The sequence below is a fragment of the Streptomyces sp. NBC_01003 genome (assembly GCF_045162695.1).
Taxonomy (GTDB): Bacteria; Actinomycetota; Actinomycetes; order Streptomycetales; family Streptomycetaceae; genus Streptomyces.
Map to the genome: position 1 here is coordinate 5,773,683 of NZ_CP108707.1, position 57,671 is coordinate 5,831,353.

General features: G+C 70.8%; 43 protein-coding genes and 1 pseudogene (2 of these 44 cut by a window edge). 20 read left to right on the forward strand and 24 right to left on the reverse strand.

The window, feature by feature from the left end; translation table 11 throughout:
• Positions 1-1,254 carry the 3' portion of a PQQ-binding-like beta-propeller repeat protein gene (locus OG698_RS26520; RefSeq protein ID WP_406105871.1) on the forward strand. Its footprint begins 1,161 nt before the window's first position, so only the last 1,254 of its 2,415 coding nucleotides appear in the window; its start codon lies off the left edge, out of view; the stop codon is at positions 1,252-1,254.
• A 157-nt stretch (positions 1,255-1,411) separates the two neighbouring features.
• On the opposite strand, the gene OG698_RS26525 is transcribed toward OG698_RS26520, so the two are convergent.
• Positions 1,412-2,173, reverse strand: coding sequence for a hypothetical protein (locus OG698_RS26525; RefSeq protein ID WP_406105873.1), 762 nt, complete (start codon positions 2,171-2,173; stop codon positions 1,412-1,414).
• A gap of 142 nt (positions 2,174-2,315) precedes the next feature.
• Between OG698_RS26525 and OG698_RS26530 the strand changes: the two genes are divergently transcribed.
• Positions 2,316-2,900 (forward strand): hypothetical protein, encoded by a 585-nt coding sequence (locus OG698_RS26530; RefSeq protein ID WP_406105874.1) that lies wholly within the window; start codon positions 2,316-2,318, stop codon positions 2,898-2,900.
• A gap of 25 nt (positions 2,901-2,925) precedes the next feature.
• Here the strand turns inward: OG698_RS26530 and OG698_RS26535 are convergent, their stop codons facing one another.
• The 3 genes from OG698_RS26535 to OG698_RS26545 form a co-directional block, all read right to left on the reverse strand.
• Positions 2,926-3,699 (reverse strand): enoyl-CoA hydratase/isomerase family protein, encoded by a 774-nt coding sequence (locus OG698_RS26535; protein WP_406105875.1) that lies wholly within the window; start codon positions 3,697-3,699, stop codon positions 2,926-2,928.
• Positions 3,696-4,148: an OB-fold domain-containing protein gene (locus OG698_RS26540; RefSeq protein WP_329572845.1), complete on the reverse strand. Its 453-nt coding sequence runs from the start codon at positions 4,146-4,148 to the stop codon at positions 3,696-3,698. Before OG698_RS26540 ends, OG698_RS26535 begins: the two co-directional genes overlap by 4 nt.
• Positions 4,149-4,254: 106 nt before the next feature.
• Entirely contained in the window at positions 4,255-5,406 is a 1,152-nt protein-coding gene (locus OG698_RS26545; protein ID WP_399975184.1) for a lipid-transfer protein, read from the reverse strand.
• A 123-nt stretch (positions 5,407-5,529) separates the two neighbouring features.
• Between OG698_RS26545 and OG698_RS26550 the strand changes: the two genes are divergently transcribed.
• Positions 5,530-7,113, forward strand: a complete 1,584-nt coding sequence (locus tag OG698_RS26550) for a FadD3 family acyl-CoA ligase (RefSeq protein ID WP_406105877.1) — start codon at positions 5,530-5,532, stop codon at positions 7,111-7,113.
• A 148-nt stretch (positions 7,114-7,261) separates the two neighbouring features.
• On the opposite strand, the gene OG698_RS26555 is transcribed toward OG698_RS26550, so the two are convergent.
• From OG698_RS26555 to OG698_RS26565, 3 genes are all read right to left on the reverse strand, one after another.
• Positions 7,262-7,735 (reverse strand): GNAT family N-acetyltransferase, encoded by a 474-nt coding sequence (locus tag OG698_RS26555; RefSeq protein ID WP_406105878.1) that lies wholly within the window; start codon positions 7,733-7,735, stop codon positions 7,262-7,264.
• 250 nt (positions 7,736-7,985) lie between these two features.
• Positions 7,986-8,270, reverse strand: coding sequence for a DUF397 domain-containing protein (locus OG698_RS26560; RefSeq protein ID WP_406105880.1), 285 nt, complete (start codon positions 8,268-8,270; stop codon positions 7,986-7,988).
• A complete protein-coding gene (locus OG698_RS26565; protein WP_406105881.1) occupies positions 8,257-9,102 on the reverse strand; it encodes a helix-turn-helix domain-containing protein in 846 nt (281 codons plus the stop codon). Before OG698_RS26565 ends, OG698_RS26560 begins: the two co-directional genes overlap by 14 nt.
• Before the next feature lie 119 nt (positions 9,103-9,221).
• On the opposite strand from OG698_RS26565, the gene OG698_RS26570 reads away from it, so the two are divergent.
• Positions 9,222-9,641, forward strand: coding sequence for an ATP-binding protein (locus OG698_RS26570; protein WP_406105882.1), 420 nt, complete (start codon positions 9,222-9,224; stop codon positions 9,639-9,641).
• A 337-nt stretch (positions 9,642-9,978) separates the two neighbouring features.
• On the opposite strand, the gene OG698_RS26575 is transcribed toward OG698_RS26570, so the two are convergent.
• The gene (locus OG698_RS26575; protein WP_165914673.1) at positions 9,979-10,149 is read right to left on the reverse strand and encodes a hypothetical protein; all 171 of its coding nucleotides are present in this window, start codon (positions 10,147-10,149) and stop codon (positions 9,979-9,981) included.
• Between the two features lie 218 nt (positions 10,150-10,367).
• Positions 10,368-13,367, reverse strand: coding sequence for a BTAD domain-containing putative transcriptional regulator (locus OG698_RS26580; protein WP_406105883.1), 3,000 nt, complete (start codon positions 13,365-13,367; stop codon positions 10,368-10,370).
• Positions 13,368-13,532: 165 nt separating this feature from the next.
• Between OG698_RS26580 and OG698_RS26585 the strand changes: the two genes are divergently transcribed.
• The 7 genes from OG698_RS26585 to OG698_RS26615 all read left to right on the forward strand — a co-directional run bounded on the left by OG698_RS26585 (position 13,533) and on the right by OG698_RS26615 (position 23,044).
• Positions 13,533-14,789, forward strand: coding sequence for an amidohydrolase family protein (locus OG698_RS26585; protein WP_406105885.1), 1,257 nt, complete (start codon positions 13,533-13,535; stop codon positions 14,787-14,789).
• 4 nt (positions 14,790-14,793) lie between these two features.
• Positions 14,794-15,735, forward strand: coding sequence for an LLM class F420-dependent oxidoreductase (locus tag OG698_RS26590; protein WP_406105887.1), 942 nt, complete (start codon positions 14,794-14,796; stop codon positions 15,733-15,735).
• Between the two features lie 53 nt (positions 15,736-15,788).
• Complete coding sequence (locus tag OG698_RS26595; protein WP_383086609.1) at positions 15,789-16,568, forward strand: SDR family NAD(P)-dependent oxidoreductase; 780 nt, start codon at positions 15,789-15,791, stop codon at positions 16,566-16,568.
• 140 nt (positions 16,569-16,708) lie between these two features.
• The gene (locus tag OG698_RS26600; protein ID WP_406105889.1) at positions 16,709-17,827 is read left to right on the forward strand and encodes an LLM class flavin-dependent oxidoreductase; all 1,119 of its coding nucleotides are present in this window, start codon (positions 16,709-16,711) and stop codon (positions 17,825-17,827) included.
• Positions 17,828-18,041: 214 nt separating this feature from the next.
• On the forward strand, positions 18,042-19,781 hold the full coding sequence (locus OG698_RS26605; protein ID WP_406105891.1) for an amidohydrolase family protein: 1,740 nt from the start codon (positions 18,042-18,044) through the stop codon (positions 19,779-19,781).
• Between the two features lie 8 nt (positions 19,782-19,789).
• The gene (locus OG698_RS26610; RefSeq protein ID WP_406105893.1) at positions 19,790-21,256 is read left to right on the forward strand and encodes an aldehyde dehydrogenase family protein; all 1,467 of its coding nucleotides are present in this window, start codon (positions 19,790-19,792) and stop codon (positions 21,254-21,256) included.
• 222 nt (positions 21,257-21,478) lie between these two features.
• Positions 21,479-23,044 carry an APC family permease gene (locus tag OG698_RS26615; protein ID WP_406105895.1) on the forward strand — a complete coding sequence of 522 codons (1,566 nt, stop codon included), beginning with the start codon at positions 21,479-21,481 and terminating at the stop codon, positions 23,042-23,044.
• 18 nt (positions 23,045-23,062) lie between these two features.
• On the opposite strand, the gene OG698_RS26620 is transcribed toward OG698_RS26615, so the two are convergent.
• Positions 23,063-24,601 (reverse strand): CehA/McbA family metallohydrolase, encoded by a 1,539-nt coding sequence (locus OG698_RS26620; RefSeq protein ID WP_406105896.1) that lies wholly within the window; start codon positions 24,599-24,601, stop codon positions 23,063-23,065.
• 169 nt (positions 24,602-24,770) lie between these two features.
• Here OG698_RS26620 and OG698_RS26625 point away from each other — a divergent pair, with 169 nt between their 5' ends.
• Positions 24,771-25,601: an LLM class F420-dependent oxidoreductase gene (locus OG698_RS26625; protein ID WP_406105898.1), complete on the forward strand. Its 831-nt coding sequence runs from the start codon at positions 24,771-24,773 to the stop codon at positions 25,599-25,601.
• A 133-nt stretch (positions 25,602-25,734) separates the two neighbouring features.
• A complete protein-coding gene (locus OG698_RS26630; RefSeq protein ID WP_406105899.1) occupies positions 25,735-28,317 on the forward strand; it encodes a bifunctional FO biosynthesis protein CofGH in 2,583 nt (860 codons plus the stop codon).
• Positions 28,318-28,391: 74 nt separating this feature from the next.
• Here OG698_RS26630 and OG698_RS26635 read toward each other — a convergent pair whose 3' ends face one another.
• On the reverse strand, positions 28,392-29,831 hold the full coding sequence (locus tag OG698_RS26635) for an FG-GAP-like repeat-containing protein (RefSeq protein WP_406105901.1): 1,440 nt from the start codon (positions 29,829-29,831) through the stop codon (positions 28,392-28,394).
• 247 nt (positions 29,832-30,078) lie between these two features.
• On the opposite strand from OG698_RS26635, the gene OG698_RS26640 reads away from it, so the two are divergent.
• Positions 30,079-33,795, forward strand: a complete 3,717-nt coding sequence (locus tag OG698_RS26640; protein ID WP_406105902.1) for a tetratricopeptide repeat protein — start codon at positions 30,079-30,081, stop codon at positions 33,793-33,795.
• On the opposite strand, the gene OG698_RS26645 is transcribed toward OG698_RS26640, so the two are convergent.
• Positions 33,792-34,874, reverse strand: coding sequence for a tyrosine-protein phosphatase (locus OG698_RS26645; protein WP_406105904.1), 1,083 nt, complete (start codon positions 34,872-34,874; stop codon positions 33,792-33,794). The genes OG698_RS26640 and OG698_RS26645 overlap by 4 nt on opposite strands.
• A gap of 261 nt (positions 34,875-35,135) precedes the next feature.
• Here OG698_RS26645 and OG698_RS26650 point away from each other — a divergent pair, with 261 nt between their 5' ends.
• A complete protein-coding gene (locus tag OG698_RS26650) occupies positions 35,136-36,275 on the forward strand; it encodes an ADP-ribosylglycohydrolase family protein (protein WP_406105906.1) in 1,140 nt (379 codons plus the stop codon).
• A gap of 59 nt (positions 36,276-36,334) precedes the next feature.
• On the opposite strand, the gene OG698_RS26655 is transcribed toward OG698_RS26650, so the two are convergent.
• Together OG698_RS26655 and OG698_RS26660 are read right to left on the reverse strand one after the other, a co-directional pair.
• Entirely contained in the window at positions 36,335-37,921 is a 1,587-nt protein-coding gene (locus tag OG698_RS26655) for a sodium:solute symporter family protein (RefSeq protein ID WP_406105907.1), read from the reverse strand.
• Between the two features lie 208 nt (positions 37,922-38,129).
• The gene (locus OG698_RS26660) at positions 38,130-38,912 is read right to left on the reverse strand and encodes an SDR family oxidoreductase (RefSeq protein ID WP_406105908.1); all 783 of its coding nucleotides are present in this window, start codon (positions 38,910-38,912) and stop codon (positions 38,130-38,132) included.
• 81 nt (positions 38,913-38,993) lie between these two features.
• On the opposite strand from OG698_RS26660, the gene OG698_RS26665 reads away from it, so the two are divergent.
• Complete coding sequence (locus OG698_RS26665) at positions 38,994-39,836, forward strand: hypothetical protein (protein ID WP_406105909.1); 843 nt, start codon at positions 38,994-38,996, stop codon at positions 39,834-39,836.
• 147 nt (positions 39,837-39,983) lie between these two features.
• Here OG698_RS26665 and OG698_RS26670 read toward each other — a convergent pair whose 3' ends face one another.
• The 3 genes from OG698_RS26670 to OG698_RS26680 form a co-directional block, all read right to left on the reverse strand.
• Positions 39,984-40,193 (reverse strand): DUF397 domain-containing protein, encoded by a 210-nt coding sequence (locus OG698_RS26670; protein WP_356288190.1) that lies wholly within the window; start codon positions 40,191-40,193, stop codon positions 39,984-39,986.
• A 245-nt stretch (positions 40,194-40,438) separates the two neighbouring features.
• Positions 40,439-41,308, reverse strand: coding sequence for a helix-turn-helix domain-containing protein (locus tag OG698_RS26675; protein WP_406105911.1), 870 nt, complete (start codon positions 41,306-41,308; stop codon positions 40,439-40,441).
• Positions 41,309-41,662: 354 nt separating this feature from the next.
• Positions 41,663-42,394: a GPP34 family phosphoprotein gene (locus OG698_RS26680; protein ID WP_383095615.1), complete on the reverse strand. Its 732-nt coding sequence runs from the start codon at positions 42,392-42,394 to the stop codon at positions 41,663-41,665.
• 195 nt (positions 42,395-42,589) lie between these two features.
• On the opposite strand from OG698_RS26680, the gene OG698_RS26685 reads away from it, so the two are divergent.
• Positions 42,590-45,079 (forward strand): D-alanyl-D-alanine carboxypeptidase, encoded by a 2,490-nt coding sequence (locus OG698_RS26685; RefSeq protein WP_406105912.1) that lies wholly within the window; start codon positions 42,590-42,592, stop codon positions 45,077-45,079.
• Positions 45,080-45,166: 87 nt separating this feature from the next.
• On the opposite strand, the gene OG698_RS26690 is transcribed toward OG698_RS26685, so the two are convergent.
• From OG698_RS26690 to OG698_RS26705, 4 genes are all read right to left on the reverse strand, one after another.
• Positions 45,167-46,873, reverse strand: a complete 1,707-nt coding sequence (locus OG698_RS26690) for a hypothetical protein (protein ID WP_406105914.1) — start codon at positions 46,871-46,873, stop codon at positions 45,167-45,169.
• A 127-nt stretch (positions 46,874-47,000) separates the two neighbouring features.
• On the reverse strand, positions 47,001-48,305 hold the full coding sequence (locus tag OG698_RS26695; RefSeq protein WP_406105916.1) for an alpha-glucoside ABC transporter substrate-binding protein: 1,305 nt from the start codon (positions 48,303-48,305) through the stop codon (positions 47,001-47,003).
• Positions 48,302-49,528, reverse strand: a complete 1,227-nt coding sequence (locus tag OG698_RS26700) for a hypothetical protein (protein ID WP_406105918.1) — start codon at positions 49,526-49,528, stop codon at positions 48,302-48,304. The genes OG698_RS26695 and OG698_RS26700 overlap by 4 nt, the downstream gene beginning before the upstream one ends.
• Entirely contained in the window at positions 49,525-51,801 is a 2,277-nt protein-coding gene (locus tag OG698_RS26705; protein ID WP_406105920.1) for a tetratricopeptide repeat protein, read from the reverse strand. Before OG698_RS26705 ends, OG698_RS26700 begins: the two co-directional genes overlap by 4 nt.
• A 127-nt stretch (positions 51,802-51,928) precedes the next feature.
• Between OG698_RS26705 and OG698_RS26710 the strand changes: the two genes are divergently transcribed.
• Positions 51,929-53,176 carry a globin domain-containing protein gene (locus tag OG698_RS26710; protein WP_406105921.1) on the forward strand — a complete coding sequence of 416 codons (1,248 nt, stop codon included), beginning with the start codon at positions 51,929-51,931 and terminating at the stop codon, positions 53,174-53,176.
• A gap of 57 nt (positions 53,177-53,233) precedes the next feature.
• Here OG698_RS26710 and OG698_RS26715 read toward each other — a convergent pair whose 3' ends face one another.
• Positions 53,234-54,367 (reverse strand): sulfite oxidase, encoded by a 1,134-nt coding sequence (locus tag OG698_RS26715; RefSeq protein ID WP_406105922.1) that lies wholly within the window; start codon positions 54,365-54,367, stop codon positions 53,234-53,236.
• Positions 54,368-54,670: 303 nt separating this feature from the next.
• On the opposite strand from OG698_RS26715, the gene OG698_RS26720 reads away from it, so the two are divergent.
• Positions 54,671-56,038: an FAD-binding oxidoreductase gene (locus OG698_RS26720; protein ID WP_406111292.1), complete on the forward strand. Its 1,368-nt coding sequence runs from the start codon at positions 54,671-54,673 to the stop codon at positions 56,036-56,038.
• 9 nt (positions 56,039-56,047) lie between these two features.
• Here the strand turns inward: OG698_RS26720 and OG698_RS26725 are convergent.
• Positions 56,048-56,212, reverse strand: a pseudogene (locus tag OG698_RS26725) (GNAT family N-acetyltransferase); the annotation flags it as partial.
• Positions 56,213-56,256: 44 nt separating this feature from the next.
• Positions 56,257-57,108 (reverse strand): alpha/beta fold hydrolase, encoded by an 852-nt coding sequence (locus OG698_RS26730; protein WP_406105924.1) that lies wholly within the window; start codon positions 57,106-57,108, stop codon positions 56,257-56,259.
• 552 nt (positions 57,109-57,660) lie between these two features.
• Here OG698_RS26730 and OG698_RS26735 point away from each other — a divergent pair.
• Positions 57,661-57,671, forward strand: the 5' end (the start) of a protein-coding gene (locus tag OG698_RS26735; protein ID WP_406111294.1) for a DUF1259 domain-containing protein. The gene runs 829 nt beyond the window's last position; the window shows 11 of its 840 coding nt (coding positions 1-11); the start codon lies at positions 57,661-57,663; its stop codon lies off the right edge, out of view.

Consider the following 57,671-nt stretch of genomic DNA (forward strand, 5'->3'; position numbering starts at 1 on the left):
GCCGCCGCGGTGAAGGCACCGCCCGCCGACGCGGGCCTCGCCGCGTCCTGGTCCCGCCCCAAACCAGGCGTCAACGGCGCCCCCGATCCCGTGATCCCTGCCCCGGCCCCCGAGGCGGGCGCCGCCTGGCGGCCCTGGCGCTTCCGCATGTCGAACGACGTGTGGGGCACCCCGTCCGTGGCCGGCGACCTCGTCTACGTGACCTCTTTCGAGGTACACGCACTCGACGTGTCCACCGGCCGCCGCCGCTTCAAGACGCGCGACGTCGCCTGGTCCATGGCCGTGGCCGACGGCCGTATCCACGCCTCCGACGGCCCCACCCTCTACGCGCTCGACGCCCGCGAGGGACACGACCTGTGGCGGCTGCAGACCGACGCCTGGGTGTACTCCCTCAAGGCCGACCGCGGCACCGTCGTCACCGGCACCCGCGGCGGCGGCGTACAGGCCTGGGAAGCCGTCAACGGCGACAAGCTGTGGGAGATCACCGGCGCCCAGACCGACTTCGAGTCCCCCGAGGCCGGACCCGTCATCCACGACGGCACCGTCTACGTCTGGAAGGACGCCCGGCTCCGCGCGCTGGAGGCCCGGACCGGCGAGGAGCGCTGGTCGTACCCGATCGGCGACGCGGCCTCCTGCGGCGGCGTCCCCGTCCGCCTCACCCAGGCCTCCGACGGCTACGTCTACGTGGCCGCCGGCACCCGCGTCCTGGCCGTCGACGTCGCGAGCGGCCACGTCCGCTGGCACTTCGAGGCGCCCGCCGTGTTCCTCTGTCCGCCCGCCTTCGCCCCCGGCCCGGCCGTCACCGGCGGCGGTGTCTACCTCGCCGACCACCTCGGCACCGTCTACGCCCTCGACGCCACCGACGGCCGCGACCGCTGGCGCATCGCGACGGAACCCCGCCCCTCGTCCATCGAGCCGGTCCTCGTCTCGCACGGCCACGTCCACGTCGGCAGCGGCCAGGGCCTCTACACCCTCGACGCCGTCACCGGCACGCCCAAGTGGCGCTTCCAGGCGGGCGGCGAGGTCGTCGGCTCACCCGTCGTCGCCGACAACCGCATCCACTTCGGCGCCACCGACCACCTCCTCTACACCCTCAAGGCCGACGACGGCCGTCTCCGCTGGAAGCTCGCCACGGGCGGCGAGATCACCGGCGCACCCGTGGTCAAGGACGGCGTGGTGTACGCGTGCAGCAAGGACCGTTGCGTGTACGCACTGGACGCGGAAAAGGGCACGGGGACGGCCTCGGCACGCTAGGGCCTCTCGTTTGGATCACGCCGGGCTCGCGGGGTCTGGCACCGCACCTCGCGGCGTTGTCGTCGGTCCCCGACTCCCCCAAGCTCTCGGCTGCGCTCGAGCAGGGGGGACCCCCATGACCCCGCTCCCTGATCCGGCCTGATCCAAACGAAAGCCCCTAGGGCTTGTCGGTCGGCCTGTCACCCGGGTGCCGGCCAGGCTGCTCACCCGGCTGCTCGTACGGCTCGGTCGGCCTGTCGCGAGGCTGCTCGTACGGCTGCTCGTACGGCGCCGTCTCGTCGTGCCGCCGCTCCTCCTCGTACCGCTCGTCCTCGTAAGGGGGCTCCTCGTAAGGGGGATCCGGATACGGGGGCTGCTCGGCGTACGGCTGCATCGGGCCCTCCAGCGTGTGCTGGGGACCGTCGAGCGTGGGTGCCGGCGGCGGGACGGGGTCGGTGAAGTGCGTGGGCTCCGGGCCGGTGTCACCGGCGTACCCCTGGTCCGCGTCCTCGGGGAGCCGCTTCTGCCGCCCGCTCATCACGGCCGCGCCGAGCAGCAGCAGTACACCGCCGACGGCGGCGCCGGCCACCCCCAGACCGAGCCCGGAGCCGTCACCGGCCACCACCATCTGCCCCTCCGCCTGCCCCACCCGCACTATCCACAGCACGGTGAACGCGAGCACCACCACGCCCGCGAACGCGACGAGCAGCCGCGACCGCAGCACGACACCGATCAGCGTCGCGGCGGCGGCCACCACGAACGGCAGGAAGAGGGAACCGAACAACTCCGCACGCGCGTCCGTCACTCCGGCACCCGTGAACAGGTCACCGAGGCGGTAGTAGCGCCCGTGACGGCCGTCGTACCACGCACGGAAGGGGCTGGAAACGGCGGCCGTCGCTCCGAGGAGAGCGAGGATCGCCCCAAGGACGTTGCGGACCATGCGCAGCCTCCTGAGTGCGGCCAGGTTCGGCTCTCGGTCCCGACGCTACGCCGGGAGCACACCCCTCGCCACGCGGCGCTGCTACGGTGTCGGGTCGCCAAAAGGAACGCACGGATCACCATATTTTCGGGGGAGCAGAAGGATGTTGCGACGAGGACTGAAGCTCACGGCAGTGGCGGCCGTGGTCGTACTCGCACTGACCGGATTCTCGACGGGCCGCGGGCACGGTTCGGGCAAGAGCAGGGGGCACAGCAGCAGCAGTAGCAGCGGAGGCGGCTGCTCCAGCTCGAAGCAGAACCACGGCGGCGGCTACAACGGTTCACACCACAGCGACTACGACGATGACGACTACGACGACGACTCGTACGGGTCGTCGGGCGGGAGCGACACCACGCCGACCCCGACGTCCACGGCCGCCAACACCGGTGACGCCACGTTCGTGATCGTGGACTGCGCCGGACCCGACCGCAGGGCCGGCAAGCGGAGCCGCGCCTCGAGGAAGGCCGACTCGACAGTGAGCGTGCGCGTCACCTCCCTTAAGGCGAGCACGTACGACTTCGGCATCTCGGTCGAGCTCCTGGACGCCCGCGGCAACCTCGTCGAGAACGTCGACGAGAGCGTGACCCTCGACGCGGGCGAGACCAAGACCGTCACGCTCAGGATGACGGTTCCGAGCAAGGCGTCGAAGGTGAGCAAGTGCGCTAACCCGTGGGCGACCACGGTCTGACCTCGTTGGTCACCCGCTCACTTGCTCACCGCACCCGGAAGTCGCCCGAGCGCCTTGTGGCGAACAGCTCCGCCTGCCGCTCCGGAGGCAGATTTCCCAGGGCGATCAGCTGCGGCGCGTGCGCGAGGGCCTGCGTGCGCGCCGCCTCCTTGGCCGCCCACACCGCCCGCACCGTGCCCTGCACGGCCTCGGTCGGATACGACGCGATCGTCTCGGCGCAGCGTACCGATGCCGCCAACGCACCGCCGGGCTCGGTGAGTTCGGACACGAGCCCGGTCTCGTGAGCACGCCGGGCCGAGATCCGCTCGGCGGTCCCCATGAGCGCCATCCGAGCCACCTCGCCGAACGGCATGCGCTGGGCGAGGTGGATGGTCTCGTAGGCGCTGACCATGCCGTAGGTCGTATGCGGGTCGAAGAAGGTGGCGCTCTCGTCGGCCACGACGAACTCGCTCTGGCCGATGAGATAGAACGCCCCGCCGCACGCCATGCCATTGACGGCGGCGACGACGGGCTTCCACAGGTCATTGGCCTTCGGCCCGACCGCGACGAGCGGATCGTCGATGCTGTACGGGGACTGCGGCTGCGGCACATCGGCGTCGCGGTCGATCCCTGTACAGAAGGCCCGCTCACCGGCGCCGGTGACGACGACGGCGCGCACGGAGTCGTCGAACCTGAACCCCCGCCACACAGCGGCGAGTTCATCGGCGGTCGCCAGGTCGATCGCGTTGTGACGCTCGGGCCGGTCGAGGGTGACGACCGCGACCCCGCTCTCCTTGTCGGTCTCGACGCGCACGCTCACGGCCGCTCCAGAACCCAGCGCGGCATCGTCACACCGTCGACGTCGGTGAAGACGACCTGCACCTTGGCGCCGATGCGCAGCCGCGCGGGGTCGACGGAGTTCAGGGCCGCGTCGGCGGAGGCCACCAGATTCCCGACGAGCCGGATCCGCGGGGCGTCGGCCAGCTCGACGATGATCGCGTTGTACGGGGCGACGGCGGCGTACGCGGGCAGCAGCGGCGGATGCGGAACGACGTAGGACCAGATCCGCCCGCGCCCGCTCATGAGCCGCCACTCACTCTCGAACGACCCGCAGTGCGGGCAGCACGGACGAGGCGGAAACCGCAGCTCACCGCAGGTGGGGGAGGCGCAGGACTGGATGCGGAGCTGGGATTGGGCGGCGTAGTGCCAGAAGGGTGCACCGTCGTCATCGATGACAGGTGACAGATAACAGATTTCAGATTCTGTCATTGGTCAATCCAACTTCCCTTTTTGTCAGTTGTCAGTCCGACTCCGTGAGGGGAGGGGCGGTCAGGGCTCCCGCCCCTCCACCGCCCGCCTCTCCACCGCCCGCTCCTCACGCCCCCCGCAGCAGCAATGCCGACGTAGGTACCCCCTCGCCCGCCGTCACCAGGCATGTCCCCGCGCCCGGTACCTGTGCCGTGCTGATGCCGCGTAGCTGTTTCACGCCTTCGTTGATCAGGTTGAAGCCGTGGACGTACGCCTCGCTGAGGCCGCCGCCGCCCGTGTTCAGCGGCAGGCGTCCGCCGATCTCCAGCGCCCCGCCCTCCGTGAACGCCCCGCCCTCGCCCCGCCCGCAGAACCCGTACCCCTCCAGGGACAGCGGGATCAGTGGCGTGAACGCGTCGTAGATCTGGGCGACGTCCACGTCCTCCGGCCCGAAGTCGGCCTGCTTCCACAGGTGTCGGGCGGCGGTCCAGGCCGGACCCGTCAGTGGATCGTCGTTCCAGTAGTTGACCATCCCGTGGTGCTGGGACGGCAGCCCCTGCGCGACCGAGTGCACGTACACCGGCTTCTGGCGGCAGTCGCGCGCCCGCTCGGCGGAGACGATGACGCACGCCAACGCGCCGTCCGTCTCGAGGCAGTTGTCGAAGAGGCAGAGAGGCTCGCTGATCATGCGGGCCGTCATATACATGTCGCGCGTCAGTGGCCGCTCGTACATCATCGCGGCCGGGTTCTGGTTGGCGCGGTTGCGGCAGGCGAGCGCGACGTTGAAGAGGTGGTCCCTGGTCGCCCCGTACTCGTGCATGTAGCGCCGCGCGAGCATCGCTATCTCGTCGGCGGGGCGCAGCAGCCCGTACGGGCGGGTCCACTGCGCCGGCGTCGGCAGCTGGACCGCCGTGTTCTTCCACGGGCGCGGCCCCGACCCCCGCTTGCGCGAGCGCCAGGCGACCCCGACACTCGCCTGCCCCGTGGCGACGGCGGCGGCCAGGTGCGCGACGGTCGCGCACGATCCGCCGCCCCCGAATCCGACCTTGCTGAAGAAGGTCACGTCCCCCGCACCGACGGCCTTGGCGACCTCGACCTCGTCGGTCTCCTCCATCGTGTACGAGGCGAAGGCGTCGACCTCGGACGGCGCGATCCCGGCATCGTCGAGCGCGGCGAGAATCGCCCGGCACGCCAACGTCTTCTCGCTCTCCGGGAGTTGTTTGCCGAAGGGCGTCTGCCCGATCCCCACTATGGCCGTCGCGTCCTTGAGCCCCGCCATCGCAAGCCACCTCCGCGCGTCGTGATGCCACCACGATCGTCCCGTCTGCTGACAGCGCGTCAGGCTACCGTTAATCTGACGGATAGTCAGCTACGGGTCGGCTACGGGTGTGGAGGTCGTGCGATGCGCGGGGACCTGGAGTGGGGCACCGTTCCCCAACTGGTGCGTGCGGCAGCCGAACGGTACGGGGAGCGTGAGGCCGTCGTCGAGGGCCGTACACGCATCTCGTACGCGGAACTCGGCGACCGCGTCGAACGAGCCGCCGCCGCGTGCATCGCGAGCGGCGTCGAACCCGGCGACCGGGTCGCGGTCTGGGCGCCCAACACCCTCGACTGGATCGTCTCCGCCCTGGGTGCGGTGACCGCGGGCGCCGTCCTCGTCCCCCTCAACACGCGCTTCAAAGGCGCGGAGGCGGCCTACATCCTGGCCCGCTCCCGCGCGAAGCTCCTGTTCGTGACGGGCACGTTCCTCGGCACGTCGTACGTGGCGTCCCTGCGCCGGGCGAACGCCGAACTCCCGTCTCTGGAACAGGTGGTGGTCCTCGCCGACACGGCCCCCGACACCTCGCCCGCCGAAGAGGACCCACGCGTGTGGCGGACCTGGAAGGACTTCCTGGCGGGCGGCGAGGGAATCGCAGGCGAGACGGTCCGGTCCCGCGCGGCGGCGATCGCCCCTTCCTCGCCCTCCGACATCATCTTCACCTCGGGCACCACGGGCCGCCCCAAGGGCGCGGTGATCACCCACGCCCAGACCCTGCGCGGCTATGCGATCTGGTCCGATCTGGCCGGCCTCCGCGAAGGCGACCGCTACCTCATCGTGAACCCGTTCTTCCACACCTTCGGCTACAAGGCGGGCATCATCGCCTGCCTGATGCGCGGCGCGACGATGGTCCCGCAGCCCGTCTTCAACGTGGACACGGTCCTCGCCAACATCGCCGCCGAGCGCATCTCCGTACTCCCCGGCCCGCCCACGCTCCACCAGTCACTCCTGGACCACCCGAACCGCACCTCCCACGACCTGTCGGCGCTACGACTCGTGGTGACGGGCGCGGCGGTGGTCCCCCTCCAACTCGTCGAGCGCCTCCGCTCCGAACTCCACATCGACACCGTCCTCACCGCATACGGCCTCTCCGAGGCGAGCGGCATCGTGACGATGTGCCGCCGCGGCGACGAGGCGTCGGTGATCGCGTCGACGTCCGGCCGGGCGATACCCGACACGGAGGTACGCGTCGACTCGCCCGGCCCCGGCGAACCCGGCGAGGTCCTGGTCCGCGGCTTCAACGTCATGAGCGGCTACTTCGAGGACGAGGTCTCGACGCGCGAGGCGTTCACGGAGGACGGCTGGCTGCGGACGGGCGACGTGGGCGTGCTGTCCGACTCCGGAAATCTTCGTATCACCGACCGCATCAAGGACATGTTCATCGTCGGCGGCTTCAACGCGTACCCGGCCGAGATAGAACAGCTCCTCGGCCTCCACCCGCACGTGGCCGACGTCGCCGTGATCGGCGTCCCGGACGGCCGGCTCGGGGAGGTCGGCAAGGCGTACGTCGTACGGCGCCCGGGTTCCGTCCTCACGGCCGACGACCTGATCGCCTGGTCCCGCCGCGAGATGGCGAACTACAAAGTGCCGCGAGCGGTGGAATTCCTGCCCGAACTCCCGCGCAACGCGAGCGGGAAGGTGGTGAAGGGGGAGTTGCGGGGCCGGTGAGGTCGTGTGCTGCTGCCGCCGCTCGCTCCGGCGGGCGGCAGCAGAGTCCCGGTGATGGAGAACTGGCGCATCCTGCGCTGGGCAGCGAACAACAAGGCAGACCCGGGTAACGCCGCCTGAGTCTTCGGCCCCTGAGCGGCACGGCCGGCTACCGCGCGCTGTCCGGTGTCCAGCGAAGCGTCATGTCGGGCAGGTTCTCCATATTGCGATCACCATCGCTGGTGTCGAGGACGGTGAAACCGTGGCGCTCGTAGAAGGCGCGGGCATCGGTGTTCTGCTGAAAGACGTGCAGGGACACCCCCTCAGGACTGTGCCGCCTCACCTCATCGAGCAGTAGCGTGCCGATTCCCTGCCGACGGACGTCCGGACGCAGATAGAGGTCTTCGAGCACGTCACCGTCAAGAGCCGCATAGCCGGCGATCTCCGCGTCACGCACCGCGACCCAGGTACGACATTGCTTGAGCAGGATGTCCCGGACCCATCGGGTCACCTGCTCGTGATTCCGCTTCTGCGGGGGCAGATAGGGCATGGTCGCCGACCGAGAGGTCATGTGGATGCGGGCGATCACGCCTGCATCCGCCTCCGCCGCGCATCGGATACGAGTCTTGCCGTCATCGCTCACGTCGGGAACCTACAAGGCCGGCCAAGACTCGATCCACCGGTTAACCCGCTGAAGCGGGACGTCAGTGAGCCGTTGCGGCCATCTGCCCCGGACGCGCAGCCCGACGCATCGCCTGCCGCGCACCGGCACCTTGATGGGTCAGAGGGGACAGCGGGGGCGGGCGGGTATTGGCGGATATGGGTCAGGGAGGGGGCGCTGTGGCAAGGGCTGGGTGGCCGGGATCTGCCGATCACTGCTCTCTCGCTGAGGGTCAGCGCTTCAGGTCGGCTACGAAGGCTGCCCAGGCGGGGGTACGGAAGAGGAGGACGGGGCCGCCGGAGGGGGCGGTTTTGGAGTCCCGGACGGGGACGAGGGCGGGGTGGCCTTGGGCTACCTCGACGCAGAGCCCGCCGTCGCCGTTGCTGTAGGTGCTCTTCGTCCAGTGGGCGGCGCCGGGGAAGGCCTCGGCGATCTCGACGCATTCGCCGCCCGTTCCGTTGCTGTAGCTGCTCTTACGCCAGCGGGCGGCGCTCAAGTCGATCTCAGTGCTTGCCATTTCGATAGTCCTCTGCCGCTGCCTGGATCAGGGCCAGGGTCGCCTCTGGCGGCAGTGCGGCGGCCCTGAGCAGATCGTACGACTCCCGGTACTGCTTCACGAGGGCCGGATAATCGATGAGTTGGCCACTGTGCAGGCTCTCCGCGTACACCACCGGTGGCGCATCCGAGAAGGTCATGATCCGGGTCATGCCCATCATGAACGGATGGGCTGCGGCGGTTTCCGGAACGATCTGCAAAATGGAGCGGCTTGCGTGGACCACTTCCGCGATGTGATCCAGTAGTTCGGCCATCTCGTCGCCTGGGAGGACACGGCGACGGATCAGAGATTCGTCGAGGATCGCCCAGAACGAAGGGGGGTTCTCGGAGTCGAAGAGCCCTGCCCGCGCCATGCGGGCCGCCACCTTCTCTTCGACCTCTTCGCCCCTGGCCCGGGGCATGGCCGCCTGCACGATCGCGCGCGCGTACGCCGCCGTCTGAAGCAACCCAGGCACGATCATCGGCGCCCAGTCCTCGATGGTCTCCGCGTGCTGTTCCATCTCGGCGACATCCGCGAAGTACTCCGCGTGACCCGACTGCCGCGCCTTGCGTGCATCTTCACAACGCCGTTGGAAAAAGCCGTCGGTACCGAGCTTCTCGTCCACGTGCCTGGCCAGGTCCAGGGGCATACGGCGCTCGCCGCGCTCGATCTGACTGAGGAACGGAACCCCACGGAAGCTTCCCTCTGCCAGTTGTTCGAGGGTGAGCTCCGCGAGTTCCCTCTTGAAGCGCAATTCGGCGCCGTAGAAGGAGGGGACGTTCGCCGAAGCGTCGGGATTCTTGCGGGAGGACACAACTCACCACCACCGTTTGCCAGTTGCTCTGCGTAACCCAAACCCCTTTCACGCTACGCCGCCCACCGTCACTGTGTGACTGATTCGTCACGGAGTGCACTCGACGGGAAGGCGTACGCATGCACCACCAAACCCCCACCGCTGCCGGCGCGAAGGTAGTGAGCCCGCCCGAACTGGCCGTCGAGCTGCTCGCCGTCCCGAAGGCCGTGCCTGAGCTGCGCAGAGCGGTGCGCGGGCACTTGGGTGCGGCCTGCTCCGAAGTGCAGCTCTGTGTGAGCGAGTTGCTGGGGAACGTGATCCGGCATGTGGGGGAGGGGACGCCGGTTCGGGTGCGGGTGGCGCGGGTGCAGGGAGCCGGGGTCCGGGTCGAGGTCACGGATCCCGACCCGCGCGTCCTCCCCGTGCTGCTGCGCGCGACGGGGGAGGACGAGTCGGGGCGGGGCCTCGTACTGCTGGATGCGGTGGCACTGCGGTGGGGCGTGGAACAGGGCGCGGCGTCGAAGACGGTGTGGTGTGAGGTCGAAGCGGGGGAGGAGTAGTGCTGCTCGCGCTGCTGGGGCGGGTGCTTGCGTGGCTGTTGCCGGGCGGGGGCACCCGACGCCGGGCCGTCCCGGCGGCGAGGCCGGTGCCGGTCGCGCCGCCGCCCCCGCGTGCGCGGCCCCGCAGCCCGTACGCTCGCGAGGCGGCGGCGGACTACCGAGTCGATGTGTCCGACGAGCCGCTGACCCGCCCCTACTACCGCCACTACCGCCCGACGGAATCCATGTGCGCCGGTTGACCGGCTTGGCCTGAGCGAGTCGCCTCGCCCGGACATGACTCGGCCGCGACGGCTCCCCCTCCGCGCCGCCGCGGCCGATCCCCGTCGGGAAGAAAGTCTTAGGCGTCCTTGGGCGGCGCAGGCATGGAGTTGTCCATCGTGGTGATGGTCTCGTCCTTGGGCGGCGCAGGCATGGAGTTGTCCATCGTGGTGATGGTCTCGTCCTTGGGCGGCGCCGGCATGGAGTTGTCCTGCGTCGTGAACTGCGGGTCCTTCTTCTTCTCAGTCATGAGCTTCTGTCCTCTGCTGTTTCGACGAGTGAGGAACGCCCGCCCAGAAGCTCCCCCGAGGGCCGCTGGACGGGCGTTTCGGAGCCGCACACACTAGCTGGCTGGGCTCCTGGCCAGACCGTCTGCCCCCCGACGCGACGGTGTGACACGTATGAGAGTGCCGGGCAGCGATAAACGAATGCTGAACGCCCGCAACTGACCCATGTCAGTGCCGTCATTCACGCTGCCGTGGCGGGCCTGAGCAAGTTGCGTGCCTCATCGGCTTCGGGGGCCCCGTTCTGTTCGTAGAGACCGAGTGCCTCCTGCCAGCAGACCCGCGCCCGGTCTGCCTGCCCCAGGGCAGAGAGCGCCCGTCCCAGGAGTGTCAGGACATTGCCCCGCATTCGGTCACCACCAATACAACCCAGGGCGAGGGCTTGTTCGGCGTGCTGAGCTGCTTGTGGCGGGTGCTGGGCGGCGAGGTGTGCAGCGGCGATCCGGAAGTGGGTTGCCCCCTCCCAAAGACGCTGGCGATGCTCGGTAAAGATGCCCAGAGCGTCGGAGAACTGGCCGAGAGCCTCGGCGTGACGGCCGGCGTGAGTCAGGGCCACGCCGAGGGCGTAGTGCCCACTGGCACGACGCATCGGCTTGCCCAGCTCGGCGTGTACTGCCAGAGAGTGCTGGGCGATCTCGACCGCCCTCGCGACGTCGCCCATACCGAGATAGGCGCGCGAGAGATTGGCCAGCGTGACAGCTTCGCCGAGTCTGTTGCTCGCCGCGCGGTGGCCCTCGATTGCCTGGTCGAAACAGGCCTTCCCGTCCGCGTACTGGTGCTGGTGCAGCGAGACGAGGCCCCGGTCATTGGCCACCCAGCTGATCGCGGTCGTGTCTTCCGCGCTGGTTGCGTACTCCATGGCGAGCTGTGCCTGCTCCGCTGCCTGCTGGATACGTCCAGAGACAAGGAGGACGTTGGTGAGTGTCGTCCGCGCCCTGCCCTCGGCGCGAGCGTCTCCCGCAGAGCGCGTGGCACCACACATCGCTCTGGCCGTCGTCTCGTACTGGTGGGAGTTGGCCCCCGATTCGGTCAGGTCTTTCGCCGCCCACAGCAGATCCACGGCCCGCCGCAACCGGTCCGTGCCCGCGGCCTGTCGCACGCAGGCCAGCAGAGCGGCAGCCTCGGTATAGAGCCAATCCAAAGCAGCGGCCCCTTCGGTGAACCGCAGCCCCGCGTACTGCGTCGCCTCCAAGTGATCCACCAGGCGATCCCCCGGCCGCTCTATCGCATAAACCCTGGCCGCCGTAGCCAGATAAAAGTCCAGCAACCGAGACATAGCCGCCCCCCGCTCCTCCGGCGGCAGTTCATCCCGTTCCGCGCACGCACGCGCGTAGAGCCGGACCAGGTCGTGGTAGCGGTAGCGGCCGGGTGCGGCGGATTCCAGCAATGAGGTGTCGACCAGTGACTCCAGGAGGTCCTCGGTCGACTCGACCGGCAGGTCCAGCACCGCCGCTGCCGCCGCCAGGGAGATGTCCGGGCCGTCCGCGAGACCCAGCAACCGGAAGGCGCGGGCCTGGGCCGGCTCCAGTTGGCCGTAGCCCAGTTCGAACGTCGCCTTGACCGCCAGGTCGCCCGCCTGGAGTTCGTCGAGGCGGCGGCGCTCGTCCGCGAGCTTCGCCGCGAGGACCGAGACCGTCCATGTGCGGCGGGCCGCCAGGCGCGACGCCGCGATGCGGATCGCCAAGGGGAGGAAGCCGCAGGCGGCGACCACGTCCAGGGCCGCTTCCCGTTCCGAGGCCACCCTCTCCGCGCCCACGATCTTCGTGAAGAGCTGGAGCGCCTCCTCCGGCGACATCACGTCCAGGTCCACGAGATGCGCGCCCACCAGGTCGACCATCCGTACGCGGCCCGTGATGAGCGCGGCGCAGCCCTCCGTGCCGGGGAGCAGGGGACGGACCTGGGCCGCGTCGCGGGCGTTGTCCAGGAGGACCAGGACTCGGCGGCCGTCGAGCGTGGAGCGGTAGAGCGCGGAGCGCTCCTCCAGGGAGTCAGGGATCGCCGAGTCCGCCGTGCCGAGCGCGCGCAGGAACGAGCCGAGGACCGTCTCCGGTTCCGCCGCGCGTGAGCCCGCGCCCTGGAGGTCGACGTACAGCTGGCCGTCGGGGAACGAGGGGCGGGCGGCGTGGGCCACGTGGACGGCGAGCGTCGTCTTTCCCACGCCGCCGATGCCGGCCACCGCCGACACCGCCATGACCTGGCCCTCCCCGTCGGGGGAGGAGGCCGAGGACAGGATGTCGCGCAGCTCGGTCACGAATGAGGAGCGGCCCGTGAAGTCCGGGACCGTAGCGGGGAGTTGGGCGGGCCGGAGGGGCGCCGCAGAAGGTTCCGTCGCCGGGGCGGACGGTTCCGCGAGCGCCGGGTCGGCCTGGAGGATGCGCTGCTGGAGTTCGGCGAGGCCGGGGCGCGGGTCGACGCCGAGTTCGTCGGCGAGGAGGCGGCGCGTGTCGGCGTAGACGGCGAGGGCCTCGGCCTGGCGGCCGGAGCGGTAGAGGGCCAGCATGAGCAGTTCGCGCAGGCGCTCGCGCAGGGGGTGCGCCGCGGTGAGGGCGGTGAGTTCGGAGACCGCCTCCGCGTGGCAGCCCTGCTCCAGGTCCATGTCGAGGCGGGATTCGAGCAGGCCGAGGCGCCATTCCTCGAGGCGGGCGCGCTGGGTCTCGGCGTACGGGCCGGGGATGTTGGCGAGAGGCTCGCCGTCCCACAGGGCCAGCGCCCGGTTGACCAGCTCGCGCGCCTTGCACAGGTCTCCGGCGCCCCGGGCCTTCTCGGCGTCGGAGCGCAGCGCCTCCGCCGCGGCCAGGTCGAGCGCGTCGCCGCTGACGGAGCGGATCGCGTAGCCGCCGGACTCGCTGACCAGGACGCCGGGGTCGAGGATCTTGCGCAGGCGGGAGGCGTACGTACGGACGGCGGCCAGGGCCTGCGACGGGGGCTCGTCGCCCCACAGGGCGTCGATCAGCTCGGCGGCCGTCGCCGTGCGGCCCTCGCGCAGCAGGAGCGCCGCGAGCAGGGCGCGCTGCTGTGGTGAGCCCGTGGTCAGGAGCTCGTCGCCGCGCCAGGCGCGCACCGGGCCGAGCACGCTGAAGCGCAGGCCCACCGGGACCTCCGTGGCCTCGGGCAGCTCGGTGCTCCCGGCGCCCTCGGAGGTCCCGGCGCTCCGCTGCTCCGGTACCCGCGGTACACCGTCCATCGCTGCCCCCTGCCGCACGCGTCAGATCCAAAGACGACGAGGCCAGTTTGCCTTGTTCATGGCGGATGCGTCAGCCGCGCGAGACAGCCATCACAGACACCTCACCTCATGTCCCCGCCGTCCAGAGAGCTGACGGGTCGTCAGATCAGCGCTACCGTGGTCGACATGGAGACCAGTGAGAGCAAGGAGAGCCCCCAGGGCTTCCCGCGGATCATTTCGGTGGACGACCACACTGTGGAACCGCCCGGCGTCTGGCAGGACCGCCTCCCGGCCAAATACCGGGACGAGGGCCCGCGCATCGTGCGCGCGCCCCTGAAGGAGATGACGTTCCTGGGCGGCAAGTTCGCGCCCGTCATGGGCGCGCCCGGGGAGGAGGGGCCGATCGGTGACTGGTGGGTCTACGAAGACCTGCACCGGCCCCTCACCCGACTCGACACCGCCGTCGGATACGACCGCGACGAGATCAAGCTCGAGGTCATCACGTACGAGCAGATGCGCAAGGGCTCGTACGACGTGCCCGCTCGGCTCGCCGACATGGACGTCAACCACGTCCAGTCCGCGCTCTGTTTCCCCACCTTTCCGCGTTTTTGCGGGCAGACGTTCACCGAGGCCAAGAACCGGGAGCTCGGGCTGCTCGGCGTGCGCGCGTACAACGACTGGATGGTGGAGGAGTGGTGCGGGCCGCAGGCGCAGGGGCGGCTCATACCGCTCACCCTCGTCCCCCTCTGGGACGCCGAGCTGGCCGCGGCAGAGGTGCGTCGCAACGCCGCCCGTGGCGTGCGTGCCGTCGCGTTCTCCGAGATACCGCCGCACCTGGGCCTGCCGTCCGTCCACACGGACGAGTGGGACCCCTTCCTGCGGGCCTGTGACGAGACCGGCACCGTCATCGCCATGCACATCGGGTCGTCCAGCAAGATGCCGTCGACCTCGCCCGACGCGCCGCCCGCCGTCGGCTCGACCATCACCTTCGCCAACTGCTGCTTCTCGATGGTCGACTGGCTGATGAGCGGCAAGTTCGAGCGCTTCCCGAACCTCAAGATCATGTATGCCGAGGGTCAGATCGGCTGGATCCCGTACATCCTGGAGCGCGCGGATGTGGTCTGGGAGGAGAACCGCGGCTGGGGCGGCGTCGCCGACAAGGTCCGCAAGCGTCCCTCCGAGTACTTCGCCGACCACGTCTACGGCTGCTTCTTCGACGACGCGTTCGGGCTGAAGAACCTCGACGCGATCGGCGTCGCGAACGTGCTCTACGAGACCGACTACCCGCACTCCGACTCCACCTGGCCGAAGTCGAAGGAGGTCGGCGAGGCGCAGATGGGGCACCTGGACGCGGACGTCGTCGAGCGCATCGTGCGCGGCAACGCCATCGACCTGCTGGGGCTGACCGGCGACGGGCTCTGGGCGGGGCAGGGTGGTGAGTGACCCCATGAAGTCCGGGACGTCGCACCTCGCCTACGGCATCCAGCTCCCCATCCAGTCCCAGTCCACGATGTACGCCGAGGGCTGGGAAGCCGGGGCAGGCGCCGCCGACCTCGCCGAGATCGCCCGCACCGCCGACCGCACAGGCTTCGACTACATCGCCTGCTGCGACCACGTCGCCATCCCGCGCCGCCTCGCCGACGCGATGAGCACCGTCTGGTACGACCCGGTGGCCACGCTCGCCTACCTCGCGGGCATCACCGAGAACGTGCGTCTCATGAGCCACGTCGCGATCGTCGGCCTGCGCCATCCGCTGGCGACCGCCAAGCAGTACGCCACCCTCGACCACCTCTCCGGGGGCCGCCTGATCCTCGGGGTCGGGGCAGGGCACGTACAGGAGGAGTTCGAGGCGCTCGGGGTCGACTTCGCGCGGCGCGGGGCCGTGCTCGACGAGGCCTTGGACGCATTGAAGGCGGCGCTCGGGCCCGAGGAGTATCCGTCGTTCAAGGGGGAGCGGTACGCGTTCGAGGGGCTCGGGCAGCGGCCGCGTCCCGCGCAGAGCCGCGTTCCCGTGTGGGTGGGCGGCTCCTCGGCTCCCGCTGTGCGCCGCGCCGCCGTGAAGGGGGACGGGTGGCTGCCGCAGGGGGACACGCGCGAGCAACTGCCCGGACAGATCGCGAAGTTGCGGCGGTTGCGGGAGGAGGCGGGCATCGAGGCTCCCGTCACCGTGGGAGCGATCGCCGAGCCCCTGTACGTGGGCGAGCCCGCGTGGCATGTCGGCCGGCGCACCCTGTCCGGCGCCCCACAGGCCCTCGCCGAGTCGCTGCGCGCGTACGGCGCGATGGGCGTGCACCAGATCCAGGTCCGGTTCCGCTCCCGGAGCCTGGGTGAACTCACCGACCAGATGGCGGCGTTCGGCGCCGACGTCGCTCCGCACCTGAACGACTGAGCACCTGAACGGCCAGGCAACGACCAGGCACCTCACCGATTGGGAGTACCGGCATGGGCAAGCTGGACGGGCGCGTCGTCGTCATCACGGGCGCGGCGCGCGGGCAGGGCGAGCAGGAGGCGCGGCTGTTCGCCGCGGAGGGCGCCAAGGTGGTGCTCGGGGATGTCCTGGACGACCAGGGCGAGGCGCTCGCCAAGGAGATCGGCGGGCTCTACGTCCATCTGGACGTGAGCCGCGAGGACGACTGGGTGGCCGCTGTCGCCGCCGCGAAGAAGGCGTACGGGAAGATCGACGGGCTCGTGAACAACGCGGGGATCCTGCGGTTCAACGAGCTGGTGAGCACGCCCCTGGACGAGTTCCAGCAGATCATCCAGGTCAATCAGGTGGGCGCGTTCCTCGGGATCAAGACCGTCGCGCCCGAGATCGAGGCCGCCGGCGGCGGTTCGATAGTGAACACGGCCTCCTACACAGGGGTGACGGGCATGGCGTACGTCGGCGCGTACACCGCCACCAAGCACGCCATCGTGGGGCTGACGAAGGTGGCGGCCCTCGAGCTGGCCGCGAAGAAGATCCGCGTGAACGCCGTCTGCCCTGGCGCGATCGACACCGCCATGAGCAATCCCTCGCAGCTGGACCCGGGTGCGGACACCGAGGAGGCCTCGCAGGCGCTCGACGAGCTGTACCGCAAGCTCGTGCCGCTGGGGCGGGTCGGGCAGCCCGAGGAGGTGGCGCGGCTCGCGCTGTTCCTCACCTCGCAGGAGGACTCCGCGTACATCACGGGCCAGCCGTTCGTGATCGACGGCGGGTGGCTGGCGGGCGTCAGCGTCCTGTGACGTGATCTGACGCTGCATCAGGTATTGACGCTGCACGGGCACGGTGAAACAGTCGGCACATCGAATCTGACGGTACGTCAGAAAGAGCGCAGGAGCTTCTGACGCAGCCGCCGGTCACAGACAGGGGACGGTGAACCTCCTTGGAATTCGGGCTCTTTGTACAGGGATATGTGGGCAAGCGGGCCGAGACCGACCCGCTCGCCGAGCACAAGGCGCTGATGGAGGAGACCGAGTACGTCATCCAGGCGGACAAGTCGGGCTTCAAGTACGCCTGGGCGTCCGAGCACCACTTCCTGGAGGAGTACTCGCACCTCTCCGCCAATGACGTCTTCCTCGGCTACCTCGCCCACGCCACCGAGCGCATCCACCTCGGCTCCGGCATCTTCAACCCGCTCGCCCAGGTCAACCACCCGGTGAAGGTGGCCGAGAAGGTCGCCATGCTCGACCATCTCAGCGAAGGCCGACACGAGTTCGGCAGCGGGCGCGGTGCGGGCAGCCACGAGATTCTCGGCTTCATACCCGGCGTCACCGACATGAACTACACCAAGGAGATCTGGGAAGAGACCATCGCCGAGTTCCCGAAGATGTGGCTCCAGGAGGAGTACGTCGGGTTCAAGGGCAAGCACTGGCAGCTGCCGCCGCGCAAGATCTTCCCCAAGCCGTACGGGAAGGCGCACCCCGCGATGTGGTACGCGGCCGGCTCCCCGCCCTCGTACGCGATGGCCGCCAGGAAGGGCCTCGGCGTCCTGGGCTTCAGCGTCCAGAAGGTCTCCGACATGGAGTGGGTGCTGGAGCAGTACAAGTCGAACATCGGCAAGGCGGAGCCCGTCGGGGCCTTCGTCAACGACAACGTCATGGTCACCTCGACCGCGATCTGCGCGCCGACCCACGCGGAGGCCGTACGGATCGCCGCGTCCGGCGGGCTGCACTATCTCCAGTCGCTCGTCTTCCGCTACCACGACACGTTCCCGCGGCCCGAGGGCTTCCCCGTGTGGCCCGAGACGCTGCCCGAGTTCAACGAGGAGATCATCGAACTCCTCATCGCCGAGGAGCTGCTGATCTGCGGCGACCCGGACGAGGTGCTCACGCAGTGCAAGCGGTGGGAGCAGGCGGGCGCCGACCAGCTGTCGTTCGGCATGCCGATCGGCATCTCCAAGGAGGACACGCTCCAGTCGATCAAGCTCATCGGCGAGCACGTCATTCCGAAGATCGATACGGATCCGGTGCACCGGACCACGCGCTTCCGTGAGGCCGTCTGATCCGGCCGGTCACCCATGGACCGCCCCGGCCCCTCCCTTCCCGGACGGGGGCCGGGGCCCTCCGGGGTGCGGGTTCCATGGGTGACCGTCTCGGGGCTGCGCCCCGGACCCCCTGTCGCCCTTCGGGCTCGTCCTCAAACGCCGGACGGGCTGGATGGGGCCCGAGTCCCCGCTACCCCCGCTACCACTCACCCTTCAGGAGGGGGACGACCCCGTGCTCGACCATCTGATCAAAGGCGCGACCGTAGTCGACGGGACGGGAGCCCCCGCCTACGTCGCCGACGTGGGGATACGTGACGGTCGTATCGCCGTCATCGCCGAGCCGGGGGCCGTGACCGAGCCCGCGGGCAGCAGTGAGGACGCGCGGGGACGGATTCTCGCGCCCGGCTTCGTAGACCCGCACACCCACTACGACGCCCAGCTGTTCTGGGACCCGTACGCGACACCCTCCCTGAACCACGGCGTGACGACCGTCGCGGGCGGCAACTGCGGCTTCACGCTCGCGCCGCTGCACCCGGAGCGGCCCGAGGACGCCGACTACACGCGGCGGATGATGTCCAAGGTCGAGGGCATGTCGCTGGTCGCCCTCGAGGAGGGCGCGCCCTGGAGCTGGAACTCGTTCGGTGAGTATCTCGACGCCCTCGACGGGCGGATCGCCGTCAACGCCGGTTTCATGGTGGGGCATTGCGCGTTGCGCCGGTACGTGATGGGCGCGGACGCGGTCGGCGGGCAGCCGACGCCCGAGCAGCTCGAGCAGATGCTCTTCCTGTTCCACGAGGCGATGGACGCGGGCGCGTGGGGCTTCTCGACCACCCAGTCCTCGACGCACTCGGACGGTGACGGGCAGCCGGTCGCCTCGCGGCACGCGCGGCCCGAGGAGCTGCTCGCGCTGAGCCGGGCCGTCGCCGAGCACGAGGGCACGCAGATCGAGGCGATCGTGGCCGGGTGCCTCGACCAGTTCAGCGACGACGAGATCGACCTGTTCGTGGAGATGAGTGCCGCCGCCGGGCGGCCCCTGAACTGGAACGTCCTCACCATCGACGCGGCCGTCCCCGAGCGGGTGCCGCGCCAGCTGATCCCCAGCGAGCGGGCCCGCAAGGCCGGCGGCCGGATCGTCGCGCTGACCATGCCGATCCTGACGCCCATGAACATGTCGCTCGGCACGTTCTGCGCCCTGAATCTCATCCCCGGCTGGGGCGAGGTCCTCTCACTGCCGGTCGACGAGCGGATCGCGAAGCTGCGCGACCCGGACGTGCGGTCCGAGATGCTGCGGCGCGCGGACAGCAAGGAGGCCGGTGTCTTCCGGCGGCTCGCCCACTTCGGGCGGTACGTCATCGGGGACACGTACTCGGAGGCGAACGAGGGCCTGACCGGGCGCGTGGTGAAGGACATCGCGGCCGAGCGCGGCCAGGAACCCTTCGAGTGCCTCGTCGAGATCTGCGCCAACGACCGGCTGCGGACGGTGCTCTGGCCCATGCCCAGCGACAACGACCCGGACTCGTGGGCCCTGCGCGCCGAGACCTGGAGCCACGAGGACGTGCTCCTCGGTGGGTCCGACGCGGGGGCGCACCTGGACCGGATGTGCGGGGCGCCGTACACGACGCGCTTCCTCGGGGACTGTCTGCGCGGGCGGAAGCTGGCGGGGATCGAGGAGGCGGTGCGCATGCTCACCGACGATCCGGCGCGGCTGTTCGGGCTGCGCGAGCGCGGCCGGATCGAGGAGGGCTGGCACGCGGACCTCGTCCTGTTCGACCCGGAGCGGATCGACGCGGGCAAGGCCACTCTCGTCCACGACCTGCCCGGTGACAGCCCGCGCCTCGACTCGAAGGCGATCGGCATCAACGCCGTGTGGGTCAACGGCGTCGAGGTCATCCGCGAGGACGTCGTGACCGGGGCCGTGCCCGGGACGGTGCTGCGGTCGGGCCGCGACACGAGGACGGTGTCCACCAAGTGACGCGTCAAGTGGACGATTCCCAGCGGCTGTTCATCGGCGGCGAGTGGACGGAGCCGGACGGCGGGCACTACGAGGTCGTCGACCCGGCGTCGGAGGAGGTCGTGGGGCTCGCCCCCGAGGCGTCCCGCGCGCAGGTCCACGACGCGGCGTCGGCGGCCCGCGAGGCCTTCGACTCGTGGTCGCGCACGAAGCCGGAGGAGCGCGCCGCGATCCTGGACCGGGCCGCCGACGTGATGCAGCGCGACTTCGCGGCGAACGCGGAGCTCGCGCAGGCGGAGAGCGGCGCGACGAGCGGGACCGCGCGCGGCATGCAGGTCGCGGTGGGCGTGGCGCGGTTCCGCCGCTATGCGAAGGGCGCGCTCGAACCGGTCGAGCAGGCCCTGCCTCCGCAGATCAGCGAGGCCGGACCCATGGGGAAGGCGGGCGTCCTCGGGGCGCTCGCCGTACGGCAGCCCGTCGGTGTCGTCACCTGCATCACCTCGTACAACAACCCGTGGGCGAATCCGGCGGGCAAGGTCGCCCCGGCACTCGCCATGGGAAACACGGTCGTCGTGAAGCCGGCCCCGCAGGACCCGCTGTCGGTGTACCGGATGGCGGCCGCTCTGGAGGAGGCGGGGGCGCCGCCCGGTGTGGTGAACGTGGTCAGCGGGACGGCTGTGGACGTGGGTGAGGCGGCCGTCGACTCGCCGGACGTCGACATGGTCAGCTTCACCGGCTCCACCGCGGTCGGCCGGCGCATCGGTGAGGTGTGCGGGCGCGGCATGAAGCGGCAGCTGATGGAGCTGGGAGGGAAGGGCGCGGCGCTCGTCTTCGACGACCTGGACGAGGCGGGCCTCGCCTCGGCGGTCGCGGGCATCGGCACGACGTACGCCTTCTACAGCGGGCAGATCTGCACGGCGCCGACGCGGGTGATCGCGCAGCGCGGGGTGTACGAGGCGCTCGTCTCGAAGCTCACCGAGTACATCGGCTTCATGAAGGTCGGGGATCCGAGGGCGCGGGGGACGGTCGTCGGGCCGGTCATCTCTGCGGCGCACCGCGACCGCGTCGAGTCGTACGTCGAGCTGGGCCGCAAGGAGGGTGCGCGGGTCGTCGCGGGCGGCGAGCGGCCCGCCCTCGACAAGGGCTTCTACGTCGCTCCGGCGCTCCTCGCGGACTGCACGAACGACATGCGGGTCGTGCGGGAGGAGATCTTCGGTCCGGTCGTGGTGGTGGTGCCCTTCGACGAGGAGGAGGAGGGGGTGGCCCTCGCCAACGACAGCGAGTACGGGCTCATCGACTACGTGTGGTCGGGGGACGTGGCTCGGGCGTTCCGGGTGGCGCGGCGGCTGCGGGCCGGCGGGGTAGGCGTGAACACGGTCGGCCGGAACATGGAGGCCCCGTTCGGCGGGTTCAAGCAGAGCGGGGTGGGCCGGGACGTGGGCTCGTACGCGCTGCACGCCTACAGCGAGCTCCAGTCGATCGTCTGGCAGGGGTAACCGGCAGAAACATCACACGGAAAATTTTGAACCCGGCAAAACGGGCACCGCTGCGATTACCGAATATCGGACGCCGACGGTTATTCCTTCCGATGAATGGGGTTAACCTGAACATGCCTTGAGGGCGTGGGATGGTTACGTGAATCGGCCATCGATTCAAAGGTGGCCGGTTTCAGGTCTTGTCCCCCTTATGCGGAAACCGCAGCATTTAACGTCCTGTTCATGACTGAGCTGGACGCGCGGCCGACACGGGCTGCCCACGACACGGCAGGCGGCGCCCCCGACGGGGGCGTCCGCAGCAAGGGCCTCGGCGGGAACTCCGTCGGGCTGGTCGGCAGCGCGGTCATCGGCATCTCGACCGTGGCGCCCGTCTACTGCCTGACCTCGACGCTCGGCTCCACGGCCGGTGAGGTCGGCCTCCAGATGCCCGCCGTCTTCCTGGCCGGGTTCCTGCCGATGCTGCTCGTCGCCTTCGCGTACCGCGAACTGAACAAGGCCATGCCGGACTGCGGCACGTCCTTCACCTGGACCGTGAAGGCCTTCGGCCCGCGCGTGGGGTGGATGTGCGGCTGGGGCCTGGTCATCGCGACGATCATCGTCCTGTCCAACCTGGCGGGCGTCGCCACGTCGTACTTCTGGCTCCTCGCGGGCGAGATCACCGGCAATACGTCCATCGGCTCCCTGGACGACAACAAGGCCGTCCACATCGTCACCTGCCTCGCCCTCATCGCCGCCGCGACAGCGATCAGCTACCGCGGCATGACCGCGACGAAGGGCGTCCAGTTCACGCTGGTCGGCCTCCAGCTCGTCGTGCTCGCCGTGTTCGTCGTGATGGCCGTCGTGAAGGCGGGATCGGCGGACTTCCCCACGTCCGTGCCGTTCTCCTGGACGTGGCTCGACCCGTTCTCGGTGAAGTCGTTCGGCGCGTTCACCGCGGGCCTGTCCCTGTCGATCTTCATGTACTGGGGCTGGGACACCTGCCTCACCGCGAACGAGGAGACCATCGGCAGCGAGAAGACGCCCGGCCGCGCCGCCCTCATCGCGATGGTCGTCCTCGTCGGCTCCTACCTCGCCACCGGCGTCGCCGCCCAGATGGTCGTCGGCTCCGGCGGCAAGGGCCTCGGCCTCGCCAACCCCGCGACGTCCGACAACGTCTTCGCCGCCCTCGCGGGCCCCGTCATGGGCCCCACCCTCGGCATCCTGCTCTTCGTCGCCGTCCTCGCCTCGGCCGCGGCCAGCCTGCAGACCACGTTCATCCCGGTCGCCCGCACCGTCCTCGCCATGGCGACCTACGAGGCGCTGCCCGCCTCCTACGCCCGCGTCCACCCGCGCTTCAAGACCCCGGGCCGCGCCACGGTCACCGCGGGCGTCGCCACCGGCGTGTTCTACACCGTCATGACGCTGGTCTCCGAGCACGTACTCGTCGACACGATCTACGCGCTCGGCCTCATGATCTGCTTCTACTACGCGCTCACGGCGTTCGCCTGCGCCTGGTACTTCCGCACCGAGCTGCTGCGCTCGCCGAGGGACTTCTTCTTCAAGGCGCTCTTCCCGGTCCTCGGCGGCGTCCTGCTGTCCGCCGTGTTCGTGAAGACCCTCGTCGACATGTGGAACCCGGCCTACGGCAGTGGCTCCTCCGTCCTCGGCGTCGGCTCCGTCTTCGTGATCGGCGTGGGCCTGCTGCTCGTCGGCTTCGTGATCATGCTGGTGATGGGACGGCGCAGCCCGGCGTTCTTCCGCGGCGAGGTGCTGACGCGGGAGACGCCGGTGCTGGTCGTCGAGGACTAGGCGTTGTCGGCCCAGGGCCTACTTGCCGAGGAACACCGGGTTCGTGAACGCGGTGAGCGCCCCTGGCAGGCCCGGGACCGTCGCCGGGTGCCGGACCTCGGCCCGTACGTAGGCCGCGTACGACGCCGTCGTGCGCCACTCGGCCGTGCCCGACCCGGACTCGGGGAGCGCCGGTGCGGTGAACAGGGTGCCCTGGTCCGTGACCAGGTGGAGCGTGCAGCCCGGGGCGCCCTTGACCTCCAGGCGGACGGTGACCGGCGCGTCGGGGTCCACGTGGAGGCGCTCGCCGATGCCGGCGTGCTCGCCGCGCGAGCCGGACGCCGTGAACGTCAGCTCCACGGACTTCGACTCGGCGACGTAACTGCGGCCCGCCTTGATGCCCGCCTGGATGGCCTCGCGGGTCAGGTCGTCGGCGAGGACCACCGTCTGCGGGCCGCCGATGCGGTCCGGGTCGCGGTGGGCGTCGCTGTTGCCCATCGCCGGGATCCACTCCCGCGAACCCCGCACGGACGCCACCAGCGTGTTGTCCCAGTCGGCCAGGGAGACCTCGTCCTCCGCGGTGTACGCGCCGTTCCACACCTCGACTGCGTCCGCCTCGCCGAAGCCGAACTTCCAGTTGCAGCCGATGCAGGTGGCGTGCGGATGCGCCGGCACGACCAGGCCGCCGGCCCGGCGGACCTCGCGCGCGTACTTGCCGAAGCGGTTGTCGCGGGCACGGTAGCGCCAGTCGACGAAGGTGCCCGGCTCGGTGCCGAGCGCCACCACGTGCCCGTTACGGGTCGTGATCTCCTCGCCGACCATGATGAGCAGGTCGTCGCCCGCCTGGTCGGCCCAGTGGGCGTGCGACGAGTGCGTGTTGTGGTCGGACGAGTTGATGAAGTCCAGGCCCGCCTCGCGCGCGAGCGCCGCGATCTCGGCGGGGGTGCGCCTGCCGTCCGAGTACCACGTGTGCAGATGGCAGTCCCCGCGGTACCAGGCGCGGCCCCGGCCCTTGGCGCGCGTGGGCGGGTACACCGGTCGCGGGGTCTCGCCCTGCTCGCCGTACGTGAGCGTGACGGTCAGCTCGTACGGGAGGCCCTCGGGCGCCACCGTGTACGGGCCGAGCGCGATGTGCCAGGTGCCCGCGCGGACCGGACCCGGGATGTAGCCCGGCGTCGCGTCGTCGGCCCGTACGAAGAACTCGGTGCGCGCGCCGCCCGACCAGCCGCGGAAGCCCTTCCCGCCGAGCGCGGTGCCCCGTTCGTCGAACACCCCGATGTCCAGGGCGTTGTTCTGCGTGCCGGCCGGGACGGTCGCCTTCGTGTAGGTGTACGCGACGTGGATCTCGCGGACCCCGCGCGGCACCTCGACCGGCACGTAGACGAAGTCGGGCGCGCCGGGCGGCAGCGTCCCCTTCACGGTCCGTGTCGCCTTCGTAGCCTTCGTACCGTCCGCCGGTGTGCGGCCGTCGGCCGCGCTCGCGAAGCTCACACTGCTCAACGTAAGCGCGGTGGCCGCTCCCGACACGAACAGCGCGCGTCTTCCCATGCCGGTCGTGGTGTGGTCGTCCTCGCACATGCTGCGGCTCCCAGGGGTCTGGTGACATTCCGTCTGTGACGTGGGTGGTGCAGGCAACTCTGGTATTGAGCCGTGAACTCCCCTGGAAGGGAAGGGGATCGGAGTCTTACGACTGTCCCTGCCGGGGAGTCCATGGACTCCTGGGGGAGGGCCGGGTAGTAATGCCCCCATGCGGATCTCGACCACGATTTTCCTGACCGACGAGACCATCACGCCTGTGCGGCTCGCGCGTGAGCTGGAGCAACGCGGGTTCGCCGGGCTGTATCTGCCCGAGCACACCCATATCCCGGTGGAGCGGGCGACGCGGTATCCGGCCGGGGGCGACCTGCCCGCCGAGTACGGCCGCACCCTCGACCCGTTCGTGGCGCTCGGGCAGGCCGCGGCCGTCACCGAGCGGCTCGGGCTCGGCACCGGCATCACGCTGATCGCCCAGCACGACCCCATCGACCTGGCCAAGCAGATCGCCACCCTCGACCACCTCTCCGGCGGCCGTTTCACGCTGGGCCTCGGCTTCGGCTGGAACGTCGAGGAGGCCGCCGACCACGGCGTCGAATGGCGCACGCGCCGTGAGCTCGGCCGGGAGCGCATGGGCCTCATGCGGGCCCTGTGGGCGCAGGAACCGACCGCGTACGAGGGTGGGTTCGGGGTGTCGGTGCGGGCCAGCCACGCCTACCCGAAGCCGGCGGGCGGCGCGCCCCGCACCCTGATCGGGGGAGCGGCGGGCCCCAAGCTGTTCGCGCACATCACCGAGTACGCGGACGGCTGGCTGCCGATCGGCGGGCGCGGACTGACCGAGTCGATGCCCGTGCTGCGGGCCGGCTGGGAGGAGGCGGGCCGCGACCCGGCGGACCTGCACGTCGTGCCGTACGCGGTGCTGCCGAGCCCGGGCAAGCTCGCGCACTACGCGGAGCTCGGCATCGACGAGGTCGTCCTCCAACTGCCCCCGGCGGACGAGACTTCGGTCCTCAAGATCCTCGACGAGTACGAGCAGTACCTGTAGGCAGTGCCTGTAGTCAGTCTCCAGGATCTGGCCAGAACGGGCGGCGGGCGCGGGTGAAACGTGTACGTCGCGTGATCCCGCGCACGTCAGCGCGGCGCAGACGTTGTCGGCGGGCGCTCGTATCCTCGGGAGCATGAGTGATCCGGAGGCTGTACGACCCACTGCCAACGCGATGCGCCGCGCGTTGAAGCGGTCCCGCGACGGCGTTGCCCTCGACATGGCCGAGGCGGCGGTCCTGCTCCAGGCCCGCGGCGACGACCTGCGGGACCTGACGGCGTCCGCCGCGCGCGTGCGCGACGCGGGCCTGAAGGCCGCGGGCCGTCCGGGCGTCATCACGTATTCGAAGAAGGTCTTCATCCCGCTGACCCGGCTGTGCCGGGACAAGTGCCACTACTGCACGTTCGTGACCGTCCCCGGGAAGTTGCGCCGGGACGGCCACGGGATGTACCTGTCGCCGGACGAAGTCCTAGACATCGCCCGCCGCGGCGCCGAGATGGGCTGCAAGGAAGCCCTGTTCACGCTCGGCGACCGGCCCGAGGACCGCTGGCCCGAGGCCCGCGAGTGGCTGGACGCGCACGGGTACGACGACACGCTCGCCTATGTGCGCGCCATGGCGATCCGCGTCCTTGAGGAGACGGGACTGCTCCCGCACCTCAACCCCGGCGTCATGACGTGGACCGACCTCCAGCGCCTCAAGCCGGTCGCGCCGTCCATGGGGATGATGCTGGAGACGACGGCGACGCGCCTGTGGTCGGAGCCCGGCGGCCCGCACCACGGCTCGCCCGACAAGGAACCCGCCGTCCGGCTGCGGGTCCTGGAGGACGCGGGCCGGTCGAACGTCCCGTTCACCACGGGCGTCCTCATCGGCATCGGCGAGTCGTACGAGGAGAGGGCCGACTCGCTCTTCCAGCTGCGCCGTATCCAGCGCAGCTACCACGGCATCCAGGAAGTCATCGTCCAGAACTTCCGCGCCAAGCCGGACACGGCGATGCGCGGCATGCCGGACGCCGAGCTGGAGGAGCTGGCCGCGTGCATCGCGGTCGCCCGCCACATCCTCGGCCCCTCGGCCCGCATTCAGGCCCCGCCGAACCTGGTCGACGAGGAGTACGCGCTCCTGATCGGCGCCGGAATCGACGACTGGGGCGGGGTGTCCCCGCTGACCCCGGACCATGTGAACCCCGAGCGCCCCTGGCCGCACATCGACGAACTCGCCGCGAAGACCGGCGAGGCGGGCTTCGAGCTGCGCGAACGCCTCACGATCTACCCGGAGTTCATCGAGCGCGGCGAACCGTGGCTCGACCCGCGCCTCCTTCCGCACGTACGGGCCCTCTGCTCCGCCGACACGGGCCTCGCCGACGAGGGCGCGCGCCCCGAGGGCCTGCCCTGGCAGGAGCCCGACGAGGGCTTCACCGCCACCGGCCGCACGGACCTGCACCGCACCATCGACACGACGGGCCGCACGTCCGACCGGCGCGACGACTTCGACGACGTGTACGGCGACTGGGAGGCGCTGCGCGAGCAGGCCGCGCCCGGCATGGTCCCGCAGCGCATCGACAGCGATGTGCGCGCCGCGCTCGCGACGGCGGCCGACGACCCGACGAAGCTCACCGACGACGAGGCGCTCGCCCTGCTGCACGCGGACGGCCCGGCGCTCGACGCCCTCTGCGGCATCGCGGACGACATCCGCAAGACGGTGAACGGCGACGACGTCACGTACATCGTCACGAGGAACATCAACTTCACGAACGTCTGCTACACCGGCTGCCGCTTCTGCGCCTTCGCGCAGCGCCGCACCGACGCGGACGCGTACACGCTCTCGCTCTCCCAGGTCGCCGACCGCGCCGAGCAGGCGTGGGACGTGGGCGCGGTCGAGGTGTGCATGCAGGGCGGCATCCACCCCGACCTGCCGGGCACGGCCTACTTCGACATCGCGAAGGCGGTGAAGGAGCGTGTCCCCGGCATGCATGTGCACGCGTTCTCCCCGATGGAGGTGGTGAACGGCGCGACGCGCACGGGCATGTCCATCCGGGACTGGCTGACCGCGGCGAAGGAGGCCGGCCTCGACTCGATCCCGGGCACGGCCGCCGAGATCCTCGACGACGAGGTCCGCTGGGTCCTCACCAAGGGCAAGCTCCCCACGGCGACATGGGTCGAGGTCATCAAGACGGCCCACGAGCTGGGCATCCGCTCGTCGTCGACGATGATGTACGGGCATGTGGACCAGCCCCGCCACTGGCTCGGCCACTTCCGCACGCTCGCCGGCATTCAGCAGGAGACGGGCGGCTTCACGGAGTTCGTGACCCTCCCGTTCATCCACACCAACGCGCCGGTCTACCTGGCGGGCATCGCGCGCCCGGGCCCGACGACCCGGGACAACAGGGCCGTCACCGCCATGGCCCGCGTCCTCCTGCACCCCCACATCCCGAACATCCAGACGAGCTGGGTGAAGCTGGGCACGGAGGGCGCCGCGGAGATGCTGCGCTCGGGGGCGAACGACCTGGGCGGCACGCTGATGGAGGAGACCATCTCCCGTATGGCGGGCTCCAGTTACGGCTCGTACCGCTCCATCAAGGACCTCATCACGATCGCGGAGGAAGCGGGCCGCCCGGCGAAGCCGCGCACGACGCTGTACGGGGAGGTCCCGGAGGAGCGGCAGCGCGCGGCGACGGCCTCGGACGGTCACCTGCCGGAACTGCTGCCGGTGCTGGGGGACTGAGCGGGGCTTCTTGTGCGGGAGGGGGTGCGGCAACCCACGGACTCCTGGGTTGCCGCGTCCCCGGCTGCTGTCGTCTACCGTGCGCCGAGGTCCTGCCCCAACTGGGCGTTCTTCTCGGGGACATGGACGGCGGCGGCGCCGAACGACGTGATGCCGCTCGTGGTGAGCCCGCCGGTGGCCCCGCGCAGCACCCACGCGGCGCCGGAGTCCGTGTACGTGCCGTCCTCCAGGGGAGCGGCGGCGGTCAGGTCGGCCTTGCCGTCGCCGTTCAGGTCGGACAGGACGACCTGCTGGCCGAAGCCGTCGCCGGTCTCCGAGGCGCCGGGCACGGCGGTCGTGGACTGGTTGAAGGCCTGCGAGCCCGTGCCGGACAGGCCACCGCGGCCGCCCTTGAGCAGGACGACACTGCCGGCGTCCTTGATGTTGCCGATGGCCTCGCCGGGCACGCCGACGGCGATGTCCGCGAAGCCGTCGCCGTTCACGTCACCGGCGGAGATGTCGGTGCCGAACATGTCGCCGCTCTCGCCGACCCCGGGCACACCGGACGTCTCCTGCGTGATGGTCTTCGTGCGGGTCGTCGAGGGTCCGTCCGCGGTCCCGTACATGACGAGGACGGTGCCCTTCTCGTACGGGATGTCCTCGTAGTTGTCGCCGATGTCGTGGACGACGAGGTCGCCGTACCCGTCACCGTCGACGTCACCGACGGCACCGCGGAACGACGAGGTCAGCGACTTCGCGGTGTGCGAGACCCCGTCCTTCCCGCCCTTCCAGAACTTGCTGGCGTACGCCATCTCCTCGAAGCCGTGGCTCGTCACGATGTCGTCGGCGCCGTCCCCGGTCATGTCGCCGACGACGATGTCGGCGGGGCCGAAGGTCTGGCTGGTGACGATGGAGTCCTGGCTTGCCGGCTTGCCGCTGGCGCGGTCGAAGGGGCCGTAGGAGATGGTCATCCCGGCGTTGTCGTCGTCCGGGTCGTCGCTGCGCGGGTAGTCGTCGGTGACGAGGTCGCGGTGCCCGTCGCCGTTGAAGTCGCCGACGGCGAACATCCCGGTCGACGTGGGCAGCGCGACGCTGCCCTGCCCGCTCAGCCCGGCGGCCGAACCCCACAGCACGACGCTCGGCGAGCCGCCGAGCCCGGCGACGACCAGGTCGGTGTACGAGTCCCCGTCGAGGTCCCCGCTGGTGACGCGCTCCCCGAAGTAGCCGCCTTCCTCGGCCGCCCCGGGTATCCCGGTGGTGGAGCGGGTGAAGACCTTGGAGTTCGCGATGTCCGGCCCGTTCTTCCCGCCGTAGACCACAGAGACGGCCCCGGCGGTCTCCTTCCCGGACACGGTCGCGCCCGGCGCCCCGAGCACGAGGTCCCCGTACCCGTCGTGGTTGAAGTCCGTGGCGGGGACGCGAGGCGGAACGGGTGTGGCAGCGGCGGCGGTACCGGCGGCGGACGCGAGTCCGAGCGGCACGGCGAGCGCGGTGACGGCAAGGGCTGTGACGAGAGAGCGGCGCACTGTTCCCATCCTTCTTGGTGTCCTGTGGGGGTGTTCTTGGTTACGTGAAGAAAGACGGGCCACCCAAGGAAAACGTTGTACGCGCCCCGGAGTGCGTACGTCCCAAGCCTGTAACAGCGCATGCCGAGGCCCTCGTTCGGGACGTGCGGCACACTGAAGGGCAGGGATCTGGCGGTGACGGGGAGGGGTGTGCGCCGTGGGCGCTTCAGGGCCGTCGATGCAGGAGTTGATACGTCGACGCAGGCGCGCGGGGTTCGTGGGCCGACGAGACGAACTCACCGCGTTCCGGGGCAACTTCGAGATACCGGTGGACGACGAGCGGCATCGGTTCCTGTTCCATGTCCACGGCAACGCCGGGGTCGGCAAGACCTTCCTGGTGCGGGAACTCGAGCAGGTGGCGCGCGAGCGCGGCGCGCTGACGGCGTACGTCGACGAGGCGGTGGGCAGCGTTCCGGAGGCTCTGGCGGCGCTCGGCTCACAGTTCGCCGCGCAGGGTCACCGCCTCAAGGACCTCGACCGGCGGCTTGCCGCACACCAGGAGCGCCGTCACGAGGCCGAGTCGGCGTCCGCTGCGGCCCTGGTTCCGGAGCAGTCCGAGCCCGCCTCGCCCTCGGCGGGCAGCATGGCAGTGGCACGGGCGGGCCTGGTGGGTCTCGGACTCGTGCCGGGCGTCGGAGCATTCGCCGGGGCCGTGGACCCCGCCCCGCTCGCACGTGGAGCCGACCGGCTGAAGGCGGGCCTCAGCGCTCGGCTGGGCAGCCAGGAGGACGCGCAACTCGTCCTGGCGCCGGAGAAGTCCCTGACCCCGGTCCTGCTCACCGAGCTGGCACACATCGCCGCTTCCGTGCCGTGGGTCGTGCTGTTCTTCGACACGTACGAGCGGACCGGGCCGTTCCTGGACGGGTGGCTGCGGGACGTGATGACGACAGAGCGGTACGGGACGCTTCCCGCGAACGTCGTGGTGACCACCGCCGGCCAGCGTGACTTCGATGCGTCGCGATGGGGCGGCTACGCCGATTACGTGGGGAACATCCCGCTCGAACCCTTCACGGAGGCCGAGTCGCGCGGCCTGCTCGCGGACAAGGGAGTGGTCGCCGAGCCGGTCGTCGAAGAGGTGCTGCGGCTGACAGGCGGCCTCCCCGTCCTGGTCTCCACCCTCGCCGAGAGCCGGCCCGCCGACCCTGACGACGTCGGCGACCCGAGCCCCACGGCCGTCGAGCGGTTCCTGAAGTGGGAACAGGACGAGGTGCGGCGCGCCGTCGCCCTCGCCTGTGCTCTTCCACGCCGCCTCGACGCGGACGTCTTCCGGGCCGCCGTGGGGTGCCCGGACGACGATGCCGCGACGCTGTACGGATGGCTGCGCGGACTCGCGTTCGTCAGCGACCGGGGCGACCGGGTCCAGTACCACGGGGTGGTGCGCTCGCAGATGCTGCGGCTGCAGCGCCATCAGTCGCCGCGGGACTGGGCGGATCGGCAGACGCGGCTCGCGGAGACGTTCGGCGCATGGCGGGCGGAGGCGGAGGCGGGACTGTCCGGGTCCGACGCGTGGTCGGCGAGGAGCTGGCGCGAGCTGCGCCTCGCCCAGTCGTACCACCTGCTGTGCGCGGGCCCCCGCGCCGCGCTGCCCGGCGTCCTGCGGGAGGCCGTCGACGCGATCGACGAGGGGGAGTCCGTCGGACGGGCCTGGGCGCAGATGATCGCGGAGGCGGGGGACGACGCGGGCGCGGACACCGTGGCCGAGTGGGGGCGTGACCTGCTCAGTGCCCTGGAAGCGGGAGGGACCGTCGCGGCCCTGGGGCTGCTCCTCGACCGGGCGGCGCAGGACCCCCGGACAAGGGCGCTCATCCGGACGGTACGTGGCCGGGACCTGCGCCACGAGAGGCAGTTCGAGCGCGCGGTGGCCGAGTACGACCGCGCCATCGAGCTGGACGCCGAGCAGGCGAGGGCGTACTACGGTCGCGGCTACACCCGACTCATGCAGGGCCGCAGCGAGGACGGCCTCGTCGATCTGGACCGGGCGGTGGAACTCGAACCGGGTGACGTCGACTTCCTGATCGGACGGGCGGAGGCGCACTGGCTCCTGGACCACCTCCAAGAGGCACTGGCGGACGCCGACCGCGCCCTGGAACTCGGCTCGGGGGAGCACGAGGCCCTGGTGATCAAAGGGCTTTCCCTGTGCGACCTGGAGCGCAACGACGAGGCCCTCGACGCCCTCAACCGGGCCATCGCCATGGAGCCGACCGACTCGCGGGCGCTGACGTACCGGGCCAAGGTGTGGCGGGACCGGGGCGACGACACGCGGCACTGGGAGGACCTGGACCGTGCGCTGAGCGCGGGACCGGACGACACCTGGGTGGCCCTCCAGCGCGGCGAACACCTGCGCCTCGCCGGCCGCTACGCGGAAGCTCTCGCGGAGTTCGACCGGGCCCTGGGCATCGACGACGCGTATGCCGCCGCCTACGCGAGCCGGGGCGTGACCCATCACGCGACGGACCACGACGAACTGGCCCTGCGCGACCTGGACCGGGCGATCGAACTCAGCCCGGACTACGGGTGGGCGCTGGTGCAGCGGGCCAGGGTGAGGAACGCGCGCGACGAGACGGCGCGGGCCCTGGCGGATCTCGACCGCGCGGTGGAGACCCAGCCGGACAACGCCTGGTTCCGCAGGGAAAGGGCGGAGACCCTTCGCCAGGAGGGCCGGTACGAGGAGGCCCTGGCCGACTTCGACGTGGCTCTCGGCCTGGACGGTACGGACGAGGTCACGCATGCCCGCCGGGGAGTGACCCTCAGGAGCCTCGACCGCACCGCGGAGGCGCTTACGGCTCTCGACCGGGCCCTCGAACTCGACGCCGACTACGTATGGGCACTCGTCCACCGGGCGAAGACGTCGCATCGCCTGGACGCACCGGACCGGGCGATGGCAGACCTGGACCGCGCGAAGGAACTGGGGCCGTATCTGGCCTGGGTGGCCGTCGAGCGCGGCGAGGTCCTGCGCATGACCCGGCGGTACGTGGAGGCTCTCGCCGAATTCGACCGGGCGATCGGACTGGACGCGGAGTACGCGCAGGCCCACGCGTGCCGAGGCATGACCCTCTACCCGCTCGACCGTGACGACGAGGCGCTGGCCGCGCTGAGCAGATCCCTGGAGCTGGACCCGGACTACGCCTGGGCGTGGGCGCAGCGAGCCGAGGTGAACCGGTATCTGCGTGACTTCCCCCAGGCCCTCTCGGACGCCGATCGGGCGGTCGAGCTCGACCCGTCGTCCGCCTCGTATCTCGAGATTCGCATCAACGTGTCGCTTGCCGTGGGCCGCCTGGACCAGTCCTGGGCGGATCTCGCCCGGCACTCGGAGCTGGGCGGAGACCGGGGGCAGAACCATCTCGCTCGCGCCGTGATCCATCTGTACCAGGGGCACGCGGAGCAGACTCTGGGGGAGCTGGGGCAGCGGGGACCGGTCGGCGACGGGACGGACGGCCCCGCACTTCAGGTTGAGGTCTACGCGCTGCGCCTGCTCGGGAACCTGCCCGCGGCACGGCGAGTGGCGACGCGGCTGCGCACACAGGACGTCGTGGCCGGGAGCATAGAACTCGCCCTCACCGCCGGCGTCGGTGACGTGCACGCGGCGGAGGCGTTGTGGCGGGACGCCGAGCAGCTTGCGGCGGTCCCGGAACTCGCCACCCATGTGAAGGATCAGAGCCTTCTGTTGCTGCGTTCCGCGGCTCTCGCCGACTGGCCTGCCCTGGACAGGCGTCTCGCCGAGCTGTTGGCCTCCGGCGCGGCCTGGGACGACCTCACCGAGATCGCCCTCGCCCTGACGGAGCTCCTCAACAGTCCAGGCGCGGACCGCACCCGCCTCGCCCCCCGTCTGGCACGGGTCGTGGCGGCAAGGGACGCCGTTCAGGAACGCTATGCCGAGGAGGGCGGCCTCCGTGAGTTCGGCCTCCTCGGCGGACGCGGCCAGGAAACCCGCTAACCGACCAGCAGGTCCTCGCGCAGGTCGCGTACGTCGCGGTGGCTGAGGCCGAGGGACTTGTCCAGGTAGTGGTCGAACGTGCCGTAGCGGCTCGTCACTTCCTGGAAGCCCGAGTTCAGGTACTCGGGGCGGACGTCCAGCAGCGGCTTGTACACGGCGGCCTGCGCGGGCGGCATCGCGGCGAGCATGGCCGCGTTCTCCTTCGCGCGGTACGTGTTGCTGGCCAGGTAGTCGGCCGTCACCGTCTCGCGCGGCACGCCGAGCGCGGTCAGGAGCGTGGCGTTGGCCCAGCCCGTGCGGTCCTTGCCGGCCGTGCAGTGGAACAGCGTGTTCGCGCCGTCGGCGTCCGCGATGCCCTGGAGGACCGTGGTGTAGGCCTTCTGCGCGGTGGGGGCGGAGACCATGGTCTTCTCCGCGTCCACCATCAGCTGGGCGGCGGCCTCCGGCGACGCGGGCAGGCCGGACAGGCCCCCGAGGTCGCCGAGCACGTCCGCGACGACGTAGCGGGAGCCGGCGGGGACGCGGTCGGGCGCGGAGGTGCGCTCCTGCTGCGTACGCAGGTCGTAGTCCACGGAGATGCCCAGGCGCTTCAGCTTCGCCAGGTCCCGGTCGCTGAGCTTGTCCAGGGACGCGGTGCGGTAGATCTCGCCCATCCGCACCCAGTGCCCGTCGGTGGTGCGGTAGCCGCCCGCGTCACGGAAGTTGACACCGCCGTCGAGGCGTATCTCGCGGTCCGCGAGGTGCAGGCCCTGGCCACGGTCGGGCACCAGGTCGAACCACTGGCGGTCGGCGGCGGGCAGGCCGCGCACGGTGACCTTGCCGGTCGAGCCGCCGGAGGCGACGGTGCGGCCGCCCGCGCGGACCGCCACGTGCCGGACGCCGGGCGCCTTCCACTCGACGGTGAAGGAGGAGCCGTCCTCGGACGCCATCACGGTCGCCGCCGTGAACGGGATGCGGTGGTGCGCGGTGTGCCCGTCGTGGGAGGCGGGGTGCGCGGCGGCGACGGGGGCGGAGAGGCCCACGAGGAGGGCGGCGACCAGGGCGTACGAGGAGGCCCTGACACGAGTCATCTGCGTCATGGTGCGGATGTTCCGGGCGCCCGGCGATGTACACGCCAACACACGGTGAACACCGCACGTCGGACGGCGGTCGAGCGGCGCCGCGCCGCAGGTCCCCGGGCCGCGCCCCAGGGCTTCGTCCGGTTTGCGGAAGAAAAGCGGGTGAATTGGCCTCAAGGGCGACTTCGCCTGCGCCACTTCGGCTCTCAACCGCGTACGCCCCGTCGATTACAGTGCTGCGCAGCCGTCGCACGCGTAACGAGACCCGGAGGGGAGCTCCCCGTGGCAGCCCCACTGACCCCCAAGCAGGGGGGACCCTCATCGGCCGTATGGGGCCGCGCCGAGCAGCAGGATTTCCGCAGCCGGGTCCGCGGCACGCTCATCGGGGCCGCGCTCGGCGACGCCCTCGGGGCGCCGCTGGCCGGGCTCTCCCTGGAGGAGGTCCGGGCCGCGCACGGTCCGCAGGGACTGACCGACCTCGCTCCCGCTCACGGGCGCCGCGGCGCCGTCACCGCCGCCACCCAGCAGGCGCTCTTCACCGTGGACGGCCTGATAAGGGCGCAGGTGCGGCGCGACACGGGCGCCTGGCATCCGCCGACCGACGTGCACCGCGCCTACCTCCGCTGGGCCGCGACCCAGCGCGACTGGGGCCCGGACGAGCGCCGCAAGGAGGACGGCTGGCTGGCCCGCGAGGAGTGGCTGTACTCGCGCCGCGGCCCCTCCCGCGACTGCCTCCTCGGACTCGGCAACGACGTCATGGGGACCCTGGAGAAGCCGAAGAACGTGGCCGCCGCCGGATCCGCGCCGGCCGCCCGCTCGGCCCCGTTCGGGCTGCTCGTCGGCTGGGAGCCGCAGCTCGTCTTCCAGCTCGCCGCCGAGTGTGCGGTCCAGACGCACGGCGCGCCCGCCGCCTACCTCTCCGCGGGCGCGTACGCGGTCCTGGTGCACGGTCTCGCGCGCGGCGAGAGCCTGGACGGCGCCGTGCAGCGCGCGCTCGTCCTGCTGGCCGCGCGCCCGGGGCACCAGCCGGTCACGGACGCGCTCAAGCACGCGCTCGGCGCGGTCCGCCAGGGCATGCCGTCGGCCGCCCGCGTCGACGAACTCGTGGGAGACGGGCTCGCGGAGGGCGTGCTCGCCGTGGCGGTGTACTGCGCCCTGGTGGGCGAGGACATACGGCACGGACTGTGTCTCGCGGTGAACCACGGCGGCCCGTCCGAGGCGACGGGCGCGCTGTGCGGGGGCCTGCTCGGCGCCCTGCACGGCGAGACCGCGCTGCCGCCGGGCTGGGTGACCGAGCTGGAGGGCCGCCCCACGGTCCTGGAGCTCGCCGACGACTTCGCGATGGAGATGACGCAGGGGCCCGCCCTGCACAGCCCCGCGGCGTCCTCGCCCGGGTGGCTGGCCCGCTACCCGAGGGCGTGAACGCCGAAGCGCCGGACCGGCTGTGATCAGCCCGCCCGGCGCCCGGTGAGGAACGAGTCCTACGAGAGCCGGCCCGGCGGCTGCGTGCCGACCGCCCCGTCCTGCGGCTCCGCCGGCGCGGGAACCGCCGCCGCCCCGGTGGACCCGTCGTCGTCCGTGTTGATGCGCTCGATGAGCGCGTCCCGCTCCGGGGTGTCCTCCGGCTTGAGGTAGCCGATGAGGATGTAGAGCACGAGCGAGACGGCCAGCGGGATCGACACCTGGTACTCGAGCGGCACACCGCCCTCGACGTTCCAGCTGATCGGGTAGTTGACCAGCCAGAAGGCGAGCAGACCCGCGGCCCAGCTGGTGAGCGCCGCCGTGGGACCGGACTTGCGGAAGGTGCGCAGCAGACCCAGCATCATGGGGATCGCGATCGGGCCCATCAGACCGGCGACCCACTTGATGACGACGGTGATGATGTCCTTGAACGTGGGCGAGTTGACCTGTGTGGCGACCGCCATGGACAGACCGAGGAAGACCACCGTGGTGAGGCGGGCGGCGAGCAGCCCCTTGTTCCCGACCCACTGCTCCTTCGCCTTCTTCGAGACCGCGGGCGCCACGTCACGGGTGAAGACGGCGGCGATGGCGTTCGCGTCGGAGGAGCACATGGCCATCGTGTGCGAGAAGAAGCCGACGATGACCAGACCCAACAGGCCGTGCGGCAGCAGCTGTTCGGTCATCAGGCCGTACGAGTCCGAACCGTCCGGCTTCTGCGCGTGCACCAGGAGCGGCGACACCCACATGGGGAAGAAGAGGACAACGGGCCAGACCAGCCACAGGATTGCCGAGAGGCGGGCCGAGCGCGTGGCCTCGCGGGCGGAGCCGGTGGCCATGTAGCGCTGGGCCTGGTTGAGCATGCCGCCGTTGTACTCGAAGAGCTTGATGAAGAGGAACGCGAGCAGGAACACCGTGCCGTACGGGCCGACGAGCGGCTTGCCGTGGCCCGCGAGCTCGGGCTCGTCCCAGACGCCGAAGATGCCGCCGAACGGGCCGAGCTTGGAGACGACGGCGACGAACATGGCGACACCGGCGATGAGCTGGATGATGAACTGCCCCAGCTCGGTGAGCGCGTCGGCCCACAGTCCGCCGATGGTGCAGTAGATCGCCGTGATGACGCCGGTGATCAGGATGCCCTGGTTGATGGAGATGCCGGTGAAGACGGACAACAGGGTGGCGATGGCGGCCCACTTGGCGGCCACGTCCACGATCTTCAGGAGCATGCCGGACCAGGCGAGCGCCTGCTGGGTGCCCAGGTTGTAGCGGTTCTTGAGGTATTCGAGCGGGGAGGCCACGTGCAGCCGTGAGCGCAGCCGGTTGATGCGCGGTGCGAACAGCTTCGAGCCGATGGCGATGCCGAGCGCGATCGGGAACGACCACGTGACGAACGACGTGACGCCGTACGTGTACGCGATGCCTGCGTAGCCGGTGAACATCACCGCGCTGTAGCCGGACATGTGGTGCGAGATGCCGGACAGCCACCAGGGCATCTTGCCGCCGGCCGTGAAGAAGTCGGAGACGTCGTCCACACGCTTGTGGGACCAGACGCCGATCGCGACCATGATGCCGAAGTAGCCGATGAGCACGGCCCAGTCGAGACTGTTCATTGAGCCCCCTCCAGGGGTCTGGTCCTACTTGTGAACGCCGTTCATGGTGTGGGGAGTCGAAGGGCCAGGACAACGCACCGGATGGTCAAGGGACAGTAAAATCGTTCTACTTATTGACCTGTGTTCATGTCCATGAACTGAGATGGGGGCAAAAAGGACCGCACGGCGGTGGGTGCCGTGCGGTCGGGTCCTGGCCGGTGGTGCGGAACTACCGCATCAGCTCACCCGCGTTGACCAGAAGCGACTGGCCGGTGATGGCCCGCGCCCGGTCGGAGGCGAGGAACACGGCGGCGTCCGCCACGTCCCCGTCCGTGGCCAGTTCGGGTAGCGCCATCCGCTCGGTGAGCCGCCCCAGGACCTCGTCCTGCGATACGCCCTCGGTGTGCGCGGTGAACTGGACGTACGCCTCGACCGGCGGCCCCCACATCCAGCCGGGCAGCACGGTGTTGACCCGGATGCGGTGCGGGCCGAGCTCGCGGGCCATGGAGTACATGGCCGAGGTCAGTGCGCCCTTCGAGGCCGCGTACGCGGCCTGCCATACCTGGGAGGGCGCGGCGACGGCCGACTGCGTGCCGATGACGACGACGGAGCCGCCCCGCTGCTTGAGTGCGGGCAGGCAGGCCCGGGTCATGCGCAGCGTGCCGAGCAGGTTCACGTCGATGACCTGCTGCCACGTCGCGAAGTCCGCGTCCTCGAGACCGCCGAAGTAGCTGTCCCAGGCGGCGACGTGGACCACGGCGTCGACTGAGCCGAACCGCTCGCGCGCGAGCCCCGCCAGCGCCTCGCACTGGCTCTCGTCGGTGATGTCCGTCGCCGCGTACGCGGTGTGCGTACCGCCCGGGTCGATCTCCGCGGCCGACTTGGCGAGGTTCGCCTCCGTGCGCGCGCCGAGCACGGCGTTGCCGCCGTCGCGCACCACGGCCGCGGCGACCTGGTGGCCGAGCCCGGCCCCGACCCCCGACACGACCACTGTCTTTCCGTTCAGGAGCATCCGGTCGCCTCCCGGCTATGGCAGTTCTTCTGACGGGGCGTCAGAGTAGGCCCGTCCGGTGGAGGAAGGAAGGGGAGCGTCGTGAGCGAGGACACGAGGAGCGAGGTGTACGCGGAGCTGGCATCGGTCGGCCCGTACGGGGTGCGCCCCGGGCACGCCCTGATCACCATGGTCGAGCCGCACCCGGGCCATGAGTACGCGTACAACCGCTGGTACGAGGACGACCACTACTACGCCGGCGCGATGGCCATGCCCTGGATGTACTCGGGGCGCCGCTGGGTGGCCACGCGCGAACTCCAGGTGCTGCGCTACCCGGAGAAGTCGGCGGTCGCGCAGCCGGTCACCGCGGGCTGCTACATCTCCACGTACTGGATCACCGACGGCCGCTACGACGACCACATGAAGTGGACCGTCGGCATCAACAAGCGGCTCAACCGGGACGGGCGCGTCTATCAGGACCGCACGCACGTCTTCACCGCGTTCCAGGACCACGCGGCGACCGTGTACCGCGACGGGGCGGCCGGACCGCGCGACTACCACGCACTCGACCACCCTTACCGGGGTCTGGTCGTGGAGGTCATCGACGCCGAAGGGCCCCAGCAGCGCGACGAGTTGCTGGAGTGGCTGCGCTCGCGCCACCTGCCGAAGCGGATCGCGGGCTCACCGGCGGCGATGGTCACGGTCTTCCGCCCGACGCCGCTGCCGGGCGACCGGATGTCGTACGTGAAGCAGGTCGAGGGCGTCGACACCCGTCTGACGCTCCTGTGGTTCCTGGAGGCGGACCCGGCGGACTGCTGGGAGGGCCACTTCACGGGCCTGGACGCGGCTGTTCACGAGTCGGGTCTCGGCCGCGTCGAGCTCGTGGCGCCGTTCATCCCGACGATCCCCGGCACCGACACGTACGTGGACCGGCTGCGCGGGTGACCCGCTGAAAAAAGCCGAGCCCCCTCGGCCAGGACGGCGGGCCAGTCGAGAGGGCTCTTTCAGTACCGCAGTGGTGCTCTGTTGGTGCCGAAACGGTGCTGTGGTGCCGAGTTGGTGCTGTGCTGCGATGGGGTGCTCTCCGATGCCTCAGGCGGCGTCGAAGGCGCCCCGGCCGACCTCGGTCACGAAGGAGTTCCATGAATCGGGGGCGAAGCCGATCGAGGGCCCCTCGGGGGCCTTCGAGTCCCGCACCGCGATCGCGTGCAGGAGGGGGGACTTGACCTCGACGCACGCGCCGTTCCCGGTCGAATAGGAGGACTTGGTCCAGGAATTCGTGCCGCCCTGCTGAATTGCCATTTTTTGCTCCGGTTTAGCCAGTGGTCGAATCGCTGTCACCGCTCCTGTGAAGCGGATTGCGCCAACGTGGTGCTTGATGGCGTGATCGACGCTACTCGCCAACATCGGTGCGCGAAGAGGCCATTCACTCGACCGGATGGCATATTCCAGTGGGGTCTTCCGCCCCGCCGCGGCGAAGGTGTACCGTGCGGCACTTTTCTCGCGGGGGGCGGATTCTGTCCCTCTGGACCACCTTTGGATCTCCCCTAGACCGGTTCCTGGAGCGCGTATTCCTGGGCGATCTTCGCGATGAACTGTCGGGATTGTTCCACATTCAGCGCTTGTGCCCGCAGGTGCTCGTACATCACGCTGTACTTCTGCACATCGTTGGCCTTTTCCAGATAGAGATCACTGGTGACGCCCTCGATGTAGACGACGCTCGAATCCGCGGCGTCCGGGAACTCCAGAATCGCGTACTGGCCGTTCAGGCCCGGATGCGCGCCCATGTCGAACGGAATGACCTGCACGGTCACATGCGGCAGCTGAGACTGCTCGACCAGGTGCTCCAGCTGCTCGCGCATGACGGTCCGGCTGCCGACGACGCGGCGCAGCGCCGACTCGTCGAGCACGGTCCACAGGCGCAGCGGGTTGTCCGGGGCCGCGATGCGCTCCTGGCGGCGGACGCGGACCTGGACGCGCTTGTCGATGTCGGTCGGCGTGGTCTCCGGGAGGGCGCCCGTGATCAGCGTCTCCGCGTACGCCCGGGTCTGCAGCAGGCCCGGCACGACCTGCGGATCGTAGACGCGCAGGCTCGCCGCGTCCGTCTCCAGACCGATGTAGACGCTGTACGGGATGTCGCCGAAGGAGTGCCACCAGCCCTGCTGGCGGGAGTCCTTGGCCATTTGCATCAGCGAGTCGACGATGCGATGGTCCTCGACCTCGTAGACCCCGCACAGGTCGCGGACGTCGCGCTGGCTGATGCTGCGCCGCCCGTTCTCGAGCCTGCTGATCTTCGACTGTGAGACCAGGAGCCGCTCGGCCACCTCTTCGGCGGTCATGCCTTTGAGCTCGCGGAGCCGGCGCAGCTCCTGGCCCAACCGGCGTCGCCTGACGGTGGGATTGACATTGGACGCCACGGGACGTGCACCTCCGGCTGCGTGCCTTGTGATTCTTTGCGTATCTTGCGAATCTGCTGCTCAGCAGATTGCCACCCTGGGCTTCATACCGCTGGGAAACGGCGGATATGCGCAGCGGACACGACAGTTGGGCACGTGGCCGGACATGCGGCCGTGGCGGGACGGGTGGCAGTGGCCGGACATGCGGCCGCGCGGGGTGCCGGTCCGTGTCGTCGTCCCGACGTCCGGATCCGGCACCCCGCGCGGCTCAGCGGCTCCCGGACCGGTCTCTGGGGACTGCGGTGCGGCGCTGTTGCGGTGCGGGCTGTTCAGTTGGTGCGGTGCTGATACTCGCGGTCCTGCCGGTGTTCTTGCTCAGTGCGCCACGGCACGGGCCATCGACCCGTGATGCGGCTGCATCGGAACCCTGCCGGGCTCCGGCGCTCCCCTGCCCGGCGGGGCCGGGCTGCGGCGTGGCTGAGCGGCCACACCGTTCTGGACGTCCATCACGGCGTGCGCCACGAGGCCGCCCATGGGGTCGTGCCTGATCAGGTCCCGCAGCCGGGAGCGGGACGATCGTCCCTCGTTCCCCGGATACAGGTGCTTGCCGAGTCCGACCGCGTGGGCCAGTGCGGCGAGCGCCGCGGTCCGTGGGTCCGGCGGTACGCCGGTACGGATCGCGCTGTCCAGCCGGGACTTGATCTCCCGGCTGATGGCCGTGTCCGTCGCCTGGTAGCGAGTCGTCGGCAGCACTCCGCACATCTGGCCGGCCACGGCATGGACCATGCCGCACCTTTCCAGATGCGAGAGATACGTCTGGCGCAGCCCCAGTCGGGGCCCGCCGATCCAGTGCACCGCGCGTACCGGGGTGCCGCGCCTTCGCAGCAACTCCAGTGCGCAGTCCAAAGTCGGATCTCCGGTCGGCCGTGGTGCCACCACGGCGATACGATCCCCGTCTGGGGCTATCCGTCCGGCCAGCGCCAGCTCTACTAGCTGTGCTCCGGCCAGACCTAGGTCGAGCGACTGCGGCTGCGCTGTGGTACCCGTGGCCGGGTCCAGAGCGAGCAGCAGAAGCTCCTCCGGAATTGTTCTGCGGCTCCTGCCCATCCATGCCTCCCCGCGTGGATGAATGACAGGGTGACCCCTCTCACATTGGTCTGTCGAGGGTGCGTGGGTGCTTTGTACGGGAACCAGTAGCTATGTCGTTCTCGTCTACCACGTGGGTGAAGCCCCCACACAGGACACTGGTACATGGTTCGGACAGCAGCGGCGTAGCGCGTGGCGCGTAGCGAGGAGGCATCGGTGGCGGGGACCCCCGACAGGTCGAAGCAGCAGGAGTCGTCGGGAGGACCGACCCCGGAGGAACGGGACCCGAGGCTCGCGATGGCGAGGCAGTCGCCGGAGCGGGTCGATCAGGCGACGGCGGTGTTCTCCGTACGGGACGTTCCGGCGGCGGGGACGGGTTCCGGTTCGGCGGAGGATTCTGCGCCGGATCCGGACTCGGACTCCGACTTGGGCTCGGACGCCTCCGGCGCGGAGGGCTCGGGCGCATCGGATTCCGGGGCGGACCCGGAGCCCGAGGCGGGTTCCGGGGACGGTACGGAGCCGGGTTCCGGCGACGAGCCGGGCGACGCACGCCTGCGTGCCGCTGTGGCGGCCTGGGTGGCGGGTCCGCGGGACGGTTCCGCCGATGAGCCCGAGGCGGCCGGTGCGGGTGCCCCTGACGCGGCGGAGGGCGACCGGGACGCGGACGCCCCCGAGGCGGACGAGGCGGACGCGCCGGAGGCGGCCGACGACGCCGCTGAGGCCGACGGTGCCGAATCGGGTGACGACGAGGCGGACGCCGCTGAGGACTCGGCCGACGCCGACGCCACGGGCGCGCCCGAGGCGTCCGACGACGGCGCGGACGCCGAGTCGGCCGACGCTCCCGAGGCGACCGCCGACGACGCCGAGCCGGCCGATGCCCCTGAGGCACCGGAAGCCGGGGCGTCCGACGCCGACGCGGAGCCGGCCGACGAGGCCGAGCCGGCCGATGAGGCGAAGGCTGGCGCTGAGCCGTCCGACGTCGCCGAGCCGGCCGATGAAGCGAAGCCGTCCGACGAGGCGGAGGCTGACGCCAAGCTGTCCGAAGAGGCCAAGGCACCCGCCGACGCCGAGCCGGCCGACAAGGCCAAGCCGGCCGACAAGGCGAAGCCGGCCGGCGACGCCAAGCGCACCGACGCGGAAGCCGAGCCCCCAGCCGTCGACCAGGCCACCGCCGTCTTCAAGGCCGTCAAGCCGCCCGTCGATCAGCCGACCCAGATGCTCAAGTCGCTCGGGTCCAAGCCCGCCGGTGCCGGCAAGGCCGAGTCCGATGCCGAGCGCACCAGCAAATTCGTACCGCTCAAGGGGTTCGACTACGGGGTCCCGGCCAAGCCCAAGGCACAGCCCAAGGCGGAGCCCACCGCGCCGCCGGCGAAGCCCTACGTCGGACCCGAGCGCACCACCCAGCAGCCGCTCCCGCCGCTGCCCCCGCTCGACCTCCTGGCCGAGCTCACGAACACGCCGCCGCCCGCGGAGACCCGGGTCCGCACGGCCGTGCGCAGGGTCAAGATCTGGACGCCGATCGTCCTGCTGCTCGCCGTCCTGTTTGCGGTCGTACAGACCGTAAGGCCGCTGCCCGCGCCCACGCTGGCGCTGACCGCCAAGTCGACGTTCGCGTTCGACGGGGACAAGGTGTCGCTGCCGTGGCCCGCCGAGGGCCAGGGCTCGATGGACGTCAGCGGCATCGGCTCGATGGATCAGTTCGGCGAGCAGAAGCCCGTACCGATCGGGTCCGTGGCCAAGGCCATGACGGCGTACGTCGTGCTCAAGGACCACCCGCTGCAGGCGGGCAAGGACGGACCGTCCATCGACGTGGATGCGAAGGCGGAGACGGAGGGCGGCTACGACTCCGAGGGCGAGTCGACGCTGAACACCGTCAAGGAGGGCGACAAGCTCAGCCAGAAGGACGCCCTGTCGGCCATCATGATTCCGTCCGCGAACAACATCGCGCGGCTCCTGGCCCGTTGGGACGCCGGTTCCGAGGAGGCGTTCGTCAAGAAGATGAACGCCGCCGCGAAGGACCTCGGCATGACCGGCACGACGTACACGGACCCGTCCGGGCTGAAGGAGACGACCGTCTCCACCGCTCGGGACCAGGTCAAGCTCGGCAACGAGCTGGTGAAGATCCAGGCCCTGATGGACATCACCAAGCTGCCGACGTGGAAGGACCCGTCGGGCAAGACGTGGCAGAACTACAACCGCCTCGTCCCGTACAACAACGCGGTCGGCGTGAAGACCGGTTCGACGACCAAGGCCGGCGGCAACCTGCTCTTCGCCGCCACGAAGGACGCCGGCGGCGAGACCGTGACGGTCGTCGGCGCGATCCTCGGCCAGCACCGGGCGCCGATCATCGACACCGTCAACGCGGTCAGCAAGACGGCGATGCTCGCGGCGCAGGACGCGGTGAAGGCGTCGACGATCCTGAAGAAGGGCGACGTCGTCGGGTACGTGGACGACGGGCTCGGCGGGCAGACCCCGGTCGTGGTGACGAAGAACGTCTCGGCGGTCGGCTGGGCGGGCCTGACCGTGAAGCTGGAGCTGGCGGACGGTGCCAAGGGTGCCGTCGTCCCGCACAGCGCGAAGGCCGGTACGAAGGTCGGCGAGCTGAAGGTCGGCGACGGTTCCGGTGGCGCGGTCACCGTCCCGGTCGCCCTCCAGAAGGACCTGACCGAACCCGGCTTCGGCGCGAAGCTCACCCGCGTCGGCTGACGTCCCGGCAGGTCTCACGCAGAAGCGCCCCCACGGCACACAGCCGTGGGGGCGCTTCTCATTGCCGGCCCCCTCAAAGGGACCCGCTCACTTCTCCTTCGGCGGCACGCACTTGGGTGCCGTCTTGCCGGACGGCCCCCCGTACCGGGAGCTGATCCGGACGTCGCCCGGCTCCTTCACCGTCAGGCGCGTGAACTCGCCCTCCTCGCGCAGGCACCCGTCGTCCGCCCACAGCCACGGCGAGTACGCGATCCGCACGATGATCGAGCCGGCCTTCGGCATCCGTACGACGAGGTTGGCGCCGTCGGAGCGGACCACCGAGCCGGGGGAGTCCACCAGCGGAACCGCGTTCTTCACGCGGTAGATGTGCCAGTTGGCGTCCTGCCACACCGATTCGAGGTAGTCCGGCTTGCTGGACACCAGCTTGTGCTCCAGCTCCGCGGGGCCGTCCGGCTCGCCGTTGTAGACGACGACGAAGCCGACCGCCCACTCGGAGAGCCAGGCGTGGTACGACGCGGAGGAGAAGGCGCCCTCGGGTACGTCGGTGCCGCCGTGTCCCTCGTAGAAGAGCCGTCCGCGTTCGACGTCGGCCTGCCGGTTCCAGCCGCGCGCCATGTTGATGTAGGGCGCGAGGACGGCCGCCTCGCGGTGGTCGCGGGCGGGGACGACCTCGACGCGGGTGCGTTCGGCGCCGAGTTTCTTCAGCGTGGAGACGACGCCGTCCGTCTTGACGGCCCACTCGGGGACCTCGGTGTTGGCGACGACGTCGGCGATGGTCTTGCCGGACAGCCAGCCCAGGGAGAGGACGATCGCGACGACGCACATGACGCGCTGGCGGTGGAGCGGGAAGTACCGGCCGCGCCGGCCGTCGTAGCGGGGCCCGCGGTCGCGGTTCATCACGGCGGCGAGGATCAGCGCGGGCGCCACGATCTCCGTGAGCCGCTCCACGTTCGTGCCGATCGGAGTGGCGATCAGATAGGTGAGCACCACGCCGAGCGCGTACACGGCGGTGCCGAGGCGCACCACGCGCCAGGCGCGCGGCGCGCACACCAGGACGACCGCGCACAGGATGACGGGCGGGAAGATCCGCTCGAACGGCATGGGCTGTTCCCCCTTGAACGGGAACAGCCAGGTCGTCACGCCCACGATCAGGACCGGCGGCAGGATCAGCGACAGGGCCTTGCCCCACTGCCGGTTCAGGAGCCACGCGGCGCCGGCCACGACGAGGAAGAGCCCGGCGACGGGGCTCGCCATCGTGGACAGCGCGGCGCACACCGTCGCGATGACGATGCGCCGGCCGTTCATGTGCGCGAGGACGGCGGCGAGCCCGAAGGCCACGCCCAGCATGAACGTCGAGCGCCCCGACACGACCTGGCACCACAGCGAGAACCCCACCACGAGGGCCGGCCACAGTGGTCTTCGGATGCCGGTGCGCTCGACGATCGACGCGGCCAGCCAGGTCGACGAGACGCCGGACAGGAGCGTGACGGGGACGACGCCGAACAACGCCATCAGATAGGGCGAGATGAGGCTGTAGTTGGCGATGTGGAGGCCGCCGTACCAGAACAGGTTGTACGCGGAGCCGGGGTACATCCTGGCGAACTCGGCCCAGGCCACCTGTGCCGCGAGGTCGCCGCCGCCGGTGGCCAGGAACGCCAGCCACAGGACGTGCAGCGGCAGTATGCAGGCGGTGACGAGCAGGGCCGTCCGGTGGCGGCCGTGCCACGGCTCGGGGATGTCCGGGGACCGGCGCGCGCGTGCCGCAGGGGGTGGAGACAGTTCGGCAGAGGCCACTGCGGCGTTCCGTTCCGGTCGGACGGGCAATTGTGTTCGGATAGACGCTAGCCGTGGCCCGAGAGTTGGTTGACGCGCCCCTGATATTCACGGCAAATCTACGCAGGGCCGTCGGCCCGCGACGCGGCTACGCGCAGATGTCGTCCGGCGCGTGCGCCTGCCCCGAAGGGCCCGACAGCGGTCCGGCGATCCGGCTGCGGACGGTCTCCAGCTGCTTGAGGAGCGTGTCGAGCGTCGTCGTACGCGGGTCCTGGAAGTACGTCAGGACGGCCCGGTAGAACGCGTCGCGCAGCACGGGCGGCATCACGTCCGACGCGTCGAAGCACAGGGTGTCCGCGTCGAGGGTCAGATGCGAGGCGACGGTCTCGCCGGTCGGGTCGTCCGGCTGGGGGTCGCTCGCGTCGGGGAAGAAGGGCCGCAGGTGCGGCTGCGTGGCCCGCGACCAGGTCTTGCGGCCGTCCTCGCTGGTCAGGAGCGTGACGAGGTCCTGCGCCGCCTGGTTGTCGGTGAGTACGGCGGCCATGTCGCCCGACACCTCGTACGCGTCGTCGTACGCGGGCTGCCCGTGCAGGAACGGGGCGGCCGGCTCCACGCGCAGGGTGTGGTCGCCCATGGCGCCCGGGTAGAGGGAGCGGATGAAGGAGCCCTGGTGTTCGTGGGTGCAGCCCGGGAGTGAACCGCCGAGGAGTCCGCGCTTGATGGCCTTCGGGTCCTTCGGGTCGGGTGTGCCCTCGAACGACATGGTGAGGGAGTCCTCGACGGACTCCTTCGACCGTGGGCCGAGGATCTCGGACCAGGTCGTGAAGGCCCGGCGCACGGCCGCGTCCTTGTCCCAGTGGAGGCGGCCGGTGGCCCACCGCGTGTAGGTGTCGGGGCCGGCCTGGTGGAGGAGGATGTCCTCGATCCAGTCGGTGCCGGGCCAGCCGGAGGTTGCGTCCGCGGCCATGCCCACGCACCAGTTGGGCGCCTTGGCCCCGGTGCTGCGCTTGCTCCACACGATGCTCTTGAGGTTGACGCGCAGCGGCACCCAGTAGGTGCGGCGCCTGCCGTCGAGCGTGAGGGTGGGGAACCAGGGCGGGTAGCCGCGTTCGGCGGCCTCCGGGGACAGCGGCTTGAGTTTGCGGTCGGCCGCGTACTCGGTGAGCTCGCCGATGCTGTTGAGGATCGCGACGTCGGGCGGGGCGCCGGCCTCCAACTGCGCTACGAGGGTCTCGCGCAGGGAGCGGGTGCCCTTGTAGACGTAGTGGTCACCGCTGCGGTGCGACAGGCGGGCGAGGGCGGCCTCGAACGCCGCGCCCTCGTCGCCCGTCCACGGCCCGAGCACGACGACGGTCCGGTGCGCGTCGCCGCCCGCGCAGCCGCCGGTGAGCGCGGTGAGGGCGAGCAGGCAGGCGGCGAGCGCCAGCCGCAGCACCCTGTTCCGGCGCCTCATACGGCGGTCCCCGGGCGCCTCACGAGCAGATACTCGCGCCGGTAGGCGTGGAGGGTGGCGCCGATGACGCCGGCGACGAGGAGGCCGGCGGGCGCCGCCCAGGGGGCCACTGCGTCGAGGGCGGCGAGCCGGCGGTTGTCCAGGACGTCGTCCATCGAGTCGGCGAGCGTGACGATGACGCGGTGGTGGTGCGGGTCGAGCGGGTCGGTGCGGTGCTCCTCGAAGGCGACCTCCGTGGACGGCGAGGTCACCGCGTACAGGCGGCGGGCGATCGGCACGGTGTCCTCCTGGGCGGCGTACGCGTACAGCCCGCTGAGGGCGATCACGGGCACGGCGAGCAGCGGCAGCGCGGCGGCGAGCAGGGGCGGGCTGGCCAGGATGCGGAAGCGGATCCGCAGGAAGCGCAGGGTGCGCCACAGGCCGGCGGTCAGCAGCACGAACGCGACGGCCGACACGGCGGCGGCGGTGACGGCGGCGGGGCCGAGCGTGGCGCGCTCCTCCAGGCGGTGGCGCAGGGCGCGTTCGAGATCCGAGATGCGGTCGACGACGGTCGTCGCCTCGCTGCCGGTGACGGGTGCGCAGCGGGGGTAGGGGGCGTAGCGGCCGGTGGCGGGTTCGTAGGGATCGAGGCGATCGGGCGAGCAGAGCATGCTCTGGGCGTAGGAGAGTCCGGCCCTGTACAGGGACCCGTCGGAGACGTTCGTCTGGGCCCAGGCGATCCAGCGCTCGTAGCCGTCGACGAGGCCGGAGACGACGTCGAGCTCCTGGCGCTCGGCCGCGGTCAGGGCGCCGCTGCGCGAGACCTGGCTGAGGTCCTGGGCGGCGCCGGTGATCCGGGAGCCGTAGCGGGGGCTGAGCCCGCTGAGTTCGACGGCGTCCCCGGCGCCGAGGCTCACCTCGGCCTCCCGCTGGGCGATCCGCAGCGAGATCCGCGCGTCGGCCAGGTCTCTGAGCGCGGGCGCGATGTGCGTGCGGATCGCGGCGGAGTCGTCGCGCAGGGACGTGGCGGTGAAGCCGAGTCCGGAGAAGGCGATGGCGGCGAGGAGGGGAAGGGCGACGAGTCGGTCGTGGAGGTAGGCGCGGTTACGGGGCGGGGCCGCCGCGGGCTTCGTGGCCCTTGCCGGCGGGGCCCACACGTACCGCCACAGCACGCGTACGCCCTTGAGTGCGGCGCTCGCGAGGCGCCTGGCCCACTCACCCGCCCGCCTCGGCGTGGGGGTCACCGGTCCGCCGCCGGTCGCCGCCCGGTGAGCCGCGGGCGGGTCGGCCAGGTCCTGTCGCGGCGGTGCGACAGTGCGAGCGGTCTGACCAAGTAGGCGCGGTCCAGGAGGCGTTCGGCGACGACCTCGCCGTGCGGGCTGTCGGAGCGGGCGGCCTGCCGGGCGAGCGCCCGGTAGAACTGCGAGAGCTGACGCCTCAACTTGTCTTCCGTGGGTGGGAATTCGAGCCGCCCGCCCGAGTCCCGGGCGTCTTTGTCACGCCGGCCCGCCGCTTCCGAGAGCCGCGCGAGCGCCTCCTTCCCCACCTTCCCGTCCGCCACGAGGCGCTGCGCGGCCTCCCACACCTCGGCCTTCATCCGTACGCGGGCCTGCTCGTCGGTGAGCCCGTGCTCGTTGAAGAGCCGGGCGAGCCGGGTGAGCGCGGTGCGCAGGCCGTCGGCCGTCGTCGCGTACTCGACGGCGATGCGCACGGTCGCGGTCCGCGCCCCCGTGCGGTGCCGCGAGTGCTGCGGCACCGCGTCGAGCGCCTCGATGGCGTACGTGTCGGGAGTGGCGCCCCCGAGCGCGAGGCGGGCCCGCGCCGCGCCGAACGCCGCGCTGCCGAGCGAGGGGTTGCGCAGCCGTACGGCCTCGTAGAAGGTCAGCGCCTCGTGCCAGTGGCCGAGCCGCTCGGCGCAGTGGCCGAGGGCGAGCTTGGGCGCGTACTCGCCGGGGATCGCGCCGTAGACCTGGTCGAAGTAGTCGCGTGCGGACGCCGCGTCGTCGTCGGCGAGGTCGAGGAGGCCGCGGTGCCAGTCGATGCGCCAGTCGTGCCTCGACAGTTCGTGCCCGATGCCGTCGACGGCGCCGCGCAGCTCCTCGGCGGCGGCCTCCAGGTCCGGCCGTTCGCCCTCCGCGCGTTCGGCGCGTACGGCGACGCGCAGCCGGAGCCTGCACCGCAGGAGCCGTACCTCGGGGGAATCCCGCCAGTCCCCGGTGTGCTGGAGGAGCGCGGCGGGGTCGGCGTCGGCCAGCCGGCTGAGGCCGTCGTGGTGGGCGTCGTGCGGGTCGGGGCGCGGCACGGGCAGCCGGCCCGCGACATCGGCGGCGGACGGCGGCTCGTGCAGCGGGGCGGGCGGGGTGCCTCTGGCGGGGGTGGCCCAGCGTGGCAGGACCGGCGCGACGCCGAGCGCTCCGTCCAGGGCGTACGGCGACTGCATGAACAGCGGCGACGGCTCGAACGTCTCCTGCCCGGTCCGCAGCGATCTCAACTCACGGAACACACCACGCAGTTGATCTGCCATCTCGTCCGCGTCCGCGTACCGGTCGGCGGGTTCGGGGCGGGTGGCGCGGCGCAGGGCGCGGGCCAGCGAGACGAGGCCGAGGCCCTCCGGCGCCGGGGTGGTGGTCAGCGCTGCGGCCTGCGCCGTCACCGGGTCGCCGTCGTGCATCCGGTCCAGGGCGCCGAGTTCGGCCAGCGAGTGGGGTCCGATGCCGAGTCCGCTCAGCGTGCGCAGTGTCTCGCCCAGGCTGAACAGGTCGTCGCGCGGCGTCGACGCGCCGGCCAGGGCGGGCGGGGCGAGGGGCACGTTCGGCGCACGGAAGCCCTCCGTGGTCAGGCCGGACGCGCCCTCCTCGCGGATGGACCCCACGTCGATGACCTTGGTGGTGGCGCCGTCGTGCATCACGTTCTGCGGCTTCAGGTCGCCGTACACCTTGCGGGGTGCGGGCCGCGCGTGCAGATGGTCGAGCGCGGACAGGACGCGCAGCCCGTACGCGAGCACGAACTCGTGGAAGCGGGCGCCGCCGAACCGGTCCGGGTCGTGCCGGGCCAGCGCCCGGATCTCGTCGAGGTTGAGCCCGTCGACGTACGGCAGGACGAGGAACGGGCCGACGCGGGCGTGGCGGCCGTAGTTGAAGACGGGGATGATCCCGTCGTGGTGGAGGTCGGCGAACGCCTGCCGTTCGTCCTCCAACGAGCCGAGCCGCGAGGCGAGTTGTTCCGGCCGCAGGGTCTTCACGGCGACCTCGCGGTCGTCGACCTTCTTGTCGAGCGCGAGATATACGTCGCCCATGCCGCCGCGCCCGAGACGCCGTACGACCTGGTACTGGCGGGCCAGTAACTCACCCTGTTCCAGGGCTGATTCACCGGGACCCTCGGCCCGGCCCCGGTCGTCGCGCGGTCTGACCTCGGGCAGTGCCGTCGGATCGGGCCCCTCGTCGGGCAGCGTGACCCAGGCGTCCCGCGGCCCGTCGGGAGGCGGCATCACGAACAGCGGACCGGAGGACGCCGTCATCGGCCGCCCCTGAATTCTCCGGTTGCTCCCGCGTCCCCCTGCATGCTGCCTCAGGATAGGGGCGCGGCGTCCGGATGGCGCCCGTGTGTATGCCTCCGACCTGATCGTGGAATGGAGGCCCCGGCCAGTGACGACGAGAACCGGCGCGAGACCGTACGCCGCCCTCAACCCTGCCCTGATCCGCTCCAGCCTCGCCGTCGCGGAACGCCGCGCGGACGCGCTGACCAAGTACTTCTACGCCCATCTGTTCAAACACAACCCCGGTGTGCGGGCCATGTTCCCGGAGTGCATGGAGGAGCAGCGCGACCGCCTCTTCGCCGCCCTGACCATGGCGATCCTGAACCTCGAGGACACCGACGCCCTCGTCGACCACCTGCGCACGCTCGGCTTCGACCACCGCAAGTTCGGCACCCGCACCGAGCACTACCCGGCCGTCGGGCGCAGCCTGATAGCGACCCTGAAGTTCTTCTCGGGCAGCGCCTGGACGCCCAAGACGGAGGCGGCCTGGCGCGCGGCCTACGAACTCATCTCCAAAATCATGATCGCCGGAGCGCAGTCCGTGCCGGAGTCGGAACCCGCCTGGTGGGACGCGGAGGTGCTCCGCCACGAGCGCCGCGCCGAGGACATCGCCGTCCTCACGGTCAGCCCCGACCGGCCGTATCCCTTCGTTCCGGGCCAGTACGCGACGCTGACGGCCCCCGAGGCACCGCAGGTCTGGCGCCCGTACTCCATCGCGAACGCCCCGCGCGCCGACGGCACCCTCGACTTCCACATACGCCGCGTCGAGGGCGGCCTCCTGAGCAGCGCCCTGGTCGACGAGGCCGCCCCGGGAGGCTCCGTCCGCCTCGGCCCGCCCCTGGGCACGACGACGCTCCCCAAGGCCCCGCAGGGGGAGCTGCTCTTCGTCGCCGGGGGGACGGGCTGGGCGCAGATCAAGGCGCTGATCGAGGAGTTCGCCGTCTGCCGCGGCTCGGCGACCGCCACGTTACTCATCGGCGCCCGCACGGAAGACGACGTGTACGACCTCGGTGTCCTGGAACTCCTCGGCGGCGCGCACCCGTGGCTGCGGCTGGTCGGCGCGCTGCCTCGGCGCGACCGGCTCGACGCGGACGCGACGCTCCTACGGGAGTTGACGCGATACGCCACCGCCCAGAGCCTGCGGCACGCGCCCGCCGAATGGCCGCACGTCTACGTCAGCGGCCCCTCGGCCATGGTCGACACGGTGGAGACCCAACTGGCCATGCTGCACCGCGTACCGCCCGACCGGGTCCACCACGACCCGCTGGTCCGCCACGACACGGGGGAGCGCCCGGAGACGGCGGCGGAGTGGTTCCTGATGAAGCGTGAGGTTCCCTGGATCAGGCCTCGTCCGTGACGACCTCGTACGTGACGGGACCGGCGGTGACGGAGTCCGCCGTGACCGGACCGGCGGTCAGAGGCAGTGGACGGGGATGCGCTGGACGAGGTTGTTGGCGAAGCCGCCGCGGTTCCACGGCTGCGTGAGCGGCTGGGTGCGGCCGGTGGAGTCGGTGGCGCGGGCGCCGAGGACATGGGTGCCGGGCACGGCGGTCCACGGGGCCTGCCAGCGCAGCCAGGCCGCCGCCTGCCTGTCCGACGGGTCCCCGTCCAGCGCGGCCTCGCTCCACGTGGCGCCGTCGTCCGTGGTCACGTCGACCCTGGTCACGGGGCCGTGCCCGGACCAGGCGCGGCCTTCGAGGAGTACGGGCCCGGGGCGGACGACGCGGGCCCGCGACATGAAGTCGGGGAACCCGGGCGGGATCATCAGGGCACGCGGCAGGATCTTGGTGACGGGCTCGCCGGGATCGTCGGCGTCCCACCGGAAGCGGTACGCGACCGCCTGCTGGAACCCGTCGAACGGGGCGTCGACCAGCGTGATCCCGCGCAGCCACTTCACATGCGCCATGCCGTACCAGCCGGGGACGACGAGCCGCAGCGGGTAGCCGTGCTGCGGCGGCAGGGGCGCGCCGTTCATGTCGTACGCGACGAGTACGTCACCGGAGGCCACCGCGACGGGCAGGCTCCGCCGGTAGTCCTGCTCGACACCGCGCTCGACACCGTGGTCGGCGCCGGTGAAGACGGCCTCGACGGCGCCTGTGTCCACCCCGGCCTCGTCGAGGAGGACGCGCAGCGGCACGCCGGTCCAGTCAGCCGTGCCGACCGCCTCGACCAGCCAGGGCTGGCTTATCGGCCGGGGCGTGAGCAGGGCGCGGCCGTTGCCCGCGCACTCCAGCGTGACGCGGCGCGTGACGGCGGGCAGGGACCGCAGGGCCGCCAGGTCGAGGGTCAGCGGCGTCCTGACCAGGCCGTCGACCGTGAGCTGCCAGTCGTCGGCGTTTGCGGCCGGGATGTCGTAATGGACGAGGACGTAGTGCAGGCCGGGCGGGGTGACGTCGTAGCGGAGGGCTTCCAGGGGGAGGCCGTGATTACGCGCGGCGAGCGCGAGTTCATCGGGGGTGATGCCTTCGCCCAGGCCGGCGAGCCGGCCGGGACGGCTGACGCCGCCGAGATCGTCCGGCCCGTCCATGACGTGGTCCGATCCGTCCATGACTCAGTCCGATCCATCCATGTCTTCATGGTGCTCCGCGATTGCGGGGCCTGCCGGGCGGGCGGATCCTGGAAGTGTCAGCCGGCGCTCGATGAGGTGTGTCGGTGGCTGACGGGGGCCCGCACGCCGGCGCACGAACCGCTCACCGACGCCGCCGAGAGGCGGAAGGACGGGACGGGGGGACAGCGGTCCGCGTAGCGATGCGTCCCGTCGAGGAGCGCCATGAACGACACCGACACGGATATCGATACCGGCACTGGCAGCACCGCCCCGGACCCCGCCGCCACGGACGTCGTCACTCTGATGCGAACTGAGCTGCGTGGCCCGGTGATTGCGCCGGGCGACCCCGAGTACGACGAAGCGCGCAAGATCTACAACGGGATGATCGACCGGCGGCCGGCCGCGATGGTGCGCTGCTCGGACGCGGCGGACGTCATGGCGGCGGTCGACTTCATCCGCGACCACGGACTGGAACTCGCCGTACGCGGCGGCGGCCACAGCGGCGGCGGCCTGTGCCTCGTCGACGACGCGATCACGATCGACCTGTCACCGATGCGCTGGGTGCGTGTCGACCCCGCGCAGAAGACGGCGTGGGTGGGCGGCGGCAGCCAACTCGGCGACCTGGACCACGCGGCGCACGCGTTCGGCCTGGCGATACCCGCCGGAATCCAGTCGACGACCGGCATCGCGGGCCTGACCCTAGGCGGCGGTCACGGTTACCTGACGCGCAAGTACGGCCTGACGATCGACAGCCTCCTCAGCGTGGACATGGTCCTCGCGGACGGCAGCTTCGTCACGGCGAGCGAGACCGAACACTCCGATCTGTTCTGGGCGTTGAGGGGCGGCGGCGGAAACTTCGGCATCGCCACCGCGTTCCGGTTCGAGCTGCATCCGGTGCACACGGTGGGCGTCGCGCTGACGCTGTGGCCGGTCGAGAGGACCCGTGAAGTCCTGGAGTGGTACCGGGAGTTCCTGCCGGAGGCGCCCGAGGACCTGAACGGCTTCTTCGCCGCGCTGACCGTGCCGCCGGGACCGCCGTTCCCCGAGGAGATCCACGGCCGGAAGATGTGCGGGGTGGTGTGGTGCTGGACGGGAGACCTGGCCCGTACGGACGAGGCGATCGCGGCGGCGGCGGAAGTGGGTCCGCCCGCCTTCCAGTTCACGGCACCGATGCCGTACCCGGCCCTCCAGGCGATGTTCGACGAGCTGCTCCCCAAGGGCCTGCAGTGGTACTGGCGCGGCGACTTCTTCGACCGCATCACGGACGAGGCGATCGACGTACACGCCAAGTTCGCCGAGAACCTCCCCACACCGCTGTCGACGATGCACCTCTACCCGGTGAACGCGGCCGCGTCCCGGGTCTCCGAGGACGCGACGGCCTGGGGCTACCGGGAAGCGGTCTGGTCGGGCGTCATCGCGGGCATCGACCCGGACCCGGCGAACGCGGAGGCGGTCAAGCAGTGGGCGAGGGCGTACTGGCACGACCTGCACCCGTATTCGATGGGCGGTTCGTACGTGAACTTCATCGGCGAGGACGAGCATCAGGACCGCGTCCATGCGACGTACCGCCACAACTACGACCGCCTGGCGGAGGTCAAGCGCAAGTACGACCCGAGGAACCTGTTCCACGCCAACCAGAACATCGAACCGGCGGCGGGGGAGGCGGCCTAGGAACTCATCGCGCAGCCGCCCCTCCTCGACGAACCCGAGCCGGCGCTGGTTTGCGAGCGAGGCCTCGTTGCGCGCGAAGACGCGTGCCTCGCACGTGTGAAAGCGCCGCTCGCCGAACATGTGGCGCAGCACCATCACGACGGCCTCGCCGGCGTACCCCGCGCGCCGGTGCTGGCCGGATCTTCCTGGCCGTTTTCCCCGGCGGTTTTTCCTGGCCTTTACGGGCGACCGGCGAGGAAGCCGGCCACCGCGGCGCGGAAGTCGGACGGGGCTTCGACCCACGGAAGGTGTCCGGCGCCGCGCAACACCTTCCGCGACACCTGAGGCAGGGCCTGTTCCAGCGAATCGACCGCCCAGCGCGGCCGGATGTCCTCCGCCCCGTCCACGATCAGCGTCGGGACATCCAGCCTCTCGCAGGCCGCGCGCAGGGCCGGCGTTCCGCATGTGCGCTTGGTCTCGGCGTTGATGGCCGCGTTGGATTCGAAGTTCACGCCGAGCCAGGGTGTGGCCATGTGCTCGGCGTGATCGAGCGCGCGTTCCCGTTCGCTGAAGTCCGCCGACCACTGCAGCACCGAGTACTCACGGTCTTCCGCATCGTCACGCTCCCGGCTCCTCAGCGCTTCCCAACGGCTGAGGTGAGTCCCGAGACCGGCCCGCAGGTTGTGCTTGTACGCCCCGTGCCAGGTGGCACTCGGATCGATTCCGGTGCCGGAGACGTAGACCAACTTGCTTACGCGGTCGGGATGTTCCAGTGCGAAATGCAACGCCAGCTGGGCGCCCCATGAGTGGCCCAGCAGCGCCATCCGGGCCAGCCCGAAATGCCGGCGGACGGCGTCCAGGTCGGCCACGGAGCGAGCCACCGAATACGGTCCGCAGCGCTGTGATCGGCCGCATCCCCGTTGATCCCAGCGATGGACTGTGGCTGTGTCCGACAGCAGGTCGGCCACATCCCCGAAGGTGTCCCACAACCCGGGGCCGCCATGGCAGAACACCACCGGGGCACCCGTACCAACCCGGGTCGCCCAGAGTCGGACCCCGTCTTCCGCCACCACCGTCTCGTCCATGCCCATGCCCATGAGTCTGGCGGAGCCATTTTGTGGTCGGTGCCGAGACGTCGCTGGGTCAGGAGTTCCTCGGGGAACCAGACCTCGTGGCGAGGCTGGTCGAGGACCATGGTCGGCGCGACTGCCGGCAAGCTCGGACGGTGATCGAGTGGGGGAGGGGCCGCCACTCATCGCGAACGCCCCGATGAGTCCTTGCCGCGGCATTCGCCGTGCGATGCCCCACCGATCGGTGGGATTGCTGCATTCCCTGCTGTGCTGCACAGAACAGCCGCCCACGATCCCCGCTCAGGAGCGAGGTCGGGCGGTGTCTGCCAGGTAGCCCAACTGGTGGGACGTAGCTGTGTCGATCAGCGGTCGACACGGTCTTCCTTGCTTCCATTGGGCCAGGAGGCCTATCAAATGAATGACGAGCGACAGCAGGACACCCGCTCCCGACGTACCGCGTCCCGGCGTGGTGTGCTGGCCGCGGTGGCCCTTGCGCCGACATCTGCCGCTGTGCCAGCTCGGGCCCACCCCCTGCCTTTCGGACCTAAGAGACGCGCTCTGGTCCAGCCGGTGATGACCAAGCT

Coding starts and splice junctions, on each gene's coding strand:
- OG698_RS26525 (WP_406105873.1), bottom strand. CDS start 2,173: ATGGTCCGCAACGTCCTTGGGGCGATCCTCGCTCTCCTCGGAGCGACG.
- OG698_RS26530 (WP_406105874.1), top strand. CDS start 2,316: ATGTTGCGACGAGGACTGAAGCTCACGGCAGTGGCGGCCGTGGTCGTA.
- OG698_RS26540 (WP_329572845.1), bottom strand. CDS start 4,148: ATGACAGAATCTGAAATCTGTTATCTGTCACCTGTCATCGATGACGAC.
- OG698_RS26545 (WP_399975184.1), bottom strand. CDS start 5,406: ATGGCGGGGCTCAAGGACGCGACGGCCATAGTGGGGATCGGGCAGACG.
- OG698_RS26550 (WP_406105877.1), top strand. CDS start 5,530: ATGCGCGGGGACCTGGAGTGGGGCACCGTTCCCCAACTGGTGCGTGCG.
- OG698_RS26560 (WP_406105880.1), bottom strand. CDS start 8,270: ATGGCAAGCACTGAGATCGACTTGAGCGCCGCCCGCTGGCGTAAGAGC.
- OG698_RS26570 (WP_406105882.1), top strand. CDS start 9,222: ATGCACCACCAAACCCCCACCGCTGCCGGCGCGAAGGTAGTGAGCCCG.
- OG698_RS26575 (WP_165914673.1), bottom strand. CDS start 10,149: ATGACTGAGAAGAAGAAGGACCCGCAGTTCACGACGCAGGACAACTCC.
- OG698_RS26580 (WP_406105883.1), bottom strand. CDS start 13,367: ATGGACGGTGTACCGCGGGTACCGGAGCAGCGGAGCGCCGGGACCTCC.
- OG698_RS26585 (WP_406105885.1), top strand. CDS start 13,533: ATGGAGACCAGTGAGAGCAAGGAGAGCCCCCAGGGCTTCCCGCGGATC.
- OG698_RS26590 (WP_406105887.1), top strand. CDS start 14,794: ATGAAGTCCGGGACGTCGCACCTCGCCTACGGCATCCAGCTCCCCATC.
- OG698_RS26595 (WP_383086609.1), top strand. CDS start 15,789: ATGGGCAAGCTGGACGGGCGCGTCGTCGTCATCACGGGCGCGGCGCGC.
- OG698_RS26615 (WP_406105895.1), top strand. CDS start 21,479: ATGACTGAGCTGGACGCGCGGCCGACACGGGCTGCCCACGACACGGCA.
- OG698_RS26620 (WP_406105896.1), bottom strand. CDS start 24,601: ATGTGCGAGGACGACCACACCACGACCGGCATGGGAAGACGCGCGCTG.
- OG698_RS26625 (WP_406105898.1), top strand. CDS start 24,771: ATGCGGATCTCGACCACGATTTTCCTGACCGACGAGACCATCACGCCT.
- OG698_RS26630 (WP_406105899.1), top strand. CDS start 25,735: ATGAGTGATCCGGAGGCTGTACGACCCACTGCCAACGCGATGCGCCGC.
- OG698_RS26635 (WP_406105901.1), bottom strand. CDS start 29,831: ATGGGAACAGTGCGCCGCTCTCTCGTCACAGCCCTTGCCGTCACCGCG.
- OG698_RS26645 (WP_406105904.1), bottom strand. CDS start 34,874: ATGACGCAGATGACTCGTGTCAGGGCCTCCTCGTACGCCCTGGTCGCC.
- OG698_RS26655 (WP_406105907.1), bottom strand. CDS start 37,921: ATGAACAGTCTCGACTGGGCCGTGCTCATCGGCTACTTCGGCATCATG.
- OG698_RS26660 (WP_406105908.1), bottom strand. CDS start 38,912: ATGCTCCTGAACGGAAAGACAGTGGTCGTGTCGGGGGTCGGGGCCGGG.
- OG698_RS26670 (WP_356288190.1), bottom strand. CDS start 40,193: ATGGCAATTCAGCAGGGCGGCACGAATTCCTGGACCAAGTCCTCCTAT.
- OG698_RS26680 (WP_383095615.1), bottom strand. CDS start 42,394: ATGGGCAGGAGCCGCAGAACAATTCCGGAGGAGCTTCTGCTGCTCGCT.
- OG698_RS26695 (WP_406105916.1), bottom strand. CDS start 48,305: ATGAGGCGCCGGAACAGGGTGCTGCGGCTGGCGCTCGCCGCCTGCCTG.
- OG698_RS26705 (WP_406105920.1), bottom strand. CDS start 51,801: ATGACGGCGTCCTCCGGTCCGCTGTTCGTGATGCCGCCTCCCGACGGG.
- OG698_RS26715 (WP_406105922.1), bottom strand. CDS start 54,367: ATGGACGGATCGGACCACGTCATGGACGGGCCGGACGATCTCGGCGGC.
- OG698_RS26720 (WP_406111292.1), top strand. CDS start 54,671: ATGCGAACTGAGCTGCGTGGCCCGGTGATTGCGCCGGGCGACCCCGAG.
- OG698_RS26730 (WP_406105924.1), bottom strand. CDS start 57,108: ATGGGCATGGACGAGACGGTGGTGGCGGAAGACGGGGTCCGACTCTGG.